The 56173-nt window shown below is 70.2% G+C and carries 54 protein-coding genes and 1 pseudogene (2 of these 55 running past the window's edge); 26 read left to right on the forward strand and 29 right to left on the reverse strand.

The features are described 5' to 3' along the window. The 3 genes from IEZ09_RS00255 to lnt all read left to right on the forward strand — a co-directional run. Window positions 1–1319: the 3' portion of a sigma-70 family RNA polymerase sigma factor gene (locus IEZ09_RS00255; protein WP_229812112.1), read on the forward strand. The gene continues 199 nt to the left of window position 1, outside the view; only the last 1319 of its 1518 coding nucleotides appear in the window; its start codon lies beyond the left edge, outside the window; its stop codon occupies window positions 1317–1319. A gap of 97 nt (window positions 1320–1416) precedes the next feature. Beyond that, window positions 1417–2820 (forward strand): polyprenol phosphomannose-dependent alpha 1,6 mannosyltransferase MptB, encoded by a 1404-nt coding sequence (gene mptB / locus IEZ09_RS00260; protein WP_229812113.1) that lies wholly within the window; start codon window positions 1417–1419, stop codon window positions 2818–2820. After that, entirely contained in the window at window positions 2807–4282 is a 1476-nt protein-coding gene (gene lnt / locus IEZ09_RS00265; RefSeq protein ID WP_189251470.1) for an apolipoprotein N-acyltransferase, read from the forward strand. Before mptB ends, lnt begins: the two co-directional genes overlap by 14 nt. Here lnt and IEZ09_RS00270 read toward each other — a convergent pair. From IEZ09_RS00270 to IEZ09_RS00285, 4 genes are all read right to left on the reverse strand, one after another. Continuing rightward, on the reverse strand, window positions 4197–4667 hold the full coding sequence (locus IEZ09_RS00270; RefSeq protein WP_229812114.1) for a class I SAM-dependent methyltransferase: 471 nt from the start codon (window positions 4665–4667) through the stop codon (window positions 4197–4199). The two genes, lnt and IEZ09_RS00270, sit on opposite strands and share 86 nt — an antisense overlap. A 203-nt stretch (window positions 4668–4870) precedes the next feature. Further along, entirely contained in the window at window positions 4871–5806 is a 936-nt protein-coding gene (locus tag IEZ09_RS00275; protein ID WP_229812115.1) for an ArsR/SmtB family transcription factor, read from the reverse strand. A gap of 169 nt (window positions 5807–5975) precedes the next feature. After that, window positions 5976–6437: a peptidase inhibitor family I36 protein gene (locus tag IEZ09_RS00280; RefSeq protein WP_229812116.1), complete on the reverse strand. Its 462-nt coding sequence runs from the start codon at window positions 6435–6437 to the stop codon at window positions 5976–5978. A 95-nt stretch (window positions 6438–6532) separates the two neighbouring features. Beyond that, the gene (locus tag IEZ09_RS00285) at window positions 6533–7969 is read right to left on the reverse strand and encodes a phenylacetate--CoA ligase family protein (protein WP_189251472.1); all 1437 of its coding nucleotides are present in this window, start codon (window positions 7967–7969) and stop codon (window positions 6533–6535) included. A 92-nt stretch (window positions 7970–8061) separates the two neighbouring features. Here IEZ09_RS00285 and IEZ09_RS00290 point away from each other — a divergent pair, with 92 nt between their 5' ends. After that, the gene (locus IEZ09_RS00290) at window positions 8062–9168 is read left to right on the forward strand and encodes a glycosyltransferase (protein ID WP_189251473.1); all 1107 of its coding nucleotides are present in this window, start codon (window positions 8062–8064) and stop codon (window positions 9166–9168) included. On the opposite strand, the gene IEZ09_RS00295 is transcribed toward IEZ09_RS00290, so the two are convergent. The 6 genes from IEZ09_RS00295 to IEZ09_RS00320 are packed head-to-tail and all read right to left on the reverse strand — an operon-like array spanning window position 9161 to window position 17143. Next, a complete protein-coding gene (locus tag IEZ09_RS00295) occupies window positions 9161–10438 on the reverse strand; it encodes a cation:proton antiporter domain-containing protein (protein ID WP_189251474.1) in 1278 nt (425 codons plus the stop codon). The two genes, IEZ09_RS00290 and IEZ09_RS00295, sit on opposite strands and share 8 nt — an antisense overlap. Next, window positions 10435–11712 carry a cytochrome P450 gene (locus IEZ09_RS00300; RefSeq protein WP_189251475.1) on the reverse strand — a complete coding sequence of 426 codons (1278 nt, stop codon included), beginning with the start codon at window positions 11710–11712 and terminating at the stop codon, window positions 10435–10437. Before IEZ09_RS00300 ends, IEZ09_RS00295 begins: the two co-directional genes overlap by 4 nt. Then, on the reverse strand, window positions 11706–12701 hold the full coding sequence (locus IEZ09_RS00305) for an alpha-hydroxy acid oxidase (protein WP_189251476.1): 996 nt from the start codon (window positions 12699–12701) through the stop codon (window positions 11706–11708). Before IEZ09_RS00305 ends, IEZ09_RS00300 begins: the two co-directional genes overlap by 7 nt. Continuing rightward, window positions 12698–14242 carry an NAD(P)-binding domain-containing protein gene (locus IEZ09_RS00310; protein WP_189251477.1) on the reverse strand — a complete coding sequence of 515 codons (1545 nt, stop codon included), beginning with the start codon at window positions 14240–14242 and terminating at the stop codon, window positions 12698–12700. Before IEZ09_RS00310 ends, IEZ09_RS00305 begins: the two co-directional genes overlap by 4 nt. An 11-nt stretch (window positions 14243–14253) precedes the next feature. After that, entirely contained in the window at window positions 14254–15612 is a 1359-nt protein-coding gene (locus IEZ09_RS00315) for a class I adenylate-forming enzyme family protein (protein WP_229812117.1), read from the reverse strand. Next, a complete protein-coding gene (locus IEZ09_RS00320) occupies window positions 15599–17143 on the reverse strand; it encodes an NAD(P)-binding domain-containing protein (RefSeq protein ID WP_189251478.1) in 1545 nt (514 codons plus the stop codon). The genes IEZ09_RS00315 and IEZ09_RS00320 overlap by 14 nt, the downstream gene beginning before the upstream one ends. Window positions 17144–17206: 63 nt before the next feature. Between IEZ09_RS00320 and IEZ09_RS00325 the strand changes: the two genes are divergently transcribed. After that, window positions 17207–18703 carry an aromatic amino acid ammonia-lyase gene (locus IEZ09_RS00325; RefSeq protein WP_189251479.1) on the forward strand — a complete coding sequence of 499 codons (1497 nt, stop codon included), beginning with the start codon at window positions 17207–17209 and terminating at the stop codon, window positions 18701–18703. Between the two features lie 44 nt (window positions 18704–18747). On the opposite strand, the gene IEZ09_RS00330 is transcribed toward IEZ09_RS00325, so the two are convergent. The 4 genes from IEZ09_RS00330 to IEZ09_RS00345 form a co-directional block, all read right to left on the reverse strand. After that, window positions 18748–19995: a sensor histidine kinase gene (locus tag IEZ09_RS00330; protein ID WP_229812118.1), complete on the reverse strand. Its 1248-nt coding sequence runs from the start codon at window positions 19993–19995 to the stop codon at window positions 18748–18750. Beyond that, window positions 19992–20645, reverse strand: coding sequence for a response regulator transcription factor (locus tag IEZ09_RS00335; protein WP_370467603.1), 654 nt, complete (start codon window positions 20643–20645; stop codon window positions 19992–19994). Before IEZ09_RS00335 ends, IEZ09_RS00330 begins: the two co-directional genes overlap by 4 nt. 323 nt (window positions 20646–20968) lie before the next feature. Next, window positions 20969–21769 (reverse strand): glycoside hydrolase family 20 zincin-like fold domain-containing protein, encoded by an 801-nt coding sequence (locus IEZ09_RS00340; RefSeq protein ID WP_189251480.1) that lies wholly within the window; start codon window positions 21767–21769, stop codon window positions 20969–20971. A gap of 104 nt (window positions 21770–21873) precedes the next feature. After that, complete coding sequence (locus IEZ09_RS00345; protein ID WP_229812119.1) at window positions 21874–22671, reverse strand: PaaX family transcriptional regulator; 798 nt, start codon at window positions 22669–22671, stop codon at window positions 21874–21876. A gap of 89 nt (window positions 22672–22760) precedes the next feature. Between IEZ09_RS00345 and IEZ09_RS00350 the strand changes: the two genes are divergently transcribed. From IEZ09_RS00350 to IEZ09_RS00370, 5 genes are read left to right on the forward strand one after another with little or no spacing between them, the layout of a single operon-like run. Beyond that, complete coding sequence (locus IEZ09_RS00350) at window positions 22761–23639, forward strand: SDR family NAD(P)-dependent oxidoreductase (RefSeq protein WP_189251481.1); 879 nt, start codon at window positions 22761–22763, stop codon at window positions 23637–23639. Continuing rightward, window positions 23636–24511 (forward strand): amidohydrolase family protein, encoded by an 876-nt coding sequence (locus IEZ09_RS00355; protein ID WP_189251482.1) that lies wholly within the window; start codon window positions 23636–23638, stop codon window positions 24509–24511. Before IEZ09_RS00350 ends, IEZ09_RS00355 begins: the two co-directional genes overlap by 4 nt. After that, window positions 24508–24966 (forward strand): MaoC family dehydratase, encoded by a 459-nt coding sequence (locus IEZ09_RS00360; protein ID WP_189251483.1) that lies wholly within the window; start codon window positions 24508–24510, stop codon window positions 24964–24966. The genes IEZ09_RS00355 and IEZ09_RS00360 overlap by 4 nt, the downstream gene beginning before the upstream one ends. 10 nt (window positions 24967–24976) lie before the next feature. Further along, window positions 24977–26293 carry an MFS transporter gene (locus IEZ09_RS00365; RefSeq protein WP_189251484.1) on the forward strand — a complete coding sequence of 439 codons (1317 nt, stop codon included), beginning with the start codon at window positions 24977–24979 and terminating at the stop codon, window positions 26291–26293. Then, the gene (locus IEZ09_RS00370; protein ID WP_189251485.1) at window positions 26232–27674 is read left to right on the forward strand and encodes an acyl-CoA synthetase; all 1443 of its coding nucleotides are present in this window, start codon (window positions 26232–26234) and stop codon (window positions 27672–27674) included. Before IEZ09_RS00365 ends, IEZ09_RS00370 begins: the two co-directional genes overlap by 62 nt. Here IEZ09_RS00370 and IEZ09_RS00375 read toward each other — a convergent pair. Both IEZ09_RS00375 and IEZ09_RS00380 read right to left on the reverse strand, forming a co-directional pair. After that, window positions 27640–29358, reverse strand: coding sequence for a HAMP domain-containing sensor histidine kinase (locus tag IEZ09_RS00375; protein ID WP_189251486.1), 1719 nt, complete (start codon window positions 29356–29358; stop codon window positions 27640–27642). The two genes, IEZ09_RS00370 and IEZ09_RS00375, sit on opposite strands and share 35 nt — an antisense overlap. After that, window positions 29348–30043 (reverse strand): response regulator transcription factor, encoded by a 696-nt coding sequence (locus IEZ09_RS00380; RefSeq protein WP_189251487.1) that lies wholly within the window; start codon window positions 30041–30043, stop codon window positions 29348–29350. The genes IEZ09_RS00375 and IEZ09_RS00380 overlap by 11 nt, the downstream gene beginning before the upstream one ends. A gap of 80 nt (window positions 30044–30123) precedes the next feature. Here IEZ09_RS00380 and IEZ09_RS00385 point away from each other — a divergent pair, with 80 nt between their 5' ends. The 4 genes and pseudogenes from IEZ09_RS00385 (at window position 30124) to IEZ09_RS00400 (ending at window position 33604) form a co-directional block, all read left to right on the forward strand. After that, window positions 30124–31161 (forward strand): efflux RND transporter periplasmic adaptor subunit, encoded by a 1038-nt coding sequence (locus IEZ09_RS00385; RefSeq protein ID WP_189251488.1) that lies wholly within the window; start codon window positions 30124–30126, stop codon window positions 31159–31161. Then, window positions 31158–31884 (forward strand): annotated as a pseudogene (locus IEZ09_RS00390) (ABC transporter ATP-binding protein). The gene IEZ09_RS00385 and the pseudogene IEZ09_RS00390 overlap by 4 nt, the downstream one beginning before the upstream one ends. After that, window positions 31881–33050, forward strand: coding sequence for an ABC transporter permease (locus IEZ09_RS00395; RefSeq protein ID WP_189251489.1), 1170 nt, complete (start codon window positions 31881–31883; stop codon window positions 33048–33050). Before IEZ09_RS00390 ends, IEZ09_RS00395 begins: the two are co-directional and overlap by 4 nt. 17 nt (window positions 33051–33067) lie before the next feature. Continuing rightward, complete coding sequence (locus IEZ09_RS00400) at window positions 33068–33604, forward strand: hypothetical protein (RefSeq protein ID WP_189251490.1); 537 nt, start codon at window positions 33068–33070, stop codon at window positions 33602–33604. A gap of 9 nt (window positions 33605–33613) precedes the next feature. Here IEZ09_RS00400 and IEZ09_RS00405 read toward each other — a convergent pair whose 3' ends face one another. Together IEZ09_RS00405 and IEZ09_RS00410 are read right to left on the reverse strand one after the other, a co-directional pair. Next, window positions 33614–34633: an LLM class flavin-dependent oxidoreductase gene (locus IEZ09_RS00405; protein WP_189251491.1), complete on the reverse strand. Its 1020-nt coding sequence runs from the start codon at window positions 34631–34633 to the stop codon at window positions 33614–33616. Then, window positions 34630–35214, reverse strand: coding sequence for an NADPH-dependent F420 reductase (locus IEZ09_RS00410; RefSeq protein WP_189251492.1), 585 nt, complete (start codon window positions 35212–35214; stop codon window positions 34630–34632). Before IEZ09_RS00410 ends, IEZ09_RS00405 begins: the two co-directional genes overlap by 4 nt. A gap of 134 nt (window positions 35215–35348) precedes the next feature. Between IEZ09_RS00410 and IEZ09_RS47360 the strand changes: the two genes are divergently transcribed. Next, the gene (locus IEZ09_RS47360) at window positions 35349–36617 is read left to right on the forward strand and encodes an epoxide hydrolase family protein (RefSeq protein ID WP_189251493.1); all 1269 of its coding nucleotides are present in this window, start codon (window positions 35349–35351) and stop codon (window positions 36615–36617) included. Between the two features lie 10 nt (window positions 36618–36627). Further along, complete coding sequence (locus IEZ09_RS00420; protein ID WP_189251494.1) at window positions 36628–37380, forward strand: class I SAM-dependent methyltransferase; 753 nt, start codon at window positions 36628–36630, stop codon at window positions 37378–37380. On the opposite strand, the gene IEZ09_RS00425 is transcribed toward IEZ09_RS00420, so the two are convergent. Continuing rightward, window positions 37364–38140, reverse strand: a complete 777-nt coding sequence (locus tag IEZ09_RS00425) for an alpha/beta fold hydrolase (RefSeq protein WP_189251495.1) — start codon at window positions 38138–38140, stop codon at window positions 37364–37366. The genes IEZ09_RS00420 and IEZ09_RS00425 overlap by 17 nt on opposite strands. Window positions 38141–38208: 68 nt before the next feature. Between IEZ09_RS00425 and IEZ09_RS00430 the strand changes: the two genes are divergently transcribed. The 3 genes from IEZ09_RS00430 (at window position 38209) to IEZ09_RS00440 (ending at window position 40885) form a co-directional block, all read left to right on the forward strand. After that, entirely contained in the window at window positions 38209–39669 is a 1461-nt protein-coding gene (locus tag IEZ09_RS00430) for an ABC transporter substrate-binding protein/permease (protein WP_189251496.1), read from the forward strand. Continuing rightward, entirely contained in the window at window positions 39666–40433 is a 768-nt protein-coding gene (locus tag IEZ09_RS00435) for an amino acid ABC transporter ATP-binding protein (protein ID WP_189251497.1), read from the forward strand. The genes IEZ09_RS00430 and IEZ09_RS00435 overlap by 4 nt, the downstream gene beginning before the upstream one ends. A gap of 143 nt (window positions 40434–40576) precedes the next feature. Then, window positions 40577–40885, forward strand: a complete 309-nt coding sequence (locus IEZ09_RS00440) for a DUF1540 domain-containing protein (protein ID WP_189251498.1) — start codon at window positions 40577–40579, stop codon at window positions 40883–40885. On the opposite strand, the gene IEZ09_RS00445 is transcribed toward IEZ09_RS00440, so the two are convergent. Both IEZ09_RS00445 and IEZ09_RS00450 read right to left on the reverse strand, forming a co-directional pair. Next, window positions 40882–41301 carry an MgtC/SapB family protein gene (locus IEZ09_RS00445; protein WP_229812120.1) on the reverse strand — a complete coding sequence of 140 codons (420 nt, stop codon included), beginning with the start codon at window positions 41299–41301 and terminating at the stop codon, window positions 40882–40884. The two genes, IEZ09_RS00440 and IEZ09_RS00445, sit on opposite strands and share 4 nt — an antisense overlap. Window positions 41302–41469: 168 nt before the next feature. Continuing rightward, the gene (locus tag IEZ09_RS00450) at window positions 41470–42294 is read right to left on the reverse strand and encodes an aldo/keto reductase (RefSeq protein ID WP_189251499.1); all 825 of its coding nucleotides are present in this window, start codon (window positions 42292–42294) and stop codon (window positions 41470–41472) included. Between the two features lie 30 nt (window positions 42295–42324). On the opposite strand from IEZ09_RS00450, the gene IEZ09_RS00455 reads away from it, so the two are divergent. Beyond that, complete coding sequence (locus IEZ09_RS00455; RefSeq protein ID WP_189251500.1) at window positions 42325–42963, forward strand: TVP38/TMEM64 family protein; 639 nt, start codon at window positions 42325–42327, stop codon at window positions 42961–42963. A 61-nt stretch (window positions 42964–43024) separates the two neighbouring features. Here IEZ09_RS00455 and IEZ09_RS00460 read toward each other — a convergent pair whose 3' ends face one another. Further along, window positions 43025–43369, reverse strand: a complete 345-nt coding sequence (locus tag IEZ09_RS00460; RefSeq protein WP_030466135.1) for an RNA polymerase-binding protein RbpA — start codon at window positions 43367–43369, stop codon at window positions 43025–43027. 238 nt (window positions 43370–43607) lie between these two features. Further along, a complete protein-coding gene (locus IEZ09_RS00465; protein WP_189251501.1) occupies window positions 43608–44363 on the reverse strand; it encodes a thymidine kinase in 756 nt (251 codons plus the stop codon). A gap of 325 nt (window positions 44364–44688) precedes the next feature. Between IEZ09_RS00465 and IEZ09_RS00470 the strand changes: the two genes are divergently transcribed. After that, window positions 44689–45036, forward strand: coding sequence for a PadR family transcriptional regulator (locus IEZ09_RS00470; RefSeq protein WP_229812121.1), 348 nt, complete (start codon window positions 44689–44691; stop codon window positions 45034–45036). Continuing rightward, window positions 45033–45920: a hypothetical protein gene (locus IEZ09_RS00475; RefSeq protein WP_189251502.1), complete on the forward strand. Its 888-nt coding sequence runs from the start codon at window positions 45033–45035 to the stop codon at window positions 45918–45920. Before IEZ09_RS00470 ends, IEZ09_RS00475 begins: the two co-directional genes overlap by 4 nt. 3 nt (window positions 45921–45923) lie before the next feature. On the opposite strand, the gene IEZ09_RS00480 is transcribed toward IEZ09_RS00475, so the two are convergent. Together IEZ09_RS00480 and IEZ09_RS00485 are read right to left on the reverse strand one after the other, a co-directional pair. Continuing rightward, a complete protein-coding gene (locus IEZ09_RS00480; protein ID WP_189251503.1) occupies window positions 45924–47330 on the reverse strand; it encodes an MFS transporter in 1407 nt (468 codons plus the stop codon). 54 nt (window positions 47331–47384) lie between these two features. Then, window positions 47385–48146 (reverse strand): glycerophosphodiester phosphodiesterase family protein, encoded by a 762-nt coding sequence (locus IEZ09_RS00485; protein ID WP_229812122.1) that lies wholly within the window; start codon window positions 48144–48146, stop codon window positions 47385–47387. A 315-nt stretch (window positions 48147–48461) separates the two neighbouring features. Between IEZ09_RS00485 and IEZ09_RS00490 the strand changes: the two genes are divergently transcribed. From IEZ09_RS00490 to IEZ09_RS00500, 3 genes are all read left to right on the forward strand, one after another. Beyond that, window positions 48462–48803, forward strand: coding sequence for a hypothetical protein (locus tag IEZ09_RS00490; RefSeq protein ID WP_189251504.1), 342 nt, complete (start codon window positions 48462–48464; stop codon window positions 48801–48803). 72 nt (window positions 48804–48875) lie between these two features. Next, the gene (locus tag IEZ09_RS00495) at window positions 48876–50876 is read left to right on the forward strand and encodes a putative bifunctional diguanylate cyclase/phosphodiesterase (RefSeq protein WP_229812123.1); all 2001 of its coding nucleotides are present in this window, start codon (window positions 48876–48878) and stop codon (window positions 50874–50876) included. Between the two features lie 15 nt (window positions 50877–50891). Beyond that, window positions 50892–51527 (forward strand): VOC family protein, encoded by a 636-nt coding sequence (locus IEZ09_RS00500; protein WP_229812124.1) that lies wholly within the window; start codon window positions 50892–50894, stop codon window positions 51525–51527. Here IEZ09_RS00500 and IEZ09_RS00505 read toward each other — a convergent pair. After that, window positions 51524–51988: a PPOX class F420-dependent oxidoreductase gene (locus IEZ09_RS00505; RefSeq protein ID WP_189252151.1), complete on the reverse strand. Its 465-nt coding sequence runs from the start codon at window positions 51986–51988 to the stop codon at window positions 51524–51526. The two genes, IEZ09_RS00500 and IEZ09_RS00505, sit on opposite strands and share 4 nt — an antisense overlap. 10 nt (window positions 51989–51998) lie before the next feature. Between IEZ09_RS00505 and IEZ09_RS00510 the strand changes: the two genes are divergently transcribed. Then, on the forward strand, window positions 51999–52841 hold the full coding sequence (locus IEZ09_RS00510) for an alpha/beta fold hydrolase (protein ID WP_189251507.1): 843 nt from the start codon (window positions 51999–52001) through the stop codon (window positions 52839–52841). A gap of 96 nt (window positions 52842–52937) precedes the next feature. Here the strand turns inward: IEZ09_RS00510 and IEZ09_RS00515 are convergent, their stop codons facing one another. The 3 genes from IEZ09_RS00515 to IEZ09_RS00525 form a co-directional block, all read right to left on the reverse strand. Further along, window positions 52938–54065, reverse strand: a complete 1128-nt coding sequence (locus tag IEZ09_RS00515; RefSeq protein ID WP_229812125.1) for a GGDEF domain-containing protein — start codon at window positions 54063–54065, stop codon at window positions 52938–52940. 285 nt (window positions 54066–54350) lie between these two features. After that, on the reverse strand, window positions 54351–55613 hold the full coding sequence (locus tag IEZ09_RS00520) for an MFS transporter (protein WP_189251508.1): 1263 nt from the start codon (window positions 55611–55613) through the stop codon (window positions 54351–54353). Between the two features lie 3 nt (window positions 55614–55616). After that, window positions 55617–56173 carry the 3' end of a carboxylesterase/lipase family protein gene (locus IEZ09_RS00525; RefSeq protein ID WP_229812126.1) on the reverse strand. It continues 922 nt past the right edge of the window, so 557 of the gene's 1479 nt are visible here — the last part of the coding sequence; the start codon falls outside the window, past its right edge; the stop codon is at window positions 55617–55619.

A 56173-nucleotide genomic window follows, 5' to 3' on the forward strand; every position in this document is an offset into this window, starting at 1 on the left:
ACTCGCTGCGGGAGCCGGAGCGGTTCCGGTCGTGGCTGGTCGCGGTGACGATCAACCAGGTCCGCGAGCACCACCGCCGCCGGGACCTGGCTCCGGCACCGCTGGAGGAGTACGACAGGGCCGATCCGGGTGCCGAGTTCGTCGAGGTGGCCCTGTCGCGTCTGCACTTCGCCCAGCAACGGCGGGAGGTCGACGAGGCGGCCCGCTGGCTGGACCCGGCCGACCGCGAGCTGCTGGCGCTGTGGACGCTGGAGCGCGTCGGGCAGCTGACCCGCGCCGAGGTGATCGACGCGCTCGACCTCGGCGCCCACGCGGTGACGGTGCGGCTGAGCCGGTTGAAGGGCCGTCTGGAGACCGTGCGGCACCTGGTGCGGGCGCTGTCGGCCGAGCCGCGCTGCCCCGGCCTCGTCCAGGCGGCGCAGGGGTGGTCGGGGCAGCCGAGCCCGTTGTGGCGCAAGCGGCTCCTGCGGCACGTCGACGAGTGCGGGCGCTGCCGCCGCGGGGTGGACGACGCGATGCCGGTCGAGCGGATCCTGACGGGCGCCGCGCTGCTCACCGTTCCCGCGAGCTACCTGCCGCGGCTGCTGGAGAACCTCCGCGAACCAGCTCCCGCGGCCCATCTCGCCGAATCGTCCGGCCTGCTCGGGAAGGTGTCCGGTTTCGCCTCCACCAAGCCCGTCCTCGCGGTGGCGGGCGCGGCGACGATCTGCGCACTCGTCGGCGTGGTCGGGGCCGTGGTGCTGTTCCCGTCGGACCCGCCCGCAGCCGTGGCCATCCCCAACACCCCGCCACCCACGACGGTCACCACGTCCTCGTCCGTCGCGGAGACCACCACGACGTCGTCGACCACCACCACGACCACCACGACCCAGACCCCGGAACCCGTCCGCGTGCCCACACCGGAAGAACGCGTCCTGGCCATGATCAACGACGCCAGGGCGGCCCAGGGCCTGCCCGCGCTGCAGGTCGACCCGGCCCTCGTCACCGCGGCCGACCGGCACACCAGGGCGATGATGAGCAACGGCTGCGGCCTGTCGCACCAGTGCCCCGGCGAGAGCGGCCTGGGCGAGCGCAGCACCGCGGCGGGCGTCAGGTGGAGCACGGTCGGCGAGAACGTCGGCATGGGCGGCCCGGTGAAGGACGCCGTCGACCCGATCTCCAAGATGGCCCTCGGCCTGACCCAGAGCATGCTCGACGAGAAGCCGCCGAACGACGGTCACCGCAAGAACATCCTCAGCAAGTCCTTCAAGCGCATCGGCATCGTCGTGATCCGCGACGCCAAGGGAACCGTGTGGATGACGCACGACTTCGCGGGTTGACCGACTCCGGTCCAAAAAAGATCATCCTGAAGTAGTACGCCGGAACGCGACCGCAGTCGGACGCGTGACGATCCGTCCGCAAAGCACTGTCTCTTCCGTGCAGACGCCGACGACCGTCGCCCACCGCCGGCCGGCGCCGGTCACCACCGAGACCCCGGACCTGTTGCGCTGGACGGGTTTCGGCGGTGCCGTGCTGCTCACCGCGGGAGCGTGGGCCACGAGAGCGGTACCGGTCGCGCTCGCAGCGGCCATCGCGGGCGCGGGCCTCGTGGTGCTGGCGTGGGCACTGCTCGGCCGCGCCACTCCCGACGCGGGGTGGTTGCGGCGGACATTGGCCTGGTGGTGTGCGCCGCTGCTGGTGGCGCCACCGCTGTTCAGCGCGGACGTCTTCAGCTACCTGGCCCAGGGCGAGGTGGCGGCCCGCGGTCTCGACCCCAACGTCGTGAGCCCCGCGGCCGGGGCGAGCGCGGAGGCCGCCGGCCGGGTCGGCGTCTACTGGCGCGAGACGCCCTCGCCGTACGGGCCGCTGTTCAGCACGGTCGAACGCGCGATCACCCAGGTCACCGGGGGAGACCCCGTCGCGGGCATCGTGCTGTACCGGCTGGTCGCCGTGCTGGGCCTGCTGCTCATCGTGTGGGCCGTGCCGAGGCTCGCCGAGAAGTCCCAGCGCACCGCGTTGTGGCTCGGCGTGCTCAACCCGTTGGTGCTGTGGCACCTCGTCGGCGGCGTCCACAACGACGCGTTGATGCTCGGCCTCATGCTGTCGGGCACCGTGATCGCGTTGCAGGCGTTGCCGGAGCCGCGGTGGTGGCAGTTCACGGCTGGTGTCGTGCTCATCGGCCTCGCAGCCCAGGTCAAGCTGCCCGCACTGGTGGCGCTCGCCGTCGTGGGCACGGCGTGCGCCAGGCGGCTGGGCGGGGGCTGGGTGCGGTTCGTGGTCGCCGGTGCGGGCATGGCCGCGGCCGCCGTCGTCGTGTCCGTCGTGACGTCTCTGGCAGGCGGCGCGGGATTCGGCTGGCTGCAGGCGCTCGGCACCCCGTCGAAGGTCAACAGCTGGATGGCCCCGACGAACTGGCCCGGCTATCTGGTGGGTGCGGTGTTCGGGCCGGAAAGCGGTCAGGCGATGATTTCCTCGGCGCGGATCGCGGGGTTCGTGCTGATCCTGTGCGGGGTGGCGGTGGTGTTGCACCGTCAGCTGCGCGGCGGGGTCTCCGAGGTGACGGCGCTGGGAATGATGATGAGCCTGATCGTGGTGCTGGGGCCGGTGATCCAGCCGTGGTACCTGCTGTGGGCCGTGCTGCCGCTGGCCGCGTGCCTTCCTGCGGGCCGGTGGCGCACGGGGGTCGCCGCGCTGGCCGGTGTGTTCGCGCTGCTGGTGCCGCCGCTCGCGGGCGACTTCACCGGCCGCGTACCCGAGTTGATCACCGCGTACGCGCTCGGCATCGCCCTGGTGGGCGGCGCGTACCTCGTCCTGCGCCGGGTGCCCGTTGCGCAGAGCTGACCTCGCCCGCTACGGCGCCGCCGCCCTGGCCGGTGGCGCGCTGGCCCTGAGCTTCCCTCCCCGCACGCTGTGGTGGCTCGCGGTCCCGGCGTTCGCGCTGCTGTGGCTCGCGCTGCGCGGTGCGCGTGCCCGCCGCTCGGCAGGCCTGGGCTTCGTGTTCGGGCTGGGCTTCTTCCTGCCCCACCTGCTGTGGATCGAGCACTTCCTCGGCGACGAGTTCGGTCCCTGGCCGTGGCTCGCGCTGTCGGCGATCATGGCCTTGTTCGTCTCGGGCGTGTGCGCGCTGTTCCCGCTGGTCTCCCGGCTGCCGGCGGCCCCGGTGTGGGCGGCGCTGCTGTTCGTGCTGCAGGAGACCGCGCGCGCCCTGATCCCGTTCAACGGCTTCCCGTGGGGACGCGTGGCGTTCGGCCAGGTCGACGGCCCGTACGGTCAGCTGGCGGTGGTCGGCGGCGCCCCGCTGGTGTCGTTCGCGGTGGTCCTGACCGGATTCGGCCTGGCGGCCTGGCTGCCGAAGCTGAAGGCGGGCTGGGCCGTGCTGCCGTTCGCGGCGGCGCTCGCGGTGGGCCCGCTGGTCACCGTCGACGCGCAGAACGGCCAGCGGACCGTCGCGGTCGTGCAGGGCAACGCCCCCGACATCGGGCTCGGCCTGCTCAGCGCGAGCGACACGTTGCGCGCCAACCACCTGCGCAAGACCGCCGAGCTGACGGCGTTGATCCGCGGCGGCTCGATCCAGAAGCCGGACCTCGTGGTGTGGCCGGAAAGCGCGACCAGGACCCGCGACCGCGACCCGGTGATCGACCGCGCGGTCGACGAGCTGGGTGTGCCCGCGCTCATCAGCGCCCTGCGGGATGACCAGAACGCGGTCATCGCCTGGAACCCCGGCACCGGCCCGGGGCAGTCGTACGCGAAGCAGGAACTGGTTCCGTTCGCCGAACACATCCCGCTGCGCCCGCTGGCCCGCCTCGTCACCCCGTTCGTCGACCAGCAGGACCTCCGTGCGGGCAGCGAACCCGGTGTCCTCGACATCGCGAACACCCGCGTGGGCGTCGGCATCTGCTACGAGGTCGCCTACGACTACGTCCTGCGCGAGAGCGCGGCGGCGGGCGCCCAGGTTCTCGTGGTGCCGACCAACAACGCCTGGTACGGCCGGGGAGAAATGACCTATCAGCAACTCGCCATGGCCCGCCTGCGCGCCATCGAACACGGCCGCGCCGTCGTGGTCGCGGCGATCAGCGGCGTGAGCGCGGTGGTCCGCCCGGACGGCAGCGTGGTGCGGCAGACGGGGATGTACACCGACGAGCTGATGGTGGACTCCGTGCCGCTGCGGTCGGGACTGACGTTCGCCACGCGGTTCGGCGGCGCGATCCACGTGCTGCTCACCGCCGGGGCGTTCGGGGCGTGCCTGGTCGCGTTGTGGCAGCGACAGCGAGCACGACGGGGAGGGGAGCCCCTCCCTCGCTGAACCGCTCGACGGCGAGCCCCGCGTCTCCGAACGCGTTCAGCAGCGCGGGCAACGGCCAGTGCGACGCGCCGACCTCGTCGCGGAGCTCCTTGTCGGTCCACGACTGCGCGAACCCGCCGCAGAAGCACGGGTGCACACCGACGTGCACGAACAGTCCGTCCGGCGTCAGCACCCTGGCCACCTCGCGCAGCACGGCCGGATACGCGGGCATGTCGGTGTGCACCATCACCGAGATCACGGCGGGAACGCTGTTGTCCCGCACCGGAAGTCGCACCGCGTCGGCCAGCGCGACCGGCAACCGGCCGCGGGCGTGCCGCAGCATCCCGCCGGAGAGGTCGACACCGACGGGCGTCCACCCCAGCTCCCGCACGAGCGCGGCGTGCACCCCGGCGCCGCACCATCTCCAGGCACACGCCGCCGCCCTCGCCGAGCAGCTCCCGCAGCGCACGGCCGACCCCGATCGGATCGTCCTGCTGCGCGCCGAGGAACTCCTGCTCGTACCAGTCCGCGATCTCGTCGTAGGCCGCCACCCCACCAGCGGACCGCCGGGACGCGGGCGGCCGCCACGGATTCCGCGTCCGGCGAACGTCAGTTGCTCCCGAGCAACGCCGACCCCAGCAACGTCCTCTGGTGCAGCACCGACATCCCTTCCCGTTCGGTGGTCAGCAGACCGGCCTCCCGCAGCACCGCGGTGTGCCGGCTGACCGCCGACGGCGAAGCACCGAGCCGCTGCGCCAGCTCGGTCGTCGTGGCTCCCGCTCCGACCGCCGCGAGCACCGCGGACCGCGTGGTCCCCAGCAGCGCCGCCAGCGACCCCTCCTGACGGCGCCCGCTGGTGAGCTGCCGCTGCCACGTCCAGTCGTGGTGCACCGGGTAGACCAAGGTCGGCGGCAATCCCGGATCGGCGAACGCGACGGGCGTGCGGCGGCAGAAGTACGACGGCACCAGCCGCAGACCGCGGCCGTTGAGGTGCAGGTCCCGGTCGCACGCGTACTGGACCTCGAGCACCGGCGGCCGCCAGTTCATCAACGGCCACATGCCGTGCAGCAGTCCCTCGACCGAACCCGCCGCGCCGCTGCGGTGCAGCCGGTCGGTCTCGATCGCCTCGTCGATCACCGCGCTGTACGGCTCGATCACGGCGGCGTGGTACCGGGCGAGCGCGTCGGTGAGCTCCGTGAGCGCGCCGTCGCAGCCCTCCGCCAGCGGCCGGGTCCACCCCGGCGTCGGGCTCACGTCGGCCAGCATCCTGAACTCCGTGCGCAGCCGGGCACGCGGCGTCGCCCGGATCGCGTCGAGCGCGGCGGTCAGCCCGTCCGCGCCCTCCGGCGGCGTCAGGAAGTCCGGGAAGTACGGACCGAGCGGCGACAGCACCGCCAGCAGACGCACGCCAGAACGGATCACCTGTCTGTCCCCGTTGCGCCGGACGTCGCGCAGCCACGGCTGAAGAAGCAGCCCGCTGTTCCCCTCTGTCAGCCGCAACCGGCTGAACACCATCTCCCAGAGCGGATCCACCCTTTCCGCCACCTGCGTACGCTCCAGATCACCAGCGGAAAAATGGATGCGCAACACAGCAACCTCCCGAAGTCCAGGTCACCGTGAAACACGTTACCGCCCGTGTCACTCCGCCGAATTCCGCAATGAAAACTGGACGCAGGACAGATGTCCCGCGCCCGGTTTCCGTGCTATCGGAGGATCAGCCGCAGCGGCCGTTCGTCCACTGGTGCGACCGCACCTGGTAGGTGCCGGCGAGATCGCCCTTCTGGCCCTGCCTGGTGCAGCCGATCCGGTTGTTGTAGCCGGTGTTGCGGTAGAAGACGACGCCCGTGAGCGAGGAGGAGGTGCCCCGGTTGTAGACGGACTTGACCTCCTTGGTCGTCGCCCACGAGCACTTGATGTCGCCACTGGTCCAGTCGGGGTCGGCGACGGACCACATGCAGCGGCCGCCGGTCCCGCCGAAGCCGTTCCAGAAGCAGACGTTGCCGGTGTTGCAGTCCCAGGCGGCCAGCGCCTGGCCGGTCTCGGTGTCGTAGGCCGCCCCGACGGCGGCGGTCTGCGCGACCGGAGTCTCGGCCTGCGCGCTCGGAGCCGCGACCCCGACGACCATGAGCAACGCGACGGGAACCACCGCCAGGAAAACACGCCGAATGAAACTCAAGAATTCCTCCCTCGCCCCATCAATGAGTCCGTCGTCACTTTAGGGCGCGCGAGGAAGCCGGGAAAAGCTATTGCTCCGTGGCGCAAAAGCTCATTTCACGAACGTCGCGTGTACCGGTGTTTCACGCCGACGGGGAAGTACTCTGGATCGCCCGCGGGCCGCAGCACGACCTCGGGCAGCTGCCGCTCGGCCGGCACGTAGTGCGCGAACTCGCTGTTGAGCCGCAGCAGCTGGTTCCTGATCGACTCCGCGATCCGCGTGGCGTCCGCGGTCTGATCGGGCGCGGTCTCCACGGTGATCCGCAACAAGCGGTCGCGGTCGGCGTCCTCGACCGACTCGATCACGAACTTGCCGGTCACGGTGTCGCTGATGCCCGGCTGCTCCAGCCCGACCGTCACGTTCTCCGGATACACGTTCGCGCCGAAGAACGACACGGTGAACAGCGACCGCCCGAACAGGAACACGAACGGCAGCGCCGGACCGGGCGGGGGAGTGAAGCCGTGCCGGGCGCACAGGTCCAGCAGTTCGTCATACCCGAAAATCCCGCCCTCGTCGGCGATCCGATAGCGGATCAGCGGAATCCCGCCGTCCGCCGTGAACAGCAGCGTCCCGTCGTGCACCTCGAAGAACCGGCTCGCCGGGTCGTACTGCACGAGCGTGGGCAGCCGCGAGTCCCCGAACACCTCGCGCGCCAGCTCCGGCCGGTCCGCGAGGAACCGGCGAACGCCCACCGACACCGCGGTCTCGTTGCCCAGCACGCCGGAATCCGCTGTGCCGTAAAGAGAGGCGATGTCGCGGACCGGATCGGCGATGCCAGCCCGCTGCGCCACCAGGTCCCGCCACTGCTCGCTGAACACCTCTCCTGCGAGCACCAGCTTGATCCGGTACTCCGGCCAGCCGGCACCGGGCGTGTCGATGACGTCCTTGAGGAACGGCGGATACCCGAGCAGCACGACCTGCTCGAAGTGCGGCGCCAGCTCGGGCAGCACCCGCAGGATCTCCGCCTTGTTGTTGCCCGGCGCCACCACCGTGATCGGACACCCCTTGGCCGCCAGATGCCGCACGCACGCCTGCGTGAACAGCCCGCCGACCCACGTGCCCAGCGGAAAGCACACCACGGCCAGCGTGGCCCGCTGATCCGCCCCGAACCCGTCGACCAGCACCTGCTCGAAGCGCCGCGCGACGTGCAGCTCGTCCTCCAGGGTTCGCGGCCAGATCGTCGGCCGCCCGCTCGACCCCGACGACACCGCGATCATGTCGCAGCCCGTCAGCGCGCCGTCGCGGCACAGCTCCGGCAACGGATACCGCTCGTGGTAACTGGGCTTGTCCAGCAGCGGAAGCCGCTGGAAGTCGTCGAACGTCGTGATCGAGCCGGGTTCGATGCCGTTCTCCCGCAACAGCTTCCGGTACGCGGGCACGGTCGCGGCGGTGTGCCGGAAGAGGTCGAGCACCCAGCTCTCCGACCGCTGCTCGACCGGCTCGAAGAAGGCGTCGAACGCCCGGCGCACACGGATCTGCCGACTGGTGTCCATGCCTCGAAGCCTATCCATGTCTCATGGTCTCTATAACTTCAGTGTTGACTAAAACCAGTACTTCCGTGTCACCGATCACTACGCTGAAGAAGGTGCGCATCCTCTTCTCGTGCCGCCCGGCCTACGGCCACCTGTTCCCGTTGATCCCACTCGCCAGAGCCGCCAGGGACGCCGGCCACGACGTCGTGTTCACCACGGGTCCGAGCTTCGTCGACCAGGTCCGCGGCCTCGGCTTCGCGGCACACCCGGCGGGCATCTCGATCGGAGAGGCCGAATCCGAGGCGCGCAGGCGGCACGGTGACGCCGACGTCGCGACGCTCGGCATCACGATGTTCGCGGACGTGCTGCCGCGCGCGACGCTGGAGGATCTCGCACCGCTGCTGCCGCGGCTCCGGCCGGACCTGGTGATCTACGAGCAGAGCGACGTCGGCGCCGCGAAGGCCGCGCGCGACGCCGGGATCCCGTTCGTGTCGCACGTGATCGGCCGGTCGATGCCGCCCGAGATCATGGCGGCCTTCGCCCCGGCGATGGCGTGGATGTGGGACGGCGACGAGCCCGTCGACCCGATGATGGGCGACACCGCGATCGACATCTGGCCGGACGCGGTGCGCGATCCGGAGGTCGCCAAGCTGCCCGTGGTCATCAGGCAACGCCCCACGCCGTTCGACCTGGACGTGCCCATGCCCGCACTCGGCTCCAGCCGGCCGCTGGTCTACCTGACGCTCGGAACGGTGGCCTTCGGTGCCACGGACGTGCTGCGGGCGGCGATCGACGGCCTGGCCCGCCTCCCCGTCGACGTGCTGGTCGCGGTCGGGCCCGGTGATCCCGCGCTGCTGGGCGAGGTGCCGGACTCCGTGCACGTGACGGGGTTCGTGCCGCAGGCCAAGGTGCTGGAGCGGGCGAGCCTGGTCGTGCACCACGGTGGGACCGGCACGGTGCTCGGAACGCTGGCGGCCGGGTTGCCGCAGCTCGTCCTGCCGCAGGGCGCCGACCAGTTCGTGAACGCCGACGTGCTGGCGGAGAAGGGCGCGGGACGAAAGCTGCTCGGCGAGGAGATCACCGCGGACGCCGTTGCCGACGCGGCGGGCCATCTGCTCGATGACCCGGCCGCGCGGAACGTCGCCGCGAAGGTGGCGGACGAGATCGCGGGAATGCCCGAGCCCGCTGCCGTCGTGGAACAGCTGGAGAAACTCACCTGACGGGTGCGGGCGCGGGTTTCACGTCCGCCTGGGCCTCCAGGTGGTCGGGCAGCGACGCGCGGTAGATCGGCATCGCGGCCGCGGTGGTGACGATCGCAACGGCGACGAGGATCGCGAACATCTCCGGCGTGACGAGGTCGTAGGCGAGACCGATGTTGATGAAGATCAGGATCATCAGGCCGCGGGCGTTCATCAGGCCGCCGACGGCGGAGGCGTAGCGCCACGAGTAGCCCTGGGCCCTCACGACCAGGCCGCAGCCGAGGTACTTGCCTGCGAACGCGGCCAGCATGATCACGGCGAGCGGGAACCACAACGCGCCGCCCGCGCCGAAGCCCGAGACCTGCGTGTTCAGGCCGCTGAAGGCGAAGAACACCGGCAGCAGCAGGATCGAGTTGAGGTCGGTGAGCTTGGTTTCGAGCTCGTGCCGCACGACGGGGGACTTGGGCATCGCGAGGCCGGTGACGAACCCGCCGAACACCGAGAACACGCCGATGTAGTCGGTGTACCAGCCCGCCAGGAGCACCACGAGCAGGATGATCGCCATCATGTCGCGGCTGAGCTTGCCGTCGCGTTCGGCCCGTTCGCCGAGCTTGGCGAGCCACTTGCGGCCGACGGTGAGCATCAGGACGGCGAAGATCGCCGCGCCGATGATCGTGCGGAGTGCGCCGCCGGGGCTGCCGGCGGCGCCGACGGCGATGATCAGCGCGAGGAACGCCCACGCGACAGCGTCGTCGATCGCGGCGGCGACCAGGGTGAGGCCGCCGATCGGGGTGTTCGCGATGCCGCGTTCCTGCAGAATCCGCGCCAGCATGGGGAAGGCGGTGATCGACAGTGCGCCGCCGACGAACAGCATGAACACCCACAGGCTCGACCCGGCCGGGCTGAGCGAGTCGTAGAAGATGACCGCGGTACCGGCGCCGAGGAGGAACGTCGGCACGATGCCGGAGACGGCGAGCACCGATGCCCTGCGGGCGTTGGCTCCCGCCGTGAGGCCGTGGTCCAAAGAGGACCCGACGAGGAACATGTAGAACGTGAGCCCGATCGTGCTGAGCACGTAGAGGGTGTTCTTGACATCGGCGGGGAAGAGCTGGGCCTGGACGCCGGGTGCGACGGCGCCGAGCAGTGCCGGGCCCAGCAGCACGCCGGCGACCATCTCGCCGACCACCCTGGGTTGCCGGACCAGCATGGCGAGGCGCCCGCACAGGGTGGTCGCGACGAGCACCACCGCGAGCGCGGCGAAGACCTGCAACGCGAAGTGGATCTGGTTCACGGGATCTCCTGGTGTTGGTGCGTCTCGAAGTAGCGGCTCGCGAGCCGCAGCCGGTGGGCGTGCAGCACCATCACGGTGCCGAGCACGAGCTGGACGACGCTGCGCCACACGTCCTCCCAGCGGTCGCGCACGCGCATGAGCACGAGGCGTCGTCGCGGCACCGATCCGTCGCGGACGAGCAGGCACGGCCCGCGGCTCGGCAGTGACCTCGTGTGCGTCACCGAGGAGTGCAACGTGAAGCGGCGCAGTACTTCTCTCGTTGCCGCACGCATCGCGATGGGGGAGAGCCGCCACGCCGGGCAGGGCCGGTTGGCGGCGATGCCGAACGGGATGTGGTGGGCGGTGCGGGCGGAGGTGTGCTCCCAGCGGCCGGGGTCGAACTCGTGCGGGTTCGGGTAGCCGGTCGCGTGGTAGGCCGGGTAGTTGAAGCACAGCACCGATCCCGCGGGGAACGTGGTGTGCTCGTCGAGGGAGATGTCCGCGGTGGTGATGCGGTGGGCGATGCCGAACAGCGGGTAGAGCCGGAACGTCTCGTCCAGCACGTGGGCGAAGTACCTGTCGTCGTCAACCCGTTGCGCCGCTTCGGGGTGCTGGGCCAGCGCGAGCAGCAGGTGCGCCATCCCCTCGGACATCTGCACGACGGCGGTGTTGAAGTAGGTGCCCTGCAGGTAGTGGACCTGCTCGGTCGGTGAGAGGGTCTCCGGCAAGGGATGCCGGACATCGGCCAGCCGCGTGGCGAGGTAGCGGGTGAGCCGGGCGCGGCGGGCGGGGTGGCGCAAACCCGTGCACTTCAACGAGGTCACGACGTCGTCGGCGTGACCGACGATGAGGTCGCGTGCCTCGCGGGGGCAGGGCTCACCGAACACCAGCTCGTAGAAGTACTCGGCCCAGACCGGCATCATCAGGTCGCGCAACCGGACGTGGGTGACCGGCTCGGTGATCATCTCGTCCAGCACCTTCGCGGTGCACCTCGTCGCCGCGGCGGCCAGCGCGTCACCCGGCCCGGCGAGGAAGGTGCGGGTCGCGCGGGCCACGTCGTCGTAGCGCGGTCCTGCCTCCAGGTGTTCCTGGTGCACCTCGGGGCCGGGGGAGAGCCAGTACCAGAACAGATCCGACAGCCCGGCGCCCCTGCTGCGGCCGTTCGCGGCGGGATGGCCGTAGAGCTCCTCGAACCGGTCGGGTCCGACCTGGTCGTTCGGGAACGTGATCGCGTTGTCGCCGTTGACCTTCTCGAACACCTTGGCGCGCAAGGCGACCACCAGCCGGCTCAGCACCGGCTCACGACCATGTCACGGCTGAGCTGGCCGCCGCACATCGCGACGACGTGCTCGAACTCGTCCCGCAGCACGTCCAGCACCCGCCGCACCCCGTGCGAGCCGTCCGCGGCCAGTCCCCAGAGCACCGGCCTGCCGAGGCCGGCCGCCGACGCGCCCAGCGCGACCGCCAGGGCGACGTCGCCTCCACTGCGGACGCCGCCGTCGAGCACGACCGGGATCCGCCCGGCGACGGCGTCGACCACGGCGGGCAACGCCTCCACCGCCGCGGGCACGAGGTCGAGCTGACGACCGCCGTGGTTCGACACGAAGATCCCCGCCGCCCCGTGCCCGGCCGCGAGCACGGCATCGGCCGGGTGGAGAATCCCCTTCAGCCACACGGGAAGCGACGTGATCGACCGCAGCCGCTCGACGTCCTCCCACGTGAACGCCGACATCTCGATCCTGCGCAGGCCGTTGACTCCGGCCAGATCCCGCATGTTCTCCGCCGCCAGCCCAGCGGGCAGGTCGTGGAACCCGTGCTCGATGTCGCGGCGATGCCTGCCGAACACGGGCGAGTCGACCGTGACGACCAGCGCGGCACAGCCCGCCCGTTCGGCTCGCCGCACCAGGGCTTCGGTGACCGCGAAGTCCGGTTGCAGGTACAGCTGGAACCACACCGGCCCGCTCGCGGCCGCCACGACGTCGGCGATCGGCACGGTGGAGGCCATGCTCGACACCAGGACGGTTCCGTCCAACGCTCGTGCCGTCGCCAGCTCACCGTCGGGGTGCGCGAGCTTGTGGAACGCCGTGGGCGAGATCAGCACGGGGAAGCCGGCGCGAATCCCCTTGCCCCGCAACACCCTGGGCAGCAGGGCCAGGCGGCGGAACGCGGCCTCGTTGCGGGCGAGCACGATCTCGTCCCCGGCCCCGCCCGCGAAGAAGTCGTAGTGGACGGGGTCGAGCACCGCGCGTGCCTTCTCGTGCAGTTCCGCGAGCACGGGGTTCACCGCAGGTACTCCCGCAGCGGGGCCTTGTGCACGGTCTCGCTGTCCCACTCGTTCTCGAGGTTCTCGGTGAGGTGGTGCTCGTCGACCAGCTCACCGGCGCGGAACCGCCGGACCACCGGGTGCAGGTAACGCCCGTCGAGCCCGCTGGTGTCGTCCTGCGAGGTCCGGCCGGCGGAGATGTCGAACGGGTTGACCTTGTCGTGGTCGGCGCCGTACTCCAGCGTCACCGTCAGATATGTCTCGACGTCACCGAACTCGCCGCGCGCCACGGCTTCGTGCAGGTGCGCGACCGGCACCTCCTCGACGTACCGCACAGCGCCGTCGGGACTGATCAGCACCGCGTCCGCCATGAACGCGAACAGCTGCCACAGCGCGGAAGTCCGGTTGACCCGATCGATGATCGCGTCGGTGACGGCCCCGGGATCGATCGCACGGCTCGGCCAGTCCACGCCGTGGTAGCGCTGTTCCAGGATCCGGTGCAGGGCGCGCACCCCGTAGCGGAAGCCGTGGATGAACCCGCTGGTCGACTTCTTGAAGTCGCGCGCCTGCGTGATCGTGCCCGCGAAGAACAGATCCGGCACGTTCACCGACTCCCACGCCGCCGTCTGGTCGGGAAAACGCGAGTTGATCGTCAGCCGCGGCCTGCACTCCGGCGCGAAGATCGAGGCGTCGAACCGGAACCCGGTCGCGAGGACCACCCGGTCGTAGCGGATCTCCTTGATCACCTCGTTGACCCGCTGGAAGCTGACCTGCACCAAGTAGCCGTCGTCGTCGCGGCGGATGCCCGCGATGTGCCCGTCCAGCACGGCGTTCTGCGACTTGAGCTGGTAGGTGTCGAGGAAGTTGTTGTTGACCGCCCGCAGATGTCCGACGAAGTGCGTCTGCCACGCCAGTTTCAGCGAACCGGGCCCCGCGACGTGGATGACCGACGCGGTCTCGACGAGGGCGTCGGCGGTCTCGAACGCGGAGTTGCCGCGGCCGATGATCAGCACCTTCTGGTTGACGAAGTCCGCAGGGTCGACGGAGACGTCGTAGTACGGCTCGGCGTGCTCGACGCCGTCGATCTCCGGCACGTACGGCTTCGACACGCCGGTCGCGACGATGACCCGCCGGGCCCGGTAGGTGACACCGTGCTGATCGCGCACCAGGAAGTCGTCCGGCCTGCTCACCGAGACGACCCTGGTGTCGTAGCGGATCGGCAGGTCGTTCTTGACCGCGAAGTCGCCGAGGTAGCGGACCATGTCGTCGGCGTGCGGGAAGTAGCGCGGGGTGTACCCGGTGAACAACAGCTCGGGATCGTCGGACAGCAACGAGTTCCAGTCGACGCGCAGGTTGAGCTCGGGGTCGTCCCAGCCCGTGTGCACCTTGTTGATGGAGATCAGCCGGCGGTGCCGGGGGAAGCGGGTGAAGAACGTCCCCGCGGCCGCGCCGGACTCCAGCACCAGGTGATCGCGTCCGGCCTGGTTCAGCAGGTAGGACGCCTGCAGCCCCGCCGGACCCGCGCCGATCACGAGACACTCGGTCGAAACCTCGCTGGACACGTCTCTCTCCTCTACGCAGTCAACAGGCGCTTGTCGGGCTTGCCGCTGGGCGCGACAGGGGGTTCGGCGATCGCGGTGACGCGCACGGGTGCGCAGGCCGCGCCCAGCCGTCCGGTCACGAGCGCGCGCAGCTCTTCCAGCTCAGGAACTCGATCAGCTCGGGGGACCACGAACGCGTGCACGGCCTCGCCCGTGTCGTCGTCCGGCACCGCGACCACGTAGGCCTCGGCGACGTCCGGATGTTCGGCGATCACCTGCTCGATCGGGCCGGCGTGGTGCAGGTTCGCGTTGACGATCACGACGTCCCGCGCGCGACCGGTCAGGTGCAGGTGGCCGTCGGCGTCGAGGTGGCCGAGGTCGCGGGTGCGGACCCAGCCGTCCACGAACACCTCGGCCGTTTCCTCAGGGTTCCCCCAGTAGGCGCTGGCCTGGCCGGGGGTGCGCACGTACAGCTCGCCGTCGCGGATCTCCAGGTCCACCGGCGGTTTCCCGACCGTGCCCGGCGGGTCGTACGGCGTGGCCATCGAGATCATGCCGGTCTCGGTCTGGCCGTACCCGTGGAACAGCACGGGTCCCAGCACCTCCAACGCTTCGCGGTGGCGTTGGGTGGTCAGCGGCGAACCTGACACCAGCAGCGCGCGCAACGTCGGCAGGTCGGCAGGGGAGTGGCGCGCCACGAGCTTCGCCAGGCCGGGCACGGTGATGACGCGCGCTGTTGCCCGGTGGCGGGTGATCGCGTCGGCGGGGTCGTCTGCGACGACGACCGTGCCGCCTGCGGTCAGGGTCAGGACGGCGTACTCGAACATCACCTGGCTCGACAGCGATCCGAACACGAGATAGCGGTCGAGCCGTGACGCCAGCTCCCGGATCGCGGGTGGCCAGGCTTCGGGACGTGCGGTCCACGCGTTGGTCATCGCGGCGTAGGTCTGTGCGCACGCCTTGGGAACACCGGTGCTGCCGCTGGTGTGGATCAGCCGCGCGAAGTCACCTGGCCTGCCGTCGCAGCGCAGTTCCGGTCCGTGGGCCTGAGGAACGTCGTCGTCACGGACGACGAGCTTGATGTCGAGGCTGAGCAGGTGCTCGACCTGTGCCTCGGTCAGCCCCGGCCGCACGCCGACCACCCGTGCGCCCACCGCGTGCGCCGCGAGGATCGTGGCGAACGCCTCCGGGTTCACGCCGAGCAGCAACGCCACCCCGTCACCGGGCCCGATCCCTTTGGCGCGCAACCCGTTCCCGATCCGCGCGATCAGGTCGAGCAGCTCGCTACCGGTCACCACGCGGGTGCCGTGCTCGAACACCGGCCGGTCCGCGGCGGCGCCCAGCACCTCGAGCACCGCGCGCGGGAACGGCTCGGCGTCACGCGCCGGCAAGGCATTCCTTGACGAACACGACCAGCGGCTGCTGGTGCACGTCCGGCATGTCCCAGTGGTTCTCGAGGTTCTCCGCGAGGTGGTGGGTCGCGGTGAGCACGCCGTGGCGGTAGTAGCGCACCACCGGATGCAGGTAGCTGGCGTTCGCCGCGTTGACCGCGTCGTTCTCCGCCACGCGGGGAACGGTGATGTCGAACGGGTCCACGGTGTCGTGGTCCGGCCCGTACTCCAGCGTCACGACGAACCGGTGCTCGGCCGGCCCGAGCCCGCCGTCGGCGACGTAGGCGACCGGCACCTCCTCCTCGTACCGCGCCTGTCCGTCGTCGACCGTGACGACGTCGCCGATCACCGCGAACTGCTGCCACAGGCACGAAGACCTGTTCACCCTGGCGATGACCGCGTCGCTGATCGCCTCCGGCGACAGCTCCAGTTCCGCCGCGGGCCACGGGATGTCGTGGTGGCGGGCGTTGAGGACGCGGTGCAACGCGCGGGCGCCGTAGCGGAAGCCGTGGATGAACCCGCTGGTGGACTTCTTGAAGTCGCGGGACTGCGTGATCGTGCCCGCGAAGTACAGGCCCGGCACGGTCACCGACTCGAACGCCGGGGTGAGCTCGGGGAACCGGTCCTTGATCACGAGCGCCGGGCGGCAGCTGTCGTCGAAGATCGAGGCGTCGAACCGGAACCCGGTGCACGCGATGATCCGGTCGTACTCCAGCTCGCGCAGCTTCTCGACCGTGCGGGCGTAGCGGAACTGGATCCGGAACCCGCCTTCCGGCCGCGGCTCGATGCGTTCGATCGTGCCGTCGATGACGGCGTTCTCGGACTTGAGCTGGTAGGTGTCGAGGAAGTTGTTGTTGACCGCGCGGAGATGCCCCACGTAGTGCGTCTGCCACGCGAGCCTCACCGAGTGCGGCCCGGCGACGTGGATGACGGCCGCGTGCTCGACCAGCGCGTCGGCGGTCTCGAAGCCCGAGTTGCCCTTGCCGATCACGAGCACCCGCCGGCCGGTGAACGACTCGGGGTCGGTGTCGAACGTGTCGTAGCGCTCGACGTGCTCGATGCCGGGAATCTCCGGCACGTACAGCTGCGAGACCCCGGTGGCCATGATCAGGTGTTTCGCCCGCCAGGTCTGTCCACTGTGGTCGGTCGCGACGAAGCCGCCGTCGTCCCGCGCGATCCGGGTGACATCGATGTCGTAGTGGACTTTCAGGCCTGCCGCGAAGTCCTGGAGGTACCGGACGATGTCGTCGGCGTCCGGGAAGTACTTCCGGCTGTAGCGGGTGAACAGCAGCTGCGGGTCGTCGGTCAGCAGCGAGTTCCAGTCCATCCGCATCCGCTGCTCCGGATCGGTGAACCCGGTGTGCACCTTGTTGATGGAGATGAGCTTGCGGTGCCGGGGGAAACGGGTGAAGAACGTGCCGGCCCCGCTGCCGCGTTCGAGGACGGCGTAGTCGCGACCGTCCCGCTCCAGCAGTGCGGCGAGCTGCAAACCGGCCGGTCCCGCGCCGATGATCAGGTAGTCGTGCGCCATGCACCGGGAAGCTACCCAGCTGATCTCAGAACTTTCTGAGATCAGCTGCCTACCGTCCGTGCGGTGACCGCGACTGCTTCTGCCACGTCCGTGGACCTCGGCGCGCCGCTGACGGCCGCGCACCTGCTGAACGCCGCCGCACCGCTACCGGTGCTCGTCGGCCCCGCCGTCCTGGACCGGATCGAGCAGGGCCGCGCGTACCTGCGCACGGTGCTCGCCGACGACGAACGCCCGGTGTACGGCGCCAAAACGGGTTTCGGCGCTCTCGTGGGCTTCGCGGGCCGCCCCTCCGAAGCCGACCAGTGCGACAACACCCTGGCACACCTGGGCGCGGGCCAAGGCCCCGACCTCCCGCTCGACATCGCCCGCGCCGCACTGCTCGTGCGAACGTGGTCGCTGGCGCAGGGGCTCTCGGGCGTGTCCCCGCACGTCGTGTCGGCACTCGCGGCGATGTTCGCGACCACCTTCGTCCCGGCGATCCCGCGCTACGGATCCGTTGGGGCGAGCGGAGATCTGATCCCGCTGGCCTACGCGGCGCAGGCGTTGCGCGGCCGGGGCCACGCCTACCTGGACGGCGTCCGGATGCCCGCTGCCGAAGCCCTGGCCGCTGCCGGTCTGACGCCGCTCGAACTCGACGGCCGGGACGCGCTGGCCCTCGTGAACGGAACCTCGGTCACCACCGCGGCTACGGCCCTCGCGCTCTCCTCCGTGCGCGCCTCGCACCGGGCATCCGCGGACCTGACCTGTCTGCTCGTGGACGTCCTCGGCGCCGACCCCGGATTCCTCGACCCGCGCCTGATCACAGCGTTCGGACACCCCGGCGCCACCGACGTCGCCACCCGGATGCGCGCGCTGCTGGACGGCGCCCACCCGAGCGGCGACCGCGCGTTGCAGGAGCCGTACAGCATCCGCTGCTCACCCCAGCTGCTCGGCGCCGCCGAGGACGCCCTGCGCTACGTCGACGGCGTGGTCGCCGCGGACCTCGGCGGCGTCAGCGACAACCCGTTGTTCTTCCCGGACGACGACCTCGTCGCCCACGGCGGCAACTTCTTCGGCCAGCCCGCCGCGTTCGCCGCCGACGTCCTCGCCATGGTCACGGCCTCGCTCGGCAACCTGGCGGAACGCCAGCTGGACCTGCTGGTCGACCCCTCTCGCAACACCGGCCTGCCCCCGATGCTCGCCGCCGGTCCCGGTCAGCAGCACGGCCTGCAGGGCGTGCAGCTGGCGACCACCGCGTTCATCGCGGAGATCCGCCGCAACGTGCTGCCCGCCAGCACCCAGAGCCTGTCGACCAACCTGCGCAACCAGGACGTCGTGCCGTTCGGCACGCAGGCCGCGTTGCGCGCCTACGACCTGGCCGAGCTGCTGCGGCTGCTGTGCGGTTCGCTGGCGTTGGGGCTGAGGCAGGCCGTCCACGTGGGCGGGCGGAGGCCGACGGCACCGCGCTGTGCGGCGTTGCTGGACGCCCTCGCCGACGTGATCGCGCCGGTGGATCCGGACCGCCCGCTCGACGTTGACGTGCGGATGGCCGCGGACGTGGTCACCGGGCAGATGTGGTGACGGGTGGTCTGGTCCGCCCGCGGAGTCCGACGCCGATCACCTCCTCACGGGCAAGCCGAAGTGATCCTCTCCCGCAGCGGCGAAGACGACCGCCCCGCCACCGGCAACCTCACCGTGAACCGCGCACCTCGCCCAGGCTGCCCGTCCGCCTCCACGGTCCCGCCGTGCCCGGTCACGATCTCCCGCACCAGCGCGAGCCCCAGCCCGAACCGCTTCTCCCCGTGCCCCCGGTGGAACCGGTCGAACAACCGCTCCGCCTCACCGGGATCGAACCCCTCACCGGTGTCGGACACGACCAGCTCCACGTGTCCACCGTCCGAGCAGGCCCGCACCGAGATCCGCCCACCTTCCGGCGTGTGCCGCACCGCGTTCGCCAGCAGCTGGTCCACCGCCCGCCGCAACGCCGTCTCGACGCCGTTGACCACCAACGGGCCGCCGGAGAGCTCCACCGACAGCGCGATCCGCCGTTCCGCCGCCCGTTCGCGCTCCCCGGCCACCGCCGACGACGCGACCTCGGCCAGGTCCACCGGCGTGCCGTCGAGCCCGCGGCCCAGCTGGGCGGAGAGCAGCAGGTCGTCCACCACGTCCGCCAGCCCACGGATAGACCTGGCCAGCGCGTCGAGGTCGTCCCGGTGCCGATCGGGCAAGTCCGCGGCGACCGACAACAGCTGGGCCCGCAGGTGTGCCCGCGCGATCGGTGTGCGCAGCTCATGGCTCGCGTCGGTGACGAACCGGCGTTGCCGCGCCAGGGCGTCGGCCAGCGGCCCGAGCGTGCGGCGGCCGATGCCGAAACCGATGAGCGCCGCCACGAGCAGGCCCGCGATCAGCGCGATCCCCAGCGCCTGCACCAGGTGCCTGCGGTCGGACAGCTGGTACCGCAGGTCGAACACCGCCTGCACCGTGCTGCCGCCGGCGCCGGGAGTCGTCAGCACCATGTACTCCGTGCCGTTCGCGGACACGTCACGTTCGACGGTCGCCCCGGACGAGCGGACCGCGTCGAGATCACCGCGGACCGGGAAGCCCTCGGGCACCGGCAGCGCGCCCTGGTCGAGGGCGCCGTCCCTGAGCACGAACACCCACGCGCACCGGGGAGCGACACCGGGCACGCCGAACCGCGCGTTGTACCGCAGCTCGCGCGTCACCTGGGTTTCCTGCGCCTGCACCATGACGACGTACGCGATCGCGCCGACGAACGCGATCATCACCGTGATCGCCAGCCCCACCAGCACGCTGACCCGCACCCGCGCCCGCCGCACCTCCGCGCGCTCGGCCTCGGCCCACGAAGCCCTCACAAAGCCCCCAACCGGTAACCGACCCCCTGGACCGTGCGCACGACCGACCGCCCGACCTTGGTCCGCAGGTAGTGCACGTACGTGTCCACAATGGACTGCGATGGTGCGTCGTGGAACACCGTGCGCCGCAACGAGGCCCGCGTGTGCACCGTCTCCGGATGGGTCGCGAGCACCCGCAGCAGCCCGAACTCCCGCTCGGTCAGCGGCACCCGTTCACCGTCCGGCAGCACGACCCGGTGCTGCTCGAGCTCGAGCCGGCCGTCGCCGATGCGCAGCACCGCGGCCAGCTCCGCCGCCCGCCTGCCCAGCGCCCGCAGCCGCGCGGTCAGCTCACCGAGATCGAACGGCTTGGTCAGGTAGTCGTCCGCGCCGGCGTCGAGCCCGTCGATCCGGTCCCGCACGGTGCCCATCGCCGTGAGGATCATGACCTGCGTCCGCACCGACCGGGAACGCAACCGGGACAACAGGTCCAGCCCGTCCAGCGCCGGCAGTCCGCGGTCGATCACCACCACGTCGTACGGCCGGGTGAGCGCGAGATGCAGCCCTCGCTGCCCGTCCAGCGCGACGTCCACGACATGTCCCTCGCCGCGCAACACGGCGGCGAGCAACTCCACCAGCTCTCTGTCGTCCTCCACGAGCAACAGCCGCACGCCACGAAGAGTCCCACGCACACAGGGAGTCCGACCAGGTCACCAACGCGGTGCGACAGCCGACGAACAGGACCTCTCGCTGTTCACGGATGTGACCGAACTGCTCAGTCCAGTTCTTCGCGACCGTTCGTGCCTTCGCGAACCGGCGGGACCGGTAATTCAACGATAAACAGGTGAATCACGCGGGCTCCCGACCTGCAATCGGCCGCCGCTGTGAAAAACCAGCACCGCGCCGGCGCCGCGGCACAGGTTCGCGATGAACGGCGCATTCGTCCACCTGAGGTGAACAAATGCGCCGTTCATCGGTTGCTCGGGCAGCGGAACTACGTCCAGGCCGGTGCCACCGCGGACGCCGTGAAGTGGCCACCGACCCACCCGGCGGTCGCGACGGCGCGCAGCCCGTCGTCGTCCTCGGCGAGCCTGCCGTGCGGGCCGAGCACGTCCACGCGGTCGCTGCCGTCGTGCCACCGCACCGGCAGCCGGTTGTGCCGTTCGAGCAGACCGGCGAGCTTGCCGGTCAGCTTCGCCCTGCCGATGTGCACCCACCGGCTCGGGAACAGCTCCAGCAGGTCGATCGTCGCCGGGCTGATCTCCGGCACGACCGTGATGCCGTGGTCGAGGCCGTACTCGACGACCTCGCGGATGTGGTCCGGGTCGCCCTCGGGGAAGACGTGCAGCACGTTGAGCTTGTAGGCGGCCATCCGGTCGATGGCCTTGCGCATCTCGGCCGGTGGCAGCAGCGCGCTCGTGACGCCGCGCCAGGCGAACGCGGGGGAGTCCTGCACGTCGGCCGCGCGGACCGTGCCGTCACGGGTCATCAGCTGCCGGAACGACTGCACGCCGTGGCGCAGACCGGCCTGGGTGCCCGCGCGGAGCATGACCGCGTGGTTGCTGACCAGCAGCGCGTACCCCTCGGGGCCGAGCCCGCGCATCGCCGGGTCGTGCGTGACCATGAGCATGCCGTCGGGCGACTCGGCGAGCAGGTAGCCGGTCTGGCGGAAGATGTGCTCGCGCAGCAACGCCGCCGCGGTGCGGGCCTGTCCGGTCACGCGGACGGCCACGTCTTCGGTCAGGGGGAACGCACCCGTGCGACGGGGTGCGCTCGCAGGCATGGGAACGATCACCGGATTCCTCTCCAGCGGACCAACGCGGCTCGGCGTGCGCCAGTTCCCGTTGTAGCAGGTTTGCCCCCTGATTGGTCCAGACCTTCCAGTGATCGGGAACACCATCAGGTGATGGTGATCGACTCGATCGCGGCGTCGGCCAGCGGCGTCGCGGTCTCCGCGTAGCGCCGGGCGAGCGACTGGAAGAGCTGTTCCGCCTCGATCGCGGGCCACCCGGCGTCGAGCAGCTCGGCCGGCAGGTGCGGGTCCTGCCGCACGAGCTCCAGCCAGTCGGAGTGCAGCACGAGCTGGCGCGCGAGGTCGTCCGGCAGCGTCTTCAAGGGTGCCGGTCCGCCCCAGCGGGCGAGGAAGTCCTGGTAGCGGGCGGCGATCGCGGCCGTGTCGAACGCCCGGTGCGCGAGGTCCGCGGCCTCGGTCGGCTTGGCGTGCTGCGCGGTGAACACGGTGACGTGCTGGGTGAGGCCCAGTTCCTCGATCATCCCGGCGACCTCGCGGGACCCCGGCGCGATCCACAGGCCGTTCTGCACCGGCCCGAAGCCCGCCCACATCAGCTGCGAGCGCAGGTCGTGCCGTTCGCTGCGGCGGCTCTCCGGCAGTGAGAAGCCGATCAGCGTCCAGGTGCCGTCCCAGTCGTTGTTCAGCGCCCCGGTCTGCCAGATGCGCCGCTCGCCGTCCCGCAGCACGTCGCTCGCGCGCGGTGTCAGTCCGAAGTAGACCTTGCGGCCGTTGCGGTGCTTGGTGAGCAGGCCGCGGGTGGTCATCCGGGCGAGCGTCGACCGCACCGCCTCCTCGGACACGTCCACGCGGGCGAAGACGTCGATCACGCTGCCCGAGTACACGGCGATGTCGCGGCCGAACACGTAGAGGCCGAGGAAGTTGAGCATGAGCGACTGCGGGGTCACGCTGTCACGATACATGTTGGGCAGAATCTAGACGAGCGTCACGAATATGCCTTACGTTGGTGTGACTCCCAACGAGAGGACGAAGTCGGATGGATCTGTCGGGAAAGGTCGCGATCGTCACCGGCAGCGGCCGCGGGCTGGGCCGCGCCTACGCGGAGGCCCTGGCGCGCAACGGGGCCCAGGTCGTCGTGAACGACGTGGACGCCGCCGCCGAAGAGGTCGCCGCGAGCATCGGCGGCAAGGCCGTCATCGCGCCGGTCGGATCCAGCGAGACCGCGCAACTGCTCGTCGACACCGCCGTCGAGGAGTTCGGACGGCTCGACGTCATGGTCACCAACGCGGGCATCCTGCGCGACCGCGTGCTGTGGAAGATGAGCGACGACGAGTTCGACGCCGTGATCAACGTGCACCTGCGCGGCACCTTCACCTGCGCCCGCGCGGCGGCGATCAGGATGCGCGAGCAGGGCAGCGGCGGCAGCCTCGTGCTGATCTCCTCACCCGCCGGTCAGCGCGGCAACTTCGGCCAGACCAACTACTCCGCCGCGAAAGCCGGCATCGCCGCCATGGCCCGTACCTGGGCGATGGAACTGGGGAAGTCCGGCATCGACGTCAACGCCGTCGTCCCGGTCGCCGCCACCGAGATGACCAGGACGATCCCCGCGTTCGCGCCGCTGATCGAGGAGTCCGAACGCACCGGCGCGCCACTGCCCGCCTGGGTGCGCCGCGACGAGGGCCTCGGCAGCGTCGAGGACGTCACCGGCCTCATCGTCTACCTCGCGTCGGACGCCTCGAAGGGCGTCACCGGCCAGGCCATCGGCATCGGCGGCGACCGGCTCGCCCTGTGGTCGCACCCCGCCGAGAAGCAGGTCGAGTTCGCCGACGGCGGCTGGAGCGCGGAGGAGATCGCGCAGAAGCTGCCCAGCTTCACGCCCGAGACCTACGGCATCCCCGCCCCGGTGGCGCCGTGAACATCGACGAGCTGACCGCGATCGACGTCCACACGCACGCCGAGATCTCCTGCGACGGCCACAGTTCGCTCAGCCGAGAGCTGATGGAGGCATCCGCCAAGTACTTCAAGGCCGGGCACCGCCAGCCCACGGTCGCCGAAACCGCGGCCGTCTACCGCGAGCGCAAGATGGCGGCGGTGATCTTCACCGTCGACGCCGAGCACGCCACCGGACACCCGCGCATCAGCAACGAGGAGATCGCCGAGCAGTGCGCGGAACACTCCGACGTGCTGATCCCGTTCGCGAGCGTCGACCCGTGGAAGGGCCGCGCGGCCGTCCGGGAAGCCCGCAGGCTCGTCGAGCAGCACGGCGTGCGCGGCTTCAAGTTCCACCCGAGCCTGCAGGACTTCTCGCCGAACGACCGGATGGCCTACCCGCTCTACGAGGCGATCGAGGAGCTGGGCGTACCCGCGCTGTTCCACAGTGGACAGACCGGCATCGGCGCCGGGGTGCCCGGCGGCGGAGGGATCCGGCTGGGGCACTCCAACCCCATGCTCGTCGACGACGTCGCCGTCGACTTCCCGTACCTCAAGATCGTGCTGGCGCACCCGTCGTTCCCCTGGCAGGACGAGGCGCTCGCGGTCGCCACGCACAAACCGTTCGTGCACATCGACCTCTCCGGCTGGTCGCCGAAGTACTTCCCGCCGCAGCTCGTCCGCTACGCCAACACCGTGCTGCAGGACAAGGTGCTCTTCGGCTCCGACCACCCGGTGATCACCCCGGACCGCTGGCTGAAGGACTTCGCCGCCATCGACATCAAGGACGAGGTCCGTCCCAAGATCCTCAAGCACAACGCCGCCCGCCTGCTCGGGCTCGTCAAGGAGAACGCATGACCACCACCGTCAACGGAATCGAAGAGCTCAAAGCGCTGACGGGCGCCGACCTCGGCCACACCGACTGGTTGCAGATCGACCAGAACAGGGTCAACACCTTCGCCGACGCCACCGACGACCACCAGTGGATCCACACCGACCCCGAACGCGCCGCCACCGGCCCGTTCAAGGGCACGATCGCCCACGGCTACCTCACGCTCGCCCTGCTCATCCCGCTGATGACCGAACTGCTCGACGTCTCCGGCGTGCGCATGAGCATCAACTACGGACTGGAGAAGGTGCGCTTCCCCGCCCCGGTACCGGTCGGCGCCAAGATCCGGCTCAAGGGCCAGGTCGCGTCCGTGGAGGACGTCAAGGGCGACGGCGTTCAGCTGACCGTGGACTTCACGGTCGAGATCGAGGGAACGGACAAGCCCGCGTGCGTCGCGCGGGCCATCTACCGCCACTACACGTGAGGTGAAACCCATGGCGTCAACAACGCAGTTACGCCGCGCCGTCACATCCAGCTTCCTCGGCAGCGTCATCGAGTACTACGACTTCCTGCTCTACGCCACGGCGTCCGCGGTGGTGTTCAACAAGGTCTTCTTCTCCTCGCTCGACCCGCTCGTCGGCACGATCGCGAGCTTCGGCACCTTCGCCACCGGCTACCTCGCCCGCCCGCTCGGCGGTGTCCTCTTCGGACACTTCGGCGACCTGCTGGGCCGCAAGAAGATGCTCGTGCTCACCATGAGCCTGATGGGTGTCGCGAGCTTCCTGATCGGCCTGCTGCCCACCTACGCCCAGGTCGGCTGGCTCGCCCCGGCCGGGCTCGTGCTCCTGCGCGTCGTGCAGGGCATCTCCGTCGGCGGCGAGTGGGGCGGCGCGGTGCTCATGTCCGCCGAACACGCCACCTCCCGGCGCGGGCTGTGGGCGAGCTTCACCAACGCGGGCGCGCCCTGCGGCATGGTCCTGTCCACCGCCGCGCTCACCGGCACGGCCGCGCTGGTGGGGGAGCAGGCGTTCCTGCAGTGGGGCTGGCGGGTGCCGTTCCTGATCAGCCTGGTGCTGCTGGCCGTCGGCCTGTTCGTGCGGATGAGGGTCGAGGAGACCCCGGTGTTCCAGGCGGAGAAGAAGCGCACCTCGGCACCGTTGATGGACGTGCTGCGCAACCACCCGCGCACGTTGCTGCTCGGCGTCGGCGTGGGCCTGTCGGCCTTCGTCGCCCAGTCCACCCTGACGACGTTCATCCTCGCCTACGGAGTGCAGGCCGGCACCAGCAGGCAGGCGATCCTCAACGCCCTCACGCTGTCCTCGGCACTCGCCGTGATCGGCATCCTGGGCTGGTCGGCGGTCTCTGACCGGTTCGGCAGGCGGCCCGTCGTGCTCGCCGGGGCCGTGCTGATGGCGGCGTTCGGGTTCGCGCTGTTCCCGTTGGTGGACAACGGACTCATCGTGCTCGCGCTGGTCGTCGGCCAGGCCGTGCTGCACCCCATGATGTACGGCCCGCTGGCGGCGCTGTACAGCGAGCTGTTCTCCACCGGCAGCCGCTACACCGGAGCCTCACTGGGCTACCAGCTCGCCGGGCTCGGCGCGGGCCTCGCACCCCTGCTGTTCGCGCAGGTCCAAGCCTCGGCCGGCACCACGGCCATCTCGTTCATCCTCGCGGCGTTCTGCCTGCTGACCGTGCTGTGCACGCTCGCGCTCCGGGAGACCAGCCGCACGAGCCTGACAGGAGACCGGAGTGCGGAACGCGGGACTGGGCAGCTGGCCGGCTCGCCGGGCACGGATGTCGCCCCGGCGTGAGGCGTTCACGTTCGAAGGCGCGTCGACCACCTACGAGGAGGTGGCCCGGCGCACCACGAAACTCGCGCGGCGCCTGGAAGAGCTCGGGGTGCGCCACGGCGACCGGGTCGCCTACCTCGGCCCGAACCACCCCGCGTTCGCCGAGACGATGTTCGCCGCGCACCTGCTCGGCGCGATCTTCGTCCCGCTGAACTTCCGGCTCTCCACCGCCGAGATCGACTACCAGCTCGCCGACTGCGGCGCGCGCGTCCTGGTCCACGCGCCGCAGTTCCGGTCCGACCACCCGTCCACCGTCTCGCTCGACGACTACGAAACCTGGCTGGAGGGCGGCTCCGACGAGCCGCTCGACGTGCCGGTGTCCATCGAGGACAGCGCCCTGATCCTCTACACCTCCGGCACCACCGGCAGGCCCAAGGGCGCCGTCCTCAGCCACGCCAACCTGCTGTGGAACACGTTCAACCTGATGATCGGCGTCGACATCGCCGCCGACGAGGCCGCGCTGGTCGCGGCGCCGCTGTTCCACGTGGCGGCGCTGACCCAGACGCTGCTGCCCACCTTCGTCAAGGGCGGCCGCAGCGTGATCACCCCGCGCTGGGACGTCACGGCGTGCCTCGAGCTGATCGAGAAGGAACAGGTGACGTGGATGTTCGGCGTCGCCACGATGTACGCCGACCTCGCGGCCTCCCCGCGGTGGCCTGCCGCGGACCTGAGCTCGTTGCGGGTGCTGCTGTGCGGAGGCTCGCCGGTCCCGGACTCGGTCATCCGCACCTACCAGGACCGCGGCCTGGTGTTCTGCCAGGGCTACGGCCTCACCGAGACCGCACCGGGAGCCACGTTCCTGGAAGCGGCCGACAGCGTGCGCAAGGCCGGTTCGGCGGGCGTGCCGGTGTTCTTCGCCGACGTGCGGCTGGCGGACACGGGTGAGATCGAGGTCCAGGGCCCGAACGTCACGCCCGGCTACTGGAACGACCCGGTCGCCACCGCGAACGCGTTCACCGAGGACGGCTGGTTCCGCACCGGCGACGTCGGCCGGCTCGACGACGAGGGCTACTTCTACATCGTCGACCGGGTGAAGGACATGTTCATCTCGGGCGGGGAGAACGTCTACCCGGCCGAGGTGGAGAACGCGATCTCCGACCACCCCGGTGTCGCGGAGGTCGCCGTCGTCGGGGTACCGGACCAGCGGTGGGGCGAGGTCGGCCGCGCCTTCGTCCGCCCGCGGCCTGGTGCACTGGTCGACGCGGCGGGGCTGCGCGACTTCCTGCTGCCGCGCCTGGCGAAGTACAAGATCCCCGTGCACGTCGACGTCGTCGCCGAACTGCCGCGCACCGGCTCGGGCAAGGTGCTCAAACACGCCCTGCGCCGGCTGCCGCCGCCGTGACCGGGAGGCGCACGGTGAACGTGGTGCCCCGCCCCGGCGTGCTCGTCACGCCGACCGCGCCACCGTGCGCCTCGACCAGCTTCCGCACGATCGCGAGCCCCAGCCCGCTGCCGCCGGTGCTGCGGGCTCGTGACTTGTCCGCCCGCCAGAACCTGTCGAACACGTGCGGCAGGTCCTGCGCGGCGATGCCGGAACCGGTGTCCGCCACGGAGATCACCGCGTCAGGCCCGTCCGCGGCCGCGCTGACCGTGACCGACCCGCCGGAAGGCACGTAGCGCAGCGCGTTCGCGACGAGGTTGTCGAGAACCTGCCGCAACCGCACCGCGTCCGCGTCCACCACGAGCTCCTCCGCCGCCACCGCCAGCGCGATCCCCGCCTGCGCGGCCCGTGCCTCGTGCGCTGCCCTGACCTGCTCCACCACGGCCGGCACGGACACCTGCTCGACGGTCAGCCGCAACGACCCGGCGTCCGCGATCGCGAGGTCCTGGAGGTCGTCCACGACGTGCTGCAGCACCAGAGCTTCCTTGAGCAGCAACGTGACCAGCGCCGGGTCGAGGTCGCTCACCCCGTCCTCGGCCGCCTCCAGCCACCCGCGGATGTTGCTCAACGGCGTGCGCAGTTCGTGCGCGACATCGCTGACCATCGCCTTGCGCGCCTGCTCCAGCTGCGCCCTGTTCGCGGCCATCGTGTTGAACGCCCTGGTCAGACCGGCGATCTCGTCCTGCCCGCGCACCGGCACCGGCGGAATGTCGCTACCGCCCGACATGTGCTGGGCGGCAGCCGTCAACGCCCGCAACGGACGCGTGATCCGCGCACCCGCGAACGCCGCCACGCCGACCGCGGCCAGCAGCACCGCCGCGGCCGCACCCACCACCTGCCAGCCGTTGCCCGACAACGAGATCGCGGTCGTCGGCGTCCCCGAAGGGCTCGTGAGGTACAGCAGCACCGGCGGCGCCACGTACTGCGCCAGCTGCTCCTTGCGCGACGCCGCGACGCACGCCGCCACCGCCGGTTCGTCCGGCGGTGGCGCGCCCGACGTCTGCTTCGTCGCCGGGGTGTAGTCGGGATCCAGTTCCACCGGCGGCAGCGACCTGCGCGCCAGACAGGCGTTGACCAGGTCCTCCAGATCCAGCAGCGCGTAGAAGTCCGCCGCGGTGTCGAACGGCAGCTGGTTCTCCCGGCAGTCCTTCCGCGTCTGTTCCTTCTTCGCCATCCGCAGGCAGAACAACGACCCGGTCCGGTCCTCGCGCTCGCGGAAGTCGATCGGCGTGCGGAACGGCCCCAGCACCCGCTTGTCGATCCGGTCCGCGGGCGCGTCCGGCACCAGCACCGGGTCGACCGCCAGCGCGTCCACCACCGCCGAGGCCGTCGCGGGCAGCTCACCACCGTCGCCACCCTGGTCGACGACCGTCCGCCCGTCCTTGGTGACCAGCACGATCCGGCGGTGCGGGAGCTCGCCGGCCAGCGACCTGATCAGACCGTCCACTTCGGACCAGTCGCGGTGCGTGGTGGCGTGGAGCAGCAGCGCAGCGTAGATCCTGTTGTCCGACGCCAGCTCCCTGCCCTGCTCGCGGGCGATCGACGCCTTGGTGAGCTGGGTGGCGAGCCACGCGGTCGCGGCGATCGAGCACACCGCGATCAGCACCACGACCACGAGCAGTCGCGTGAAGACGCTACGACGCATCGGCACGACCGGCGGTGAGCTTGTAGCCGATGCCGTACACCGTGACGAGGTGCTCCGGCGCCCGCGAATCGGCCTCGATCTTGCGGCGCAGGTTCTTCACATGCGTGTCGATCGTCCGCGCGGTGAGATAGCTGTCGAAACCGTGCATGCGCGCCAGCAGCTGCTCGCGCGTGAACACCCGGTTCACCTCGGACGCGAGCACCTCCAGCAACCCGAACTCACCTGGCGTGCACTCGACCGGCTCCCCGCGCACCGTCACCTCGTGCCGCACCGGGTCCACCACGATCGGCCCGACCCGCAGCAGCGGCACCGGCCGCGCGGACGGACGGCGCCGCAACAACGTCCGCACCCGCGCCACCAGCTCACGCGGGCTGAACGGCTTGGTCATGTAGTCGTCCGCGCCGATCCCCAGCCCGTGCAGCAGGTCGTCCTCGGTGGACCGCGCCGTCAGCATCAGCACCAGCACGTCCGACTCCGCCCGCAACGCACGGCAGACGTCCAGCCCGCCCAGCCCCGGCAGCATCAGGTCGAGCACCACCAGCTCGGGCCGCTCGGCGCGAACGACGTCCAGCGCGTCCCGTCCGTCGTGGACCACGACCACGCGGTGGTGGTCCTGCTCCAGGTACCGGCGCACCAGCTCGGCCTGGTTCTCGTCGTCCTCGGCCACCAGGATGAGAGCGCTCACGGGGGCGAGGATACGGACGCCCTCGCGGCGATCACCGGTTCGTCACAGGATCCTCACAACCCCTGATCAAGATCCACGGCATGCGCAGGACAGTCATCGCGGCCACACTGCTCGTCGTGGTCGTCGCCGCCACCGTCACCGTGCTGCTGGTGCGCGGCAGACCCGACGAGCCCGCCGCGGCCGGGCCACCCGCGGTGAAGACCACGACCGTGCGGCGAGGCGACCTCGCCAACACCCGCGTGCTGCAGGCCAACCTCGGCTTCGGCGCGGCCAGGCCGGTCAAGGGCGGCACCGGCACCGTCACGAAGCTGCCGGCCCCCGGCCAGGTCACCGAGCTGGGCAAGGAGCTCTACCGGGTGGACGACCAGCCGGTGGTCGTGTTCTTCGGCGCCACCCCGCTGTTCCGCGCCCTCGACACCCCCGGCCTCAAGGGCTCCGACGTCGCCGTGGTGATGGACAACCTCGCCGCACTCGGCCACCAGGTCGGCACCCGCCCTCGCGACGCCGCGAAAGCCGAGCTCACGCCCAAGGTGATCGACGCGCTGAAGAAGTGGCAGAAAGCCCTCGGCGTCGAGCAGAACGGCGTGCTGCAGCCGGGCCGCGTCCTCGTCCTGGACCGCCCGATGCGCGTCGCCACCGTCAAGGCCCAGCTCGGCGCCCCGGCGAGCGAGGAGCTGTTCGAGATCACCCCGACCACCCGTCTGATCACCATGCAGGTCCTGGTGTCCGAGGCCGGGACGGTCAAGGCGGACATGCCGGTGACGATCGTGCGCCCCGACTCCCGCGAGGTCCCCGGCAAGGTCACGTCGGTGAACAACGCGCCGGCGTCCGAGAACGGTGGCGGCCCCAAGATCGACGTTACGGTCACCCCGGACAACCCGGCCGACGTCGCCGACCTCGACACCGCACCGGTGCGCCTGAAGTTCACCACCGAGAGCCGCATCGGCGTGCTGACCGTGCCCCTGGCCGCGCTGATCGCGCTGAAGGAGGGCGGCTACGCCGTCCAGCTGCCCGGCGGTGCGCTCAAGGCGGTGCAGACCGGCCTGTACTCACAGGACAAGGTCGAGATCTCCGGCGACGGCATCACCGACGGCCTCGAAGTGGTGACCGCCCAATGACCCCGGTGCTCGCGCTGCGGTCGGTGAGCAAGCACTATCCCGGCGGCGTCACGGCGTTGGCCGACGTCTCGCTGCAGGTCAGCGCGGGGGAGTTGCTCGCGATCGTCGGCCCGTCCGGCTCCGGCAAGTCGACCCTGCTGCACCTGATCGGCACTCTGGACCTGCCGTCGTCGGGCACGGTGGAGATCGACGGCCAGGACGTCTCGTCACTGCCCGACCGCAGCCTGTCGGCGCTGCGCGGCAGCAGGCTCGGGTTCGTGTTCCAGCAGTTCCACCTCTCCGACGCCCTGACCGCCACCGAGAACGTCGCCACCGGCCTGCTCTACGCCGGCGTGCGCCGCAAGGACCGGCGAGCGCTGGCCGTGGAGGCGCTGGACCGCGTCGGCCTCGGCCACCGCACCGACCACCGCCCCCCAGCAGTTGTCCGGCGGCGAACGCCAGCGCGTCGCCATCGCCCGCGCCGTGGTGAACAACCCGGCGCTGGTACTGGCCGACGAACCGACCGGCGCCCTCGACACCGCCAACGGCCAGGCGGTGCTGGACCTGCTGCGCGAACTGAACCGGCAGGGCACGACCATCGCCCTGATCACCCACGACCGCGACATCGCCGCATCGCTCCCACGCCGCGTGGAGTTGAGAGACGGACGGATCGTCGCCGACACCGGGCAGGACCCCGAGACCACCGCCCAGTTCCCGCTCCAGATCCGCAGGACCACCCGATGAGCCGCCTCTCGTTCGCCGACCTGATCTCCCTCGGCTCGCTCGGCGTCCGCACCCGCAGACTGCGCGCCGCCCTGTCCGCCCTGGGCATCGCCCTCGGCGTCGCCACCGTCGTCGTGGTCACCGGCATCCCCGCCTCCAGCCAGCAGGCCCTCCTCGACGAACTGACCGCGCTCGGCACCAACCTCCTGCGCGCCCAGCCCGTCCCGCGCCAGGACAACCCGGTGCTCCTCCCCGAAGCCTCGGTCGCGATGGTCGGTCGCATCGGCCCGGTCACCGCCGCCGCGGCCGTCGCCAACACCCACACCCGCGTCCGCCGCAACGACCTGCTCGACCCCGGCCACAGCTCCGACATCACGGTCCTGGCCACCACTCCCGACCTCCTCGACACCGTGAACGGCCGCGTGGCCAGCGGCGAGTTCCTGCCCCGCCCCGACTTCCCGTCCGTGGTCCTGGGCCACGTCGCCGCGTCCCGGCTCGGCATCGGCCACCTCGGCGACAACCCCGCCGTGTTCGTCGGCGACCGCTGGTTCACCGTCGTCGGCGTGCTCGCCCCCCTGCCACTGGCCCCGGACCTCGACCGATCGGTGCTCGTCGGCTGGGACGCGGCCCGCACCCAGCTCGGCTTCGACGGCCACCCGACCGTCGTCTACGTCAAGGCCCGCGAGGAGTCCATTGAGGACGTCCGAGCCGTCCTCCCCGCGACCCTGCACGGCGAAATCCCGGGCCTGGTCCAGGTCAGCCGCCCGTCCGACGCCCTGGCCGCCAAACGAGCCACCCAGAACTCCTACAGCGCCCTGTTCCTCGGCCTCGCGGGCGTCGCCCTGCTCGTGGGCGGGGTCGGCGTGGCGAACACCATGGTGATCTCCGTCCTGGAACGCCGCAGCGAAATAGGCCTGCGCCGAGCCCTCGGCGCCACCCGCGGCCACATCCGGGCCCAGTTCCTGACCGAGGCGATCCTGCTCTCGGGCCTGGGCGGCCTGGCAGGCACCGCCCTGGGCGCCCTCGGCGTCACCGGCTACGCCACCCTGCACCGCTGGCCGGTGATCATCCCCCTGCCGGTGCTGGCTTCCGGCGTGCTGGCCGCGTTCGTCGTGGGCGCCGCCGCCGGCCTCTACCCCTCCATCCGCGCCGCCCGCCTCACCCCGACCCAGGCGCTCTCCGCGTGACGAAAGGAAAATCCCCGATGAAGAAGGCCACCCTGGCCCTGCTGTTCCTCCTGACGGCCTGCACCTCTCCCGGCGCACCACCCCAGGTCGCCTCCCTCTCGACCCCCGGCAGCAGCGCCGCCCCGACGTCCGCGGCCCAGGAACAACGCCCGCGCGAACGCATCGACATGACCCCGGAGGACCTCGAGGCCCTGTACAACGCCTACGACCGGTGCCTGGCCCAGTTCGGCATGGACAAGCAGAGCCAGGTCAGGGCCCGCCAGTCCGGAACGGTGCCGCCCAAGGCAGAGGAGGACAAGGCGCGGAAGGCGTGCGAGTCCAAGAACCCGCTGCCCCCGTGGGAGAAGGACGTCAACAACCCGGAGGCCGTCGACTTCGCCAACCGCGTCGTGCAGTGCCTGCGCGACAAGGGGGTCCGCTACGTCGAGGTGCACAACGAGCCCGGCGCCGAGATCGTCACGTACGCGCTCGGCGGGCCCAACAACGACGCCGCGTCGATCACGCTCGGCCTGGAACACGCGAAGGAGTGCGAGATCGCGGCCTCGAAGAAGTGACGAACGACGTCAGGCGAGCAGGTCGCGCACCCGCGGCACCACCTCGGTCCCGTACAGCTCGATCGTCCGCATCAACGACCCGTGCGACAGCCCGCCGATCCCGTACTTCAGGTCGAACCGGCTGGCCTTCAACGTCTTCATCGTCCGAGCCATCTTCTCCGCGACAGTCTCCGGCGACCCCACGAACAGCGCGCCGTGCGGCCCCACCTCGTGCGCGTACGACTGCGGGGTCGGCGTGGCGAACCCGCGCGTCTTCCCGAGCCGCGTGATCACGTCGAGGTAGTGCGGCCAGAACTCCTCGCGCGCCTGCTCGTCGGTCGGCGCGACGTGGCCGGGGGAGTGGATGCCGATCGGCAGCGGCGAGCGGCCGAACTTCTCCAGCGCGTGCAGGTAGAGCTCGGAGAACGGGGCGAAGCGGCCGGGGTGGCCGCCGATGATCGCGAGCATCAGCGAGAAGCCGTAGGAGGCCGCGCGGACGACGGACTGCGGGCTGCCGCCCACGCCGATCCACGTCGGGAACGGCTCGGTGAACGGCACGACGTCCTGCTCGTGCAGCGACGCGCGGGTCTTGCCCTGCCACGTCACCGGGCCGCCCTTCAGCAGCTCGGCGAAGAGATGTGTCTTCTCCTCGAACAGGTCCTCGTAGTCGGCGAGGTCGTAGCCGAACAGCGGGAACGAGTCCACACTGGACCCGCGGCCCAGGATGACCTCGGCGCGGCCGCCGGACACCGCGTTCAGCGTCGAGAAGCGCTGGAACACGCGCACCGGGTCGTCCGAGCTGAGCACCGTCACGGCCGAACCCAGGTGGATGCGGGAGGTTCTGGCGGCGATCGCGGCCAGCACCACGTCGGCCGCCGACAGCGGCATGTCCGGGGTGTGGTGCTCGCCGATGCCGAAGAAGTCGAGGCCCACCTGGTCGGCGAGCACGCCCTGCTCGACGACGTCGCGGATGGTCTGGGCGTGCGTCAGCGGCGTGCCCGAGGCGTCGTGGGTGACGTCGCCGAACGTGTCGAGTCCGAACGTGGTCATGACTGCTCCTTCGCGAACTGCTCGAATTCCGGGCGGCGGACGGCGACGCCGAACACCGGGCTGCCCGGTTCCAGCAGGCGTCCCGCGGCCAGCGGGCCCACCGGCACCGGCTCGAAACCGATGCGGCGCAAGAACTCCGACACGACGTCCACCGCCGCGGCGTCGTCGCCGGCCAGCCCGACGGCGCGGCCGTTCGGCGGTTCCATGTCCTGATAAGCGATGTGGTTGAGGGTTTTGACGACGTGCGCGCCCACCAACCGCGCGGCCACCTCTTCGGACGTGCCCAACGGCTGCGCGGCGGGCGGCCAGTGGTTCATGGCGTCGACGACGACCTTGCCCGCGAACATCCCCGGTTCGAGCGTGCCGAACCGGTGCCACGGGATCGCCAGCACGACCAGGTCCGCGTCGGCCACGGCGTCCGAGGCCGACAGCGGCACCGCTCCCGGCGCGAGGAACTCGGTGATCATCGCGATCCGCGCCGGATCGCCCGAGCCCGCGATGGCGACCGGGTAGCCCGCCGCCAGCGCGAGGCGCGCGACGACGGGACCCACGTGGCCCGCACCGAGAACAGCGATCTTCACAGCACACCCGACCTGACTAGTTGACGTGTCATCATCTCTAACCGGACTGTACCCCGGTTATTCCCGATGACGTACCGGACCGCCGTCACCCGACGCTCGCGAGGTTCGAGACCGCGTCCCTACGGTCGGAAACCGTGTCCACCGAGCCGTCCCGCCGCAGTTTCCTGTCCGCCTCCGCCGCAGCAGCGCTCACGTTCGGCCTGCTCAGGACGAGCCCAGCGCAGGCGAGCAGCGACATCCGGCCGTTCCGCGTCCGCATCCCGGAGCGGGACGTGGCCGAGATGCGCCGCCGCGTTCTCGCCACCCGCTGGCCCGACGCGGAGCTCGTCGCCGACCTCTCCCAGGGGCCGCCACAGAAGACCGTGAAGGCGCTCGCCCGCTACTGGGCGCACGAGTACGACTGGCGCACCACGGAAGCCAAGCTCAACGCGCTGCCGCAGTTCATGACCGAGATCGACGGCCTGGACATCCACTTCGTCCACGTCCGCTCGAAGCACGACAACGCCTTGCCGCTGCTCGTGTCGCACGGCTGGCCCGGCTCGGTCATCGAACAGCTCAAGATCATCGGACCGCTGACCGACCCGACCGCGCACGGCGGCAAGGCCGAGGACGCCTTCCACCTCGTCATCCCGTCCATGCCCGGCTACGGCTTCTCCGGCAAGCCCACCACCACCGGCTGGGGCCCCGACCGCATCGCCGGGACGTGGATCGAGCTGATGAAGCGCCTGGGCTACGACCGGTACGTCGCGCAGGGCGGCGACTGGGGCGCGCTGATCGTCGACCTCATGGCACTGCGCAAGCCCGCCGGACTGCTCGGCGTGCACACCAACCTGCCCGGCGCCGTCCCCGTCGACATCGACAACGCCGCCCGCGCCGGCGGCCCGCAACCGCCCGGCCTGCAGGGCGACGAGCTCAAGGCGTGGCAGGACGTGCTCTTCCGCTACAGCAAGGGACAGGCCTACGCGCGGATGATGGGCCTGCGCCCGCAGACGCTCAGCGGGTTCGCGGACTCCCCGGCCGGGCTGGCGTCGTTCATGATCGACCACAACCTCGCGAGCCTCGCGCAGATCGTCAGGGCGTTCGACGGGCACCGCGAAGGGCTCACCCGGCAGGACATCGTCGAGAACGTGTCGCTGTACTGGCTGACGAACACCGCGATCTCCGCCGCGCGCCTGTACTGGGAGAGCAAGTACTCGGTGATCGCCGCCAAGGGCGTCACGCTGCCGGTCGCCGTCAGCGTCTTCCCCGAGGAGGTCTACCAGGCACCGCGCAGCTGGGCCGAGCGCGCCTACCCGAACCTGATCCACTACAACCGGGTCGCCAAGGGCGGTCACTTCGCGGCGTGGGAACAACCGCAGATCCTCGCCGAAGAGGTCCGAGCGGGGTTCCGTCAGCTGCGCTAGCTTGCACCGCATGTGGGACGGCGGTGACGCGTACGAACGCTATGTGGGCCGGTGGAGCCGGCCGGTCGCGCGGGAGTTCCTGCGCTGGCTCGACGTGCCGCCGGGCCGCCGCTGGCTGGACGTCGGCTGCGGCACCGGCGCGCTGACCGAGACGGTGCTGGCGCACGCCGAGCCCGCCTCGGTCGTCGGCGTCGACCCGTCCGCGGCGTTCCTCGACCTGGCCCGGCAACGGGTGCCCGGCGCGACGTTCGAGGTCGGTACCGCCGTCGACCTGGGCGACCGCACCGCCGACGTCGTGGTGAGCGGCCTCGTGCTCACGTTCGTCCCCGATGTGGCCCGCGCGGTCGCGGAGTTCGCCCGTGTGGCCCCGTACGTGGGCTCCTACCTGTGGGACTACACGAGCGGCATGCAGATGATGCGCCTGTTCTGGGACGCCGCGAAGGACGTCGACCCCGCCGCGGCGTCCCACGACGAGGGCCTGCGCTTCGGCGAGGTGAGCGACCCCGATCCGTTGCGCACGTTCTGGGCCGGCGCGGGTCTGCGCGACGTCGAGGTGACGGGCATCGTCGTGCCCACCGTGTTCCGCGACTTCGCCGACTTCTGGGAACCGTTCGAGGGCGGCACCGGCGCGGCACCCGCCTACGCCGCGACGCTCCCCGCGGAGCAGCTCGCGGCGATCCGCGACCTGCTCCGCTCGCGTCTGCCGCAGGACGGCCCGATCGAGCTGACCGCCAGGGCGTGGGCCGTCAGAGGTGTGCGCTGAGGAACCGCGCCAGGTGCGGGTTCACGTCGTCGGCGTGGGTGAGGCTGAGGAAGTGCGCGCCACCGTCGATCGTGACCAGCTCCGCCTCGGGCAACGCGGCGACGAGCGCCTCGGCCTTCGCGACGGGGTAGGCGAGATCGGCCGTGCCGTGCAGCACGAGCGCGGGCGCGGTGATCTCGCCGGCGCGCTCCAGCACACCGTCGCGGCTGACCAGGGCTTTTGCGATCAGCCGCAGCCGGTCGGGCTCGACGGCGCTCCACTTCGGCGTCCACTCCGACGCGTCGTACTCGCCCAGGCAGATCTTGGCGGTCGCCTCGATCACCGTCTCCGGCCCCTGCGCGATCCACACCTCGGTGAGCTGGTCGTACGCGGCGGCGACCTGCTCGTCCTCCGGCTCGGCCGAGGTGCCCAGCACCGCGAGCGCCCTGACCCGTTCCGGCGCCAGCAACGCCGTCCTGAGCGCGACGAACCCGCCCTGACTGGTCCCGATCACTGCGGCACTCTCGACGCCGAGCGCGTCGAGCACCGCGAGTGCGTCCCCGGCCACGTCCCAGTAGTCGAACGGCCCGTTCGCGGGCGTCGCACCGTGACCGCGCTCGTCGATCGCGATCAGCCGGTAGTCCTTTCCGAACACCTCGACCTGCGGCGCCCACATCGTGACGTCCATCAGAAAGCTGTGCAGCAGCACAACCGCCGGGCCGTCACCGCCGTGGTCCACATAGGACACCAGCTGCCCGTCGCCCGTCGTGACCGTTGCCATGCCGAACCCCCGTGTCTCACCCAGTGGATCATCAGCGCCACCCGCCCTGTTCGCTCTACCCTGCCCGAATGCGACAAGTGATCAGGGGCGCGGTGCTGCTCCTGCTGTTGTTGATCGTCGTTCCCGCACCCGCGACAGCGCAACAGCCGGTGGTCAGAGTCGGCACCGAGGGCACCTATCCGCCGTTCTCGTTCCACGACCCCCAGACCGCCGAACTGACCGGCTACGACATCGAGGTCGTCAAGGCGATCGCCGCGAAGGCGGGCTGGCGCCTGGAGTTCGTCGAGACGCAGTGGGACGCGATCTTCCCCGCGCTCGACGCGAGCCGCATCGACCTGGTCGCGAACCAGGTGTCGCGCAACGAGGAACGGGCAGCCAAGTACGGCCTCTCCACCCCGTACACCCACTCGCGCGGCGTGATCGTCCGCCGCACCGGCGACACGCGCATCAACTCGATCGCCGACCTGCGCGGCAGGACCACCGCCCAGTCCAGCACCAGCAACTGGGCGAAGGTCGCCCGCGACGCAGGCGCCACCGTCGAGGCCGTCGAAGGCTTCGCCCAGGCCGCAGCCCTGCTCGCCCAGGGCCGCGTCGACGCGATCGTCAACGACAACATCGCCGTCCTCGACTACCTCGCCACGACCGGCTCGAAGGACGTCGAGATCGCGGGCGACGCGGGCCAGGCTGGCAGCGTCCAGGTCCTCGCACTTCGCAAGACCGACGCTTCCCTGCTGTCCCAGGCGAACCAGGCGATCGACGCTCTGCGCGCCGACGGCACGCTGCGCACGATCTCCCAGAAGTACTTCAAAGCCGACGTGTCCGTTGAGGACGGTGGCACCGCCGACCTGTCGCAGGGCCGCGGCCGGCGCAGCACGTGGGACGTCCTGCGCTCCACCGCGTGGCCGATGTTCGTGGGCCTGGTGAAGGTCACCATCCCGCTGACGGCCCTGTCGTTCACGATCGGCCTGATCCTGGCACTGCTCGTGGCCCTGGCCCGCATTTCCCCGTACCGCGTCCTGTCCGGCCTGGCCAGAGCGTTCATCTCGATCATCCGCGGCACCCCGCTGCTGCTGCAGCTGTTCATCGTCTTCTACGGCCTGCCGCAGATCGGCCTGAAGTTCCCGCCCTTCACCGCCGCCGTCGTCGCGTTCTCGCTCAACGTCGCCGGCTACGCGGCCGAGGTGGTCCGCTCGGCCATCCTGTCCGTGCCACGCGGCCAGTTCGAGGCGGCCGCCACCATCGGCTTCGGCTACGCGCAGAGCCTGCGCCGCATCGTGCTGCCCCAGGCCGCCCGCACCGCCGTGCCCCCGCTGTCCAACACGCTGCTGTCGCTGCTGAAGGACACGTCGCTGGGCTCGGTGGTGCTGCTGACCGAACTCTTCCGCGAATCCCAGCTGGCCGCCGCCGAGAGCAACGAGTTCCTCGCCCTCTACTCCTTCGCGGGCCTCTACTACTGGCTGATCTGCGTGGCCCTGTCCGCGGGCCAGAAACGACTGGAGACCAGGCTGAACAGGTACGTGATCGCATGACCGACACCCGCATCGAGGTCACCGGCCTGCACAAGTCCTTCGGCACCCTGGACGTCCTGCGCGGCATCGACTTCACCGTCCCGCGCGGCACCTCCACCGTGCTGCTGGGCCCGTCCGGCTCCGGCAAGACCACCGTGCTGCGCTCGCTCAACGTCCTCGACACCCCCGACCGCGGCGTGATCCGCATCGACGAGGTGTCGGTCGACTTCGCGACCCTGCCGCCGGGCAAAGCAGGCCGAGCGGCAAGCCAGCGCCTGCGCGCGCAAAGCGGCATGGTCTTCCAGTCGCACAACCTGTTCCCACACCGCACGGTCCTGCAAAACCTCATCGAGGGCCCGGTCGTGGCGCAGAAACGCCCGGTCGACGAGGTCGTGGCGGAAGCGCGGGTCCTGCTGGACCAGGTCGGCCTGGCCGACCGCGCCGACTCGTATCCCCATCAGCTCTCCGGCGGGCAGCAGCAACGCGTCGGGATCGCCCGCGCGCTGGCGTTGAAACCGCGCGTGGTGCTGTTCGACGAGCCCACGTCCGCGCTGGACCCCGAGCTGGTGGGGGAGGTGCTGGCGGTGATCAAGGACCTGGCCGCGCAGGGCTGGACGACCGTGATCGTGACGCACGAGATCCGGTTCGCCGAGCACGTGGCCGACCAGGTGCTGTTCCTCGACGGCGGCGTGATCGTGGAGCGGGGGAGCGCCGCGCAGGTGATCGGCGACCCGCAGGAGGAACGCACGCGACGGTTCCTGCGCCGCGTCCTGGACCACGGGTGATCCGGTCCGGCGAAACCGATCGGAAATGACATTTCCTGATTCACGAAAGGATAGGCTCGCCTAATTCCTTTCGAATTGCGGGCCTTCTGCCGTGGTGGCATCGTCCGAATCACCGAACCTTTCCCACCACGGCAGGAGCGGACATGACCACTCTCGAGAACCCGGCGATGCCCGCCGTCCACGATTGCACCGTGCACGACTGCTCCTACAACCACGACGGCTGCCACGCCTTCGCGATCACCGTGCGCGGCGACAACGGGGCGGCCGACTGCGGCACGTTCATCCCGCTGGGCACGAAGGGGGGCCTGGACAAGGTGATCGCGCAGGTGGGCGCCTGTTCCCGCACCGACTGCGTGCACAACTCCTCGCTGGAGTGCACGGCACAGAGCGTGCGGGTCGGTCAGGGCGAAGGCGACCACCACGCGAACTGCCTGACCTACCAGCCCCGTTAGGTGTCCTTGCGGTCGACGGCGCGGCCCAGCTCTCGCAGGCCCACGTTGACCGCGATGATCGCGACGGTGCCGGCCGCTGCCACCACGTGCAGGCCGGCGCCCGCCAGCGAGCCCACCGCGGCCGCGCACCACAGCGTGGCCGCGGTGTTCAGTCCGCGTACCGACAGGCCGTCGCGCAGGATCACGCCCGCGCCCAGGAAACCGATGCCGGACACCACCTGGGCGGCGACCCGCGTGGGGTCGCCCTGGCCGTCGAAACCCTGGGCGGACAGCAGGACGAAGAGCGCGGCCCCCACCGCCACCAGGGCGTTGGTGCGCAGGCCCGCCATGCGCGAGCGGTACTGCCTCTCGAAACCGATCAACGCGCCGAGGCCCATGCTCTCGGCGATGCGCAGCGTCATGTCGAAGACGTGCATCGTGTGACTCCCCTTGGTCAGGGGTGTGCGTCACACGCCAGAACTGGAGCGTGCGAGGTGAAAAGACCTGCGCGGGCTACTGTCGCCTGGCATGTGTCGCTCACCTCGCTTCCTCGTGTCTGGTTGGCAAGACCGGCCGATGCTACCGGACCGGATGTGAGGCCGCGGTCAGAGCATGGCGAGCGGCTCGGGGCCCGACGGGGGAGGGAACGCGCGGTCCAGGTCCGCGAAGTCCTCTGAGGACAGTCGCAACGACAGCGCCGCGGCGTTGTCCCGGACGTGCTCGACCGTTCCCGCCTTGGGGATCGCGTTCACGTGCGGCAGCCTCAGCACCCACGCCAGCGCCACCTGGGCGGGCGTGGCGTCGTGCCGGCGCGCGACCTCCGCCAGCACCGGCGAGTCCAGCAGGCGGCCCTGTTCGACGGGGGAGTAGGCCATGATCGGCATCCCGGCCGAGGCGTGCCACGGCAGCAGGTCGTGCTCTGGGCCGCGCCGGGACAGGTTGTAGAGGATCTGGTTGGTCTGGCAGAAACCCGGCAGCCCGGCCAGCTCGCGCACGTCCGCCAGGTCGAAGTTGCTGACGCCCCAGTGCCGGATCTTGCCCGCCTCCTGCAGCCCCGCGAACGCCTCCACCGTCCGCGCCAGCGGCACGCTCCCGCGCCAGTGCAGCAGGTACAGGTCGAGGCGGTCGGTGCCCAGCCGGCGCAGGCTCGCCTCGCACGCGCGCACGGTCCCGGCGGCGGAGGCGTTGGACGGCAGCACCTTCGACACCAGGAACACCTCGTCGCGGCGGCCGCGCACGGCCTCGCCCACGAGCGACTCGGCGGCACCGGAGCCGTACATCTCGGCGGTGTCGATCAACGTCAGCCCGAGGTCGAGGCCCGCCCGCAGCGCCGCGATCTCCTCGGCACGCCGGGAAGGGGACTCGGCCATCATCCAGGTGCCCATGCCGAGTGCGGGGATCGTCTCACCGGACGGCAGCGCGACAGTCATGCGCTCCAGCTTGCCGGGTACGTTGGACTGATGCGACGGGTGGGCCTGGTGTTGTTGGTGCTCCTCGTCGTCGTGCTCGCCGTGCTGGCCCAGCTCGTGGACGTCCCGGACGGTGCGAGACTGCGGGAGCTCGTCGACGACGCGGGAAACGCGGCCCCAGCGGTCTTCCTGACCGTCTGCGCGCTCGGCACCGCGGTGTTCTTCCCGAAACCGGTCCTCGCCACGGCGGCGGGGCTGTTGTTCGGCGTCGGGTGGGGGAGTGCGCTGGCGATCGCGGGGTTCACGGCGGGCGCGCTGATCGCGTTCGTGGTCGCGCGCCGGCTCGGCAGGGACGCGGTGGCCCCGTGGCTGGGGAAGCGGCTGCACACCCTGGAGGAGGTCTTCGCGCGGCGTGGCGTCGAGGCGACGCTCGTGCTCAGGCTGCTGCCCGTGCTGCCGTTCACGCTGGCCAACTACGGCGCGGGCGTCACGTCCGTCAGGGCCCGGCACTTCGCGCTCGGCACGGCGCTGGGCCTGGTGCCGTCGACCGTGCTCGCGGCGGTGCTGGGGGACGCGCTGAGCGACCTCGGATCACCGCGGTCGGTGGTGGCGCTGGCGATCTGGGCGGCGCTCGCGGCCTGCGGCGTGTGGTGGGGTCGCAACCTGGTGCGCGAGACGCGGAAGGCGTGAGAGGGCGCGCAAAAAGCCGCCCCGGAACCAGACCGGGACGGCTTGAAGCGTCTGCGAGAGATCAGGCCGTGCGGGTACGGCGTCCGCGCAGCTCTTCGAGGCGCTCGTCGAGCAGCTCCTCGAGCTCGGGGATCGACCGGCGCTCCAGGAGCATGTCCCAGTGCGTGCGCGGCGGCTTGACCTTCTTCACCTCCGGCTCGACGCCGTCGATGATCTTCGACTCGGTGCCGTGGAGGCGGCATTCCCAGGTCGGCGGCAACTCGGCGTCGTCGGAGAACGGGACCTCGAAGTCGTGTCCCTTGGGGCAGGCGTACCGCGCTGCCCGGCGCGGAGCGAGATCGTGATTGCGGTCGGTCTCGTAGCTGACTGCTCCGAGCCGGCTTCCACGCAAAACGCGGTCGGCCATGGCGGTGTCCTTTCGCTCGGCTCAGGGCCGGGGCCCAGGCTTCTTGCTCACCGTGTGCAACGCCCGGATTGCTCCGTTTGTTTCCGGTTCGCTCTCATGGTCGCCCACAGTGACGTCGTTCACTCGTCAACGAAGGCTTCCTACTAATGGATGCGATCGCCACAGGATCGTGACGCGTTATCAAGCTACTGGGCTCATGCGTCACTCTAATGGCCTAGCGGCGGCCGTGTGTAACCGGCTATGCCAGCCGGAGCTGACCACTTTGTGCGACGTCAGGGCCTAGGTCACCCAACCGGAAGTGACGCCTGCAGAGCACCTGATAACGCACAGTAGTTTCCGTGGCATCGGTTACACCGTTGCTCTCTGTACCCGATCGGTGCTGTTCCGTATCCGAAACCGTGTCCGCGACCAGGACCGTGTCTCCGGCCCGGATCACCCGTCCGGCCCGCACCCGCGCGTTGAACCGTCCCGGCACCCCGCACCAGCACAGGACCTCGACCTGGATCGCCTTCAGCTCGTCGGCCAGTTCGAACAGCCGCTGGGAGCCGGGGAACAGCTCGCCGCGGAAGTCCGTGGCGAGCCCGAAGCAGTACACGTCGACCTGGACGTCGTCCGCGAGCTCCGCCAGCTGCTCCACCTGCTCGGGCGTGAGGAACTGCGCCTCGTCGACGATCAGGTAGTCCACCCGCCTGCCCTCGGCCCACTCCGCGCGCACGAGCCGGCGGAGATCGTCGTCGCGGATCTCCACGGCCTCGCGCGTGATGCCGATCCGGCTCGAGATCTGCGCGCGTCCCGACCTGTCGTGCCGCACCAGCAGCAGCCCGCGCCGGCCCTGACGCGAGTTGTTGTGGTCGATCTGCAGTGCGAGCGTCGACTTGCCGCAGTCCATGGGGCCGAAGAAGAACTTGAGGTGCCCCACCACCGGCGTCGAGCGCCGGGAACCCGCGACAGGTACGGCGGAAAGGGCATCTGTCGGATCGGGAAGGGCGTCCACGGCGGGTCACCCTAGTGCCTGGCTCCTGATCAACTTGAATCCCCACGGCGTATCCCTGTCCATCCTCCGTCCCTCCGTGTGAGCCGCTGCTCCGTTGGCTGGATGTTGCCGCTGCGCACTCCGTCGAAACATCGTCTTGTTTCGGCATCGACGAAGACTTCAGTGTCGACTGATCCGGGCCGTCCCGCGAACGGCGACCGTGATCATCACCCGGAGGTGGTCGATTCATGGACAGTAGCCTCGATAATTTCAGTGCAGACTAAAAGGAACCCACTCCGATCGTCCCGCTTCCCGATATAACTCGGGGCGCGATATATTCAAGGACATGAGTGGTCGGGTCATGTCCGAGCAGGCGTTCCTCGTGCTCACCGCGCTCGCGGAGGAGCCGTTGCACGGCTACGCGATCGTGCAGGCGGTCGAGCAGCTGTCCGAGGGGCGCATGGTGCTGCGCGTGGGCACGCTGTACGGCGTCCTGGACCGGTTGGTGGCGGACGGGCTCGCCGAGCGCGACCGTGAAGAGGTGCACCAGGGCCGTCTGCGGCGCTACTACAAGCTCACCGACTCCGGTGTGCGGGCGTTGCAGGCCGAGGTGGCGCGGCTCAGCGCGAACGTGCGGGCGGCGTCGGCGGTGCTGAGGGGGAGGGGCGTCCAGCCGTGGACGAGCAGGGCATGAGCAATCTGGAGCGCCGGTACCGGTGGCTGTTGCGGGTGCTACCGAAGTGGTACCGGCAGGACCGCGAGGAGGAGATGGTCGGGATCTTCCTGGCCGACCGCACGGACGACCTCGATCTGGAGCACAGCTGGCCGGGGTGGGGTGAGACCGGGGCGATCCTCGGGCTCGCGGTGCGCACGCACCTGGCGGCCGGTGCGGCGCTGACGAGCGTGCCCGCCAGGGTGATGTGGCGCGGTGAGGTCGTGCGCGTGCTGGGGATGATCGGGCTGCTGCTCGGCGTGTTCTACGCGGGGGCGGCGATCACGAACTTGTCCGTCGCGTACGGCAACCCGGAGTGGGCACAGCCGATCAGCTGGTGGCGGCTGCTGGAGCTGGCGCCGATCGTGGCGTTCGCGGCGCTGCTGAACGGGAGGCGGACGCCGGCGAAGATCGCGGCGTTCGCTCCGGTGGTGCTGACCGTGGCCACGCTCGCGCAGACGGGTGGCCACGTGGTCCTGTGGGTGCTGTTCCAGCTGCCGGGCATCGTGACGTTCCTGTGTCTGTGCCTGGGTTTCCACCGGGAGGCGCCGACACCGCCCGCGCGCAGGCTGCTGTGGTGGGGTGGGGGAGCGTTGCTGCTCGGTGTGCTCGGCGGGTTCGCGACGGGCACGGGGCTGCTGGCGATCGCGTTGATCACGGTGGTCGTGCGGGTGGTGGCGTTCGTGCGCGGGGATTTCGTGCTGGGGCGCGCGGTGTCGTTGTTCGCGCTGCTGCAGCTGGCGCCGCTGGCGTTCCTGCTCGTCGGGGGAGAGGTGCTCGTGATCGTGCTGCCGTTGGCGGTGTTGCTCGTGCTGTGCGCGGTCGCGCCGGTGCGGAAACCGTCGGCGCGACCGCGGGTGTCGTGAGGGTCAGACGAGCGTCGGTTCGGCGTTGCCGACGGCCTTGATGGCCCGCCGGACGGGTACGAAGATCAGCAGGACGAACCCGGCGACGAAGAAGATGATCAGCGCGAGGATGGCGGGCCGCAGGCTGCCGGTCGCCTGGCCGACGCCGGCGAAGACCAGCGGCCCGAGCCAGCTGGTGGACCGCTCGCCGACCTCGTAGAGGGAGAAGTACTGGGCTTCGCGGCCGGGCGGCACCATCTGGCTGAACAGGCTGCGGGACAGGGCGTTCGTGCCGCCGAGCACGATGCCGATGCCCGCGGCGACGAGGTAGAACTGCATCTCGTCGCCCGACTTGACGAAGAACGCCGCGGTGATGACGACGATCCACACGACGAGGGAACCGAGGATCGTCTTCTTGGCGCCGACGCGCTTGGCGACGAATCCGTGCAGCACGCCGCCGATGAACGCGACGAACTGGACGATCAGGATGACGGTGATGAGCGTCTGCTGTTCGAACTTCAGCTCGACGCTGCCGTACTGGGCCGACACGTTGGCCACGGTCGCGATGCCGTCGGTGTAGATCAGGTACGTGCCGAGGAACGCCAGTGTGAGCGGGAAGGCCTTGGCCTGCCTGAGGGTCGCGCCGAGTTCCTTGAACCCGGCCGACAGCACCGAGGCGCCGTGTTCGCGGCCGTGCGGGGACTGGTGTTCGGTGAGTCGCGTGAGGGGGATGAACGTGAACGCGGCCCACCACACGCCGGAGATGACGAACGCGATGCGGGCCGCGTCGCCGGAGGTGATGCCGAGGGAGTCGGCGGACAGGGTGATGCCGAGCTGGATCGCCAGCGCCACACCGCCACCGAGGTAGCCGTAGGCCCATCCGCGGCTGGACACGCCGTCGCGCTCGTCCGGGGTGGCGATTTCGGGGAGGAACGCGTAGTAGACGACGACGCTGGCGCCATAACAGATGTTCGCGATGACGAACAGCAGCACGCCGAGTTTCCAGTTGGTCCCTTCCACGGCGGCGAGTGCCACGGTGGCGGCGGATCCGGTGAAGGCGAAGGCGGCGAGCATCTTCTTCTTGTTCTGGGTCCGGTCCGCGATGGCGCCCATGACGGGCAGCACGACGACCTGGATCACCGTGGCCACCGAGAGCAGGTAGCCCCACAGGGAGCCGGCGGGGAACTGCAGTCCGAGGAGCGAGACGTCGCAGTGGTCGAACGCGCTGTCGTTGGCGCACGCGTTCGTTCCGTTGAGCGCGGCGTCGGCTTTGGCGGCGTTCTTGGCGATGGTCGTCAGGTACAGCGAGAAGAAAACGGTGACCACGGACGTGGGGAACACGGAGTTCGCCACGTCGTACCAGACCCAGCCGCGTTGTTCCCGGCGGCGGGCGGTTTTGGCGTCGGCGGCGTCGTCGCCCTTGACCTTCATGTCGGCGGACTGTACTTGTCCGCCGACACGTCCAATGATCGACTGTCCAACCTGTTACCAGGCGCCGCGCGACCGGAGTACTTCGCGCAGCACATCGGGCCTGTCCGTCACGAGTCCGTCGACGCCGAGGTCGAGCAGCGCCCGCATGTCGGCCTCGTCGTCGATGGTCCAGACGTGCACCTCGAGGTCCCTGCGATGTGCGGCCTGGACGAACCTGCGGTCGACGACCTTGAGCCGTCCCTGGTTGACCGGCACCTGTGCCACCTGCCCGCGCACGGCCAGTCCGGCGAAGGGGATCCGCCCGGCGGCCCACAGCGCTCCCGCCGACCGGGGTCCCATGGACGTCAGCAGTCCGGGCCCGCCGCGTCGTCGCAGCCGCGCCAGCCGGTTGTCCGAGAAGCTCGCCAGACACACCCGGTGCAACGCCTTGGCCTTCCTCAGCAACGCGAGGATCGGCTCGACCGCCTTGTCGGTCTTGACGTCGATGTTGAAGAACGTGTCGGGAAGCTCCTCCAGCACGTCCGCCAGCCGTGCGATGGGCTCTCGTCCGCCCACGCGGGCCATCCTCACCTCGGTCCACGGCAGCTCGGACACGACGCCGTGTCCGTCCGTGGTGCGATCCAGCGTGAGGTCGTGGTGGACCACGACCTCTCCATCGGCCGTGGCGTGGACATCGGTCTCGATGTAGCGGTAGCCCTCCTGCACGGCACGTCGGAAGGAGCTCAGGGAGTTCTCCATCCCACTGAGGTCGTCGACATGCCAGCCGCGGTGGGCGAAGGCGCGGGGACGCGGTCCTGCGAGGTACGGGTGGGTCACTCCACGAGTGTGCCTTCCGCCTTCGACGTCGGAGTGGACAGTGAGTGGCCTGCCACTGTCTTTTCTTTCTCTATTACTTCAGTGTCGACTTAAACCAATCCTCTCGGCTCACCGGACCCAACGCCACGCTCGCATCCAAAGCCCGCGATGAACCGGGTGCGCCGGCGGACGCAACCCAACTCATCGCAACACAACCAAACCGCACCCGAATCCAACACCAATCGCCGTACCGGTACTCTCCGATCCCCTACGAAGGTCGGGCTTTCTGGCGCGTCGCTGGAGACCACCACCCGCCACCCGCTACCGTCGCGCGCCATGGAGCGCTCCATGGAGGCGGATGAGCCCAAGCACTGCGCGTGGTGCGGGAGGCGGTTGCCGGGGAGTGGACGGATCGGCCGGCCGAGGCGGTACTGCGCTCAACCGTGCCGTCAACGCGCGTACGAACGCAGGGCCGCGCTGCAGCGGGGTGGTCTGCCGGAGGACGCGGTGGTGCTGAGCACCTCGGAGCTGGCTGATCTGCAGGACAGGTTGTTCCAGCTGCGGTGTGCCGCGGAGGACGTGGTGACCGCGGCGCAGGACGGGGCGGAGAACGAGGAGCTGCGGAAGCTGGCCGCGGAGCTGGTGGAGTCGGCGAAGGGTTTGGAGCGGCTCAGGTAGCCGTTCGCACATTTGCGAACTTACCGGCGTAGCGGGTTGCTTACGTCCGGTGATCGGACGATCATGACGCGCGTGACCTCCTACTGCCGCACGGTGCTGGACCGAGCGGATGTCGGCTATGCCGTGACGGACGCGCGCGGGAACCTGTTGTGGTGCAACCGCGCGTTGGGTGCGGTGCTCGGTGTTCCGGTCGAGCAGGCTTATGGACGGTCGTTGCCTGCGCTTCTTCCTGGCGTGCCTGAGGTGCCGGCGCCGACGCGGGAGGTGCTGGCACCGGGTCCGAAGTGGCTCGAGGTGCGGTGCAGCCGGCTGGGTGACGATCTGATGTACGAGGTCGTGGACGTGTCGGCATGGCGGGATCGCGAGCTGACGGTGACTCAGGAGGCCGATGCGCTGCGGCGTGCGCAGGCGCTCGGGCGGATGGGTACGTGGGAGTGGTCCATCTCGGACGACCGGGTGACCTGGTCGGACACCTTGCTGGAGATGTTCGGGTTCGCGCCGGGGACGGCGTTCGACTTCGAGCTGTATTCGCAGCTGGTGCATCCGGATGATCTGCCGATGATCGAGGAGACGCTGGACGCCGCGCTGAAGACGGGTTCGGTGTTCACCTACACGCATCGGATGATCCGGCCTGATGGCGCGGAGCGGGTGTTCGAGTGTTTCGGTGAGGTCGTCGTGGACGACGACGGTGCTCCGGTGCGGGCGTTGGGGACGGCGCACGACGTGACGCAGTCGTCACGGGTGCACGACGAGCTCGTGCGGATGGCGGAGCAGGATCCGTTGACGGGTCTGCCGAACCGCCGGGCGCTGACGAGGGCGTTGGAGCAGGAGCTGGCGAACAGCGGTTCCGGTGCGTTGCTGGTGCTGGATCTGGACAACTTCAAGGATGTCAACGACCTGCGGGGTCATGCCGTGGGTGACCGTGTGATGCGGATGCTGGCGAGTGCGTTGCAGTCGCGGCTGGGTGATCGGTTGATCGCGCGGCTGGGTGGTGACGAGTTCGCGGTGGTGTTGCCGGGTGCGTCGTTGCAGGACGCGTCGGAGGTGGCGGACAACCTGAAGGAGGCGGTGGCGGGGTTCCCGTTGGCGGGGATCGGTACGCCGGCGCGGATCACGGTGAGCACGGGGCTGGCGGAGTTCGGTCCTGGGGATTCGTGGGAGCTGGTGCTGGCGAACGCTGATCTGGCGCTGTACGCGTCGAAGGCGGCTGGCCGGGATCGGGTGACGGTGTACGAGCCGAACCACTACGCGGACACCGTGAAGCGGGTGAGTGTGCTGGATCGGTTGCGGGCGGCGCTGGCGGGTGGTGGTCTGGCGCTGTACGGCATGCCGATGGTGGAGCTGAACACGGGGACGACTCTCGGGCACGAGTTGTTGTTGCGGTTGGAGGATCAGCAGGAGCCCTATCTGGGTCCGGCGGACTTCCTGCCGGTGGCGGAGCGGAGCAACCTGATCCTGGAGGTTGATCGCTGGGTGTTGTCGACGGCGATCGACGCGTTGGTGGCGGAGCCGGATTCGCGGTTGCGGTTCAACGTGAACGTGTCGGGCCGGACGCTGGAGGATCCGGATTTCGGGGACTTCGTGCTGGACAAGCTGGGTTCGGCGGGGGTGGCGCCTGGCCGGTTGGGGCTGGAGATCACGGAGACGGCGGCGGTGACCAATTTGGACGCCGCGGTGACGCTGGCGACGCAGTTGCGCGGTTTCGGGTGCCGGATCACGTTGGACGACTTCGGGTCGGGTTTCGGGTCGTTCGTTCACCTGAAGCATTTGCCGATCACGGGGATCAAGATCGATGGCGAGTTCGTGAAGGGCATCGAGACCAGCGAGGCGGATGCGGTGCTGGTGTCGGGGATCGTGCAGATCGCGAACGGGCTGGGGTTGTCGTCGGTGGCGGAGTGGGTGGAGCGTCCGTCTCAGGTGGAGGCGTTGCGGAAGCTGGGTGTGCGGGTGGGGCAGGGTTTTCACCTGGGGAAGCCGGTGCCGTTGCGTGACGTGGTGAACGCGGAGCGCATGCCGCCGAATGGCGCATTGTCGTCTCGGGTGGTCGGAGCAGAGGATGGTGCGCGCTCCTGATCACCGCCTGATGGGATGCTCGTGTCTTCTTGTGGTCTGCGTCGTCTTGAGTTGAGTGTTGCCGAGCCCGAGTTGTCGGTGGACTTCTTCGCCGCTGTGCTGGGGTGGACGGTGATAGCGGAGCCGGGCGGGTCGTTCTCGGGCTGGGTGGGTGACCGGCTCGCGGCTGGGGTTGTTGCGGGGCAAGAGGGTTGGCGTGTGTTCTTCGGTGGTGACGGGTCTCGTGCGCTACGGGGGAATTCCTTTGTGGACGGTGGCAGGGTGTTGCACGGTCCGTGGGCGCCGCCGCCGCGGCACGGTGAGCCGTGCTGGGTGGAGTTGGTGACGAGCGGGCCGGATGACGAGTACTGGGCGCGTGAGCTCGGGTGGGCGGTGCGGGGTGATCTGTTCACCTCGGCCCGGCACGGTGATCCGCGTCCTGTGGCGGGGGTGACGAGCTCGTCGGCGGCGGCTGAGCCGCGGTGGGGTGTGTTTTTCGCCGTGGACGATCTGCAGGCCGCGTGTGCGCGGGTGTCCGAGTTGGACGGTCGGGTGTCGTCGGGCCCTGGACCGTTGCCGGTCGGGGTGGCGGCGTCGGTCGAGGGCCCGCACGGTGGTGGCTGCGTGTTGCTGGAGAAGCCCGCGGGCTGGGGTGGGAACCGGGCGGGTTAGGCGTCGAGTTCGGGTGGGAAGCCGCCGGTGGCGACGGGGCCCCAGCTGTCGATGGTGATGCGGATGAGTGCTTTGCCCTGGCGGAGCATGGCGGCGCGGTATTCGTCCCAGTCGGGGTGTTCGCCTGCGATGCAGCGGTAGTACTCGACGAAGTCGTCGAGTGCGTCGGGCAGGTCGAGGACTTCGGCGGTGCCGTCGATCTGGACGTAGGGGCCGTCCCAGTCGTCGGAGAGCACGCAGATCGTGACGTTGGGGTTGCGGCGGGCGTTGCGGGTTTTGGCGCGTTGCGGGTAGGTGGCCACGACGATGCGGCCTTGTGCGTCGACGCCGCAGGCGACGGGGGAGACCTGCAGGCCGTCGGTGGTGGTGCGGCGGGTGATCAGGACGCCGTGGTGGCGGGTGCGGAGGAACTCGAGCAGCTGCGGCCGGTCGACGACGTCGGCCGTGGCGATCTTCGGCATGATGTGCAGCATGGCACGGTTCACCTCGTTCGACGGCACGGAACTCGCCTACCGGGAAGCCGGTGATGGTGCGCCGCTGGTCGTCCTGGCCGGTGGTCCCGGCAGGGCGTCGGCGTACCTGGAGACTCTCGGTGGGCTGGACGCGCATCGCAGGCTGGTGGTTCTGGACAACCGGGGTACCGGTGAGTCGGCTGAGCCGGCGGATCCGTTCACGTACCGGCGGGACATGCTGGTCCACGACGTGGAGATGCTGCGCCGGCATCTGGGTCTGGAGCGGGTGGACGTGCTGGGCCACTCGGCGGGTGCGGGGATCGCGATGGGGTATGCGGCGGACCACCCGGATCGGATCGGGAAGCTGGTGTTGCTGACTCCGGCGTTGCGCAGTGTGGGGTTGTCGCCGGAGCAGAGCGACTGGGACGCGTTCCTGGCTGCTCGTGCGGATGAGCCGTGGTTCGAGGCGGCGACGACGGCGTTGCGGCGCACGGCCGAGGGTGACGTGTCGGTGGAGAACCGGGTGGCGGCGTCGCCGTTGCTGTACGCGCGGTGGGACGAGCGGGCTCAGGCGCACGCGAACGCGGAGCTGGGGCAGTGGAAGTACCAGGTGGCGCTGGGGTACAACGCGGAGGGGGCGTTCGTGCCGGGTGTGCTGCGGCGGGCGCTGGCCGATTTCGATCACCCGGTGCTGGTGTACGCGTGTTCGGAGGATCCGATTTCGCCGGTGCGGCGCTGTGTGGAGCTGGCGGAGTTGTTCCCGGACGCGACGGTGCACGTGCACGAGGGTGTGGGGCACTACCCGTGGGTGGAGGAGCCGGATCACGTGGTGAAGCAGATCGCGTCGTTCCTGGCCTCCTAGCGCTGGGGGACCAGCTCGCGATGAACGGCGCATTTGTGCACCTGGGGTGTGCGAATGCGCCGTTCACCGGTTTCGCGGAGTCCGGTTGGCGCGGGACTAGTGCAGCTGGGCGGTGGCGACGCGGTCGCGGCCGTTGCTCTTGGCCTGGTAGAGCGCTTCGTCTGCGGCCAGCAGCAGAGGGCTGAGCTCGGTGGCGGTGTCGGGGAACACGGCGGCGCCCACTGAGGCGGTGAGCCCGTTGACGACCTGGTCGCGGCCGAGGCGGTCGACGACGACGATGTGCAGGCTCGCGATCTCGAAGCGGATGCGTTCGGCGGTGGCGCGGACTTCGTCGGTGCTGACGCCGGGCAGCAGGACGGCGAACTCCTCACCGCCGAATCTGCCCACGAGGTCGTAGGAGCGCACGGAGTGTTTGAGCGCGTCGGCGACGGCGCGCAGGACTCGGTCGCCGGCGAGGTGGCCGTAGGTGTCGTTGATCTGCTTGAAGTGGTCGAGGTCGAGGATCAGGACGCCGACGGTGGAGACGAGGCGGCGGGCGCGTTCGATCTCGCGGCCGGCGACGTCGTGCCAGAACGTCGCGTCGACCAGGCCGGTCTTGGAGTCGGTGCGGGCGGCGACGCGGAACTGGGGCAGCAGCAGGCCCATGTGCAGGGCGAGGACGGTGAGCAGCAGCATCGGCGTGAGCCAGGGCCGGGCGGTCATGATGATCGCGAAGCCGGAGCCGAGGCCGATCGAGGCCGCGATGATGAGCTGGTCGGAGGCGTGGCCGAGTGCGGTGCGCACGGTGTTCTGCCGGTTGGTCATCACGATGGCCAGCACGACCATCGCGTAGTTGACGAACCAGTAGACGAACCCGGCCAGGACGAGGGCGATGAGGCCTCGCGGTCCGGTGAGGTCCAGGGGCCGTGTGGCCGAGAACAATTCGAGTACCTGTTGCGCGGCGACGCATCCGAGGACCACAGTGGCCGCGGAGAACACCTTCCGGTGCAGGACCGCGCGACGTTTGTAGACCCGCAGCCACTCGTGGCCGAAGCTGATCGCGATCAGCAGGACGAGCAGAGGTGCGGGTAGCGCGAGCACGCCCGCGAACAGCCAGACGGACTGCATGTGCGCGTGCGGTGACCCCTCTGCGGAGAGTTCACGGATCCGTTCGATTCCCTGCGCGGCTTCGAGGTGCACGACGGCACCCCCTGCCAGCAGGAAGAACCAGGTCCATGCCAGCACGTCAACAGGGGTAGTCCGTGCGGTGGCGACCGTGACGAGGGACGCTGCGCCGTCCACCGTCACGACATAGGCCAGCACCAAAGGAGGAAGAGACCATAACTTCCACCGGCGCGGGTCGAGCCAAGGCACGCTGCCACCCCCACCAACTGTCAGGAACCAACCACTGTAGCTAGCGGGTCACGCAAAGTCGTGGCTCCATGTGGGGGACCTCACGGTGAGTAGTCCTCACAGAATGCACGTCCACATTCGCACGCGTTCACACGCAACGAACACCCATAGGAGCAGTCATGATCGTCCGTACCTCCGCGGCCCGTCCCGTTCGTCCGAGCGACCTGACCCGTCCGAACGAGTGGGCGCGTCCGAACGAGTGGGCCCGCTGAACCTCCACAACAACGCCGATCCGCCTGCCGCGAGCACCCCGAGTGCTCCGGCGGCGGCGACGACGTGGTGCACCGCGAGGGTTTCCGCGGCCACACCGGCCAGGGCCACCCCGACGCCCTGGGAGACCCGCAACGCGGTCACTGCGAGCCCGAACGCCTGCCCACGCGACGAATCCGGCACGGCACGGACGAACGTCGTGTTCGCGACCAGGTGATACGCACTGGCCGCACCGGACAGCGCGAACAACCCCACACTGACGACGAGCCCCGGCCGCAGCGCGGCCGGGACAAGAACAGCGCACGCGGCGATCGCGAGCCACGGCATGACCCGCAGCTGCCGCGGTTCGCTCAGACGTGCCACCAGCAGCATGCCCACCGCCGCGCCGGCCGCGTAGGCGCCGAAGATCGCCCCCACGCCCGCCGGTCCCGCCCCGAGCTGGGCCGCGTACGGCGCGGCCAGTGCCTCGCCGACGATGTAGAAGCCCGAGACGCAGGCGAGCGCGACCAGCGCCCGCAACCTGCGCTGTCCCCACACCAGGCGCGCGCCGCTCACGAGGTCGGCGGGCCAGGCCCGCACGTGCGGGCGTGGCGGAGCGGGCCGGTCCAGCAGGAACACGCCGATCAGGAACGCGGAGACCAGGAACGTCGCCCCGTCCGCGACCAGCACCAGGCCTGGTCCGAGCATGGCCACCAGCGCCCCGCCGGTGAGGAATCCGGCGACCTGGGCGGCCTGGGTCACGGTGCTCAGCGCCGCCTGGCCCAGCGGATAGCGCGCGTCGGGCAGGATCTGGGGCAGCAACGCCGCCCGTGCCGCCCCGTGCGGTGCGCCCGCGAACTGCACCAGCACCAGCAGTGCCGCCAGCGCCCACAGCGGTGTGCCCGGTACCGCCATCAACAACAGCAGGAGCGTGCGGGCGAGGTCGGCGGCGACCATCACGTCCTTGCGTGCGAACCGGTCGGCGAGCCCCGACAGCAGAGGCCCGCCGATCAGGTCCGGCAGGAACGTCAGCGCGTAGGTCAGCGCGGTCAGGCCGGTGCTGGCGGTGCGGTCGAAGACGTGCACCGTCAGCGCGACCCGCGCGAACTGGTCCCCGGCCACCGAGACCACGTGCGCCACGAACAGGGCGCGGAACTCCCCGTCGCGGGCGAGGTCGCGGTAGCCGGGCATGCCCTACAGGATGGACGACCAGAACCCGCACTGATGATCACGGGCGAAATCGGTGCCGGTGATTGCGCCGGGTGCCAGTGACTGCACCTCCGAACGCCACCCCGGATCGCCGGTGCGCGCGAACCGGCCCCACGCCGTGATCATGTAGTCCGACACCTTCTTCTGCTCGGCCGTGAGCGGCGCGCCCAGGTCGAACAGCATCAGCAGCTCGGAGCCGTGATACGCCTTGTAGTCCGGGAACGGCGGCAACGGGAAGATCATCGGGATGTGCTGGTCGGCGAACTCGTAGCCGGCCACCCGCGCATAGCGTCCGAGTTGTCGCCGCGCCTGGTGCGACGGGCACGCCCACCCCTGGTCCGTCAGCACCGCCGCCAGCTCGTCGCGGGCGTCGTTGTTGCCGTTCACCGGGTAACGGGCCAGCACACGGTCGGCGTCGCGTTCCCCGAACATCTGCCCCAGCACGGCCCGGTAGCCGGACTCCGGAATGGGCTGCGGGAAGACCAGCGGCGCGAACAACGTCATCTCGTCGTGCGTCGTCCCGACCATCGTCGGCACGTGGT

The sequence above is a fragment of the Lentzea flava genome (genome assembly GCF_014648475.1).
Lineage (GTDB): Bacteria > Actinomycetota > Actinomycetes > Mycobacteriales > Pseudonocardiaceae > Lentzea > Lentzea flava.

What these genes read in the sequence shown, in the direction of transcription:
- IEZ09_RS00285 (WP_189251472.1), bottom strand. Translation starts at nt 7,969, where the DNA reads ATGGACACCAGTCGGCAGATCCGTGTGCGCCGGGCGTTCGACGCCTTC.
- IEZ09_RS00320 (WP_189251478.1), bottom strand. Translation starts at nt 17,143, where the DNA reads ATGGCGCACGACTACCTGATCATCGGCGCGGGACCGGCCGGTTTGCAG.
- IEZ09_RS00350 (WP_189251481.1), top strand. Translation starts at nt 22,761, where the DNA reads ATGGATCTGTCGGGAAAGGTCGCGATCGTCACCGGCAGCGGCCGCGGG.
- IEZ09_RS00360 (WP_189251483.1), top strand. Translation starts at nt 24,508, where the DNA reads ATGACCACCACCGTCAACGGAATCGAAGAGCTCAAAGCGCTGACGGGC.
- IEZ09_RS00365 (WP_189251484.1), top strand. Translation starts at nt 24,977, where the DNA reads ATGGCGTCAACAACGCAGTTACGCCGCGCCGTCACATCCAGCTTCCTC.
- IEZ09_RS00375 (WP_189251486.1), bottom strand. Translation starts at nt 29,358, where the DNA reads ATGCGTCGTAGCGTCTTCACGCGACTGCTCGTGGTCGTGGTGCTGATC.
- IEZ09_RS00385 (WP_189251488.1), top strand. Translation starts at nt 30,124, where the DNA reads ATGCGCAGGACAGTCATCGCGGCCACACTGCTCGTCGTGGTCGTCGCC.
- IEZ09_RS00395 (WP_189251489.1), top strand. Translation starts at nt 31,881, where the DNA reads ATGAGCCGCCTCTCGTTCGCCGACCTGATCTCCCTCGGCTCGCTCGGC.
- IEZ09_RS00400 (WP_189251490.1), top strand. Translation starts at nt 33,068, where the DNA reads ATGAAGAAGGCCACCCTGGCCCTGCTGTTCCTCCTGACGGCCTGCACC.
- IEZ09_RS00405 (WP_189251491.1), bottom strand. Translation starts at nt 34,633, where the DNA reads ATGACCACGTTCGGACTCGACACGTTCGGCGACGTCACCCACGACGCC.
- IEZ09_RS00420 (WP_189251494.1), top strand. Translation starts at nt 36,628, where the DNA reads ATGTGGGACGGCGGTGACGCGTACGAACGCTATGTGGGCCGGTGGAGC.
- IEZ09_RS00425 (WP_189251495.1), bottom strand. Translation starts at nt 38,140, where the DNA reads ATGGCAACGGTCACGACGGGCGACGGGCAGCTGGTGTCCTATGTGGAC.
- IEZ09_RS00430 (WP_189251496.1), top strand. Translation starts at nt 38,209, where the DNA reads ATGCGACAAGTGATCAGGGGCGCGGTGCTGCTCCTGCTGTTGTTGATC.
- IEZ09_RS00435 (WP_189251497.1), top strand. Translation starts at nt 39,666, where the DNA reads ATGACCGACACCCGCATCGAGGTCACCGGCCTGCACAAGTCCTTCGGC.
- IEZ09_RS00440 (WP_189251498.1), top strand. Translation starts at nt 40,577, where the DNA reads ATGACCACTCTCGAGAACCCGGCGATGCCCGCCGTCCACGATTGCACC.
- IEZ09_RS00445 (WP_229812120.1), bottom strand. Translation starts at nt 41,301, where the DNA reads ATGCACGTCTTCGACATGACGCTGCGCATCGCCGAGAGCATGGGCCTC.
- IEZ09_RS00450 (WP_189251499.1), bottom strand. Translation starts at nt 42,294, where the DNA reads ATGACTGTCGCGCTGCCGTCCGGTGAGACGATCCCCGCACTCGGCATG.
- IEZ09_RS00455 (WP_189251500.1), top strand. Translation starts at nt 42,325, where the DNA reads ATGCGACGGGTGGGCCTGGTGTTGTTGGTGCTCCTCGTCGTCGTGCTC.
- IEZ09_RS00460 (WP_030466135.1), bottom strand. Translation starts at nt 43,369, where the DNA reads ATGGCCGACCGCGTTTTGCGTGGAAGCCGGCTCGGAGCAGTCAGCTAC.
- IEZ09_RS00470 (WP_229812121.1), top strand. Translation starts at nt 44,689, where the DNA reads ATGAGTGGTCGGGTCATGTCCGAGCAGGCGTTCCTCGTGCTCACCGCG.
- IEZ09_RS00475 (WP_189251502.1), top strand. Translation starts at nt 45,033, where the DNA reads ATGAGCAATCTGGAGCGCCGGTACCGGTGGCTGTTGCGGGTGCTACCG.
- IEZ09_RS00480 (WP_189251503.1), bottom strand. Translation starts at nt 47,330, where the DNA reads ATGAAGGTCAAGGGCGACGACGCCGCCGACGCCAAAACCGCCCGCCGC.
- IEZ09_RS00490 (WP_189251504.1), top strand. Translation starts at nt 48,462, where the DNA reads ATGGAGCGCTCCATGGAGGCGGATGAGCCCAAGCACTGCGCGTGGTGC.
- IEZ09_RS00500 (WP_229812124.1), top strand. Translation starts at nt 50,892, where the DNA reads ATGCTCGTGTCTTCTTGTGGTCTGCGTCGTCTTGAGTTGAGTGTTGCC.
- IEZ09_RS00505 (WP_189252151.1), bottom strand. Translation starts at nt 51,988, where the DNA reads ATGCCGAAGATCGCCACGGCCGACGTCGTCGACCGGCCGCAGCTGCTC.
- IEZ09_RS00510 (WP_189251507.1), top strand. Translation starts at nt 51,999, where the DNA reads ATGGCACGGTTCACCTCGTTCGACGGCACGGAACTCGCCTACCGGGAA.
- IEZ09_RS00520 (WP_189251508.1), bottom strand. Translation starts at nt 55,613, where the DNA reads ATGCCCGGCTACCGCGACCTCGCCCGCGACGGGGAGTTCCGCGCCCTG.